This window comes from Streptomyces sp. NPDC059866 (assembly GCF_042731325.1).
Classification (GTDB): domain Bacteria; phylum Actinomycetota; class Actinomycetes; order Streptomycetales; family Streptomycetaceae; genus Streptomyces; species Streptomyces flavusporus.
On record NZ_JBHWJT010000051.1, the window covers coordinates 1 to 43,582 of the forward strand.

The 43,582-nt window shown below is 69.7% G+C and carries 42 protein-coding genes; 16 read left to right on the forward strand and 26 right to left on the reverse strand.

Features of this window, described 5'->3' with window-relative positions:
• Positions 1-107: 107 nt before the first annotated feature.
• Positions 108-671 (forward strand): GNAT family N-acetyltransferase, encoded by a 564-nt coding sequence (locus tag ACFV7R_RS41895; protein ID WP_385274412.1) that lies wholly within the window; start codon positions 108-110, stop codon positions 669-671.
• Positions 672-673: 2 nt separating this feature from the next.
• On the opposite strand, the gene ACFV7R_RS41900 is transcribed toward ACFV7R_RS41895, so the two are convergent.
• The 7 genes from ACFV7R_RS41900 to ACFV7R_RS41930 form a co-directional block, all read right to left on the reverse strand.
• Positions 674-2,197, reverse strand: coding sequence for a type VI secretion protein (locus ACFV7R_RS41900; protein WP_385274415.1), 1,524 nt, complete (start codon positions 2,195-2,197; stop codon positions 674-676).
• Between the two features lie 9 nt (positions 2,198-2,206).
• Complete coding sequence (locus ACFV7R_RS41905) at positions 2,207-3,616, reverse strand: ATP-binding protein (RefSeq protein WP_385274418.1); 1,410 nt, start codon at positions 3,614-3,616, stop codon at positions 2,207-2,209.
• A gap of 14 nt (positions 3,617-3,630) precedes the next feature.
• Entirely contained in the window at positions 3,631-5,190 is a 1,560-nt protein-coding gene (locus tag ACFV7R_RS41910; protein ID WP_385274421.1) for an SCO6880 family protein, read from the reverse strand.
• Positions 5,187-6,527, reverse strand: a complete 1,341-nt coding sequence (locus ACFV7R_RS41915; protein ID WP_385274424.1) for a hypothetical protein — start codon at positions 6,525-6,527, stop codon at positions 5,187-5,189. The genes ACFV7R_RS41910 and ACFV7R_RS41915 overlap by 4 nt, the downstream gene beginning before the upstream one ends.
• Positions 6,517-7,335: a hypothetical protein gene (locus ACFV7R_RS41920; RefSeq protein WP_385274427.1), complete on the reverse strand. Its 819-nt coding sequence runs from the start codon at positions 7,333-7,335 to the stop codon at positions 6,517-6,519. The genes ACFV7R_RS41915 and ACFV7R_RS41920 overlap by 11 nt, the downstream gene beginning before the upstream one ends.
• 211 nt (positions 7,336-7,546) lie before the next feature.
• Positions 7,547-7,855: a hypothetical protein gene (locus ACFV7R_RS41925; protein WP_006136301.1), complete on the reverse strand. Its 309-nt coding sequence runs from the start codon at positions 7,853-7,855 to the stop codon at positions 7,547-7,549.
• Positions 7,856-8,181: 326 nt separating this feature from the next.
• Positions 8,182-8,784, reverse strand: coding sequence for a TetR/AcrR family transcriptional regulator (locus ACFV7R_RS41930; RefSeq protein ID WP_385274431.1), 603 nt, complete (start codon positions 8,782-8,784; stop codon positions 8,182-8,184).
• Between the two features lie 89 nt (positions 8,785-8,873).
• On the opposite strand from ACFV7R_RS41930, the gene ACFV7R_RS41935 reads away from it, so the two are divergent.
• Positions 8,874-9,818: an oxidoreductase gene (locus tag ACFV7R_RS41935; RefSeq protein WP_385274434.1), complete on the forward strand. Its 945-nt coding sequence runs from the start codon at positions 8,874-8,876 to the stop codon at positions 9,816-9,818.
• A 46-nt stretch (positions 9,819-9,864) separates the two neighbouring features.
• Here the strand turns inward: ACFV7R_RS41935 and ACFV7R_RS41940 are convergent, their stop codons facing one another.
• Genes ACFV7R_RS41940 through ACFV7R_RS41950 form a run of 3 tightly spaced genes read right to left on the reverse strand, consistent with a single transcriptional unit; the run spans position 9,865 to position 11,204 of the window.
• Entirely contained in the window at positions 9,865-10,110 is a 246-nt protein-coding gene (locus ACFV7R_RS41940) for a DUF397 domain-containing protein (RefSeq protein WP_385274437.1), read from the reverse strand.
• Positions 10,103-10,348 carry a DUF397 domain-containing protein gene (locus ACFV7R_RS41945; protein ID WP_385274440.1) on the reverse strand — a complete coding sequence of 82 codons (246 nt, stop codon included), beginning with the start codon at positions 10,346-10,348 and terminating at the stop codon, positions 10,103-10,105. Before ACFV7R_RS41945 ends, ACFV7R_RS41940 begins: the two co-directional genes overlap by 8 nt.
• Before the next feature lie 10 nt (positions 10,349-10,358).
• Complete coding sequence (locus tag ACFV7R_RS41950) at positions 10,359-11,204, reverse strand: helix-turn-helix domain-containing protein (RefSeq protein WP_385274443.1); 846 nt, start codon at positions 11,202-11,204, stop codon at positions 10,359-10,361.
• A gap of 196 nt (positions 11,205-11,400) precedes the next feature.
• On the opposite strand from ACFV7R_RS41950, the gene ACFV7R_RS41955 reads away from it, so the two are divergent.
• The 3 genes from ACFV7R_RS41955 to ACFV7R_RS41965 all read left to right on the forward strand — a co-directional run bounded on the left by ACFV7R_RS41955 (position 11,401) and on the right by ACFV7R_RS41965 (position 13,823).
• Positions 11,401-11,859 carry an ATP-binding protein gene (locus ACFV7R_RS41955; RefSeq protein ID WP_385274446.1) on the forward strand — a complete coding sequence of 153 codons (459 nt, stop codon included), beginning with the start codon at positions 11,401-11,403 and terminating at the stop codon, positions 11,857-11,859.
• A 31-nt stretch (positions 11,860-11,890) separates the two neighbouring features.
• On the forward strand, positions 11,891-12,919 hold the full coding sequence (locus ACFV7R_RS41960; RefSeq protein WP_385274448.1) for an NlpC/P60 family protein: 1,029 nt from the start codon (positions 11,891-11,893) through the stop codon (positions 12,917-12,919).
• 199 nt (positions 12,920-13,118) lie between these two features.
• Positions 13,119-13,823, forward strand: coding sequence for a phosphatase PAP2 family protein (locus ACFV7R_RS41965; RefSeq protein WP_385274451.1), 705 nt, complete (start codon positions 13,119-13,121; stop codon positions 13,821-13,823).
• 28 nt (positions 13,824-13,851) lie between these two features.
• On the opposite strand, the gene ACFV7R_RS41970 is transcribed toward ACFV7R_RS41965, so the two are convergent.
• Entirely contained in the window at positions 13,852-15,426 is a 1,575-nt protein-coding gene (locus ACFV7R_RS41970) for an FAD-binding oxidoreductase (RefSeq protein ID WP_385274454.1), read from the reverse strand.
• Positions 15,427-15,964: 538 nt separating this feature from the next.
• On the opposite strand from ACFV7R_RS41970, the gene pstS reads away from it, so the two are divergent.
• The 4 genes from pstS (at position 15,965) to pstB (ending at position 20,082) form a co-directional block, all read left to right on the forward strand.
• Positions 15,965-17,089, forward strand: a complete 1,125-nt coding sequence (pstS, locus tag ACFV7R_RS41975) for a phosphate ABC transporter substrate-binding protein PstS (protein WP_385274457.1) — start codon at positions 15,965-15,967, stop codon at positions 17,087-17,089.
• A 104-nt stretch (positions 17,090-17,193) separates the two neighbouring features.
• Positions 17,194-18,204: a phosphate ABC transporter permease subunit PstC gene (gene pstC, locus ACFV7R_RS41980; protein ID WP_385274460.1), complete on the forward strand. Its 1,011-nt coding sequence runs from the start codon at positions 17,194-17,196 to the stop codon at positions 18,202-18,204.
• Positions 18,201-19,259, forward strand: a complete 1,059-nt coding sequence (pstA, locus tag ACFV7R_RS41985) for a phosphate ABC transporter permease PstA (RefSeq protein WP_385274463.1) — start codon at positions 18,201-18,203, stop codon at positions 19,257-19,259. Before pstC ends, pstA begins: the two co-directional genes overlap by 4 nt.
• Positions 19,260-19,305: 46 nt before the next feature.
• Positions 19,306-20,082 carry a phosphate ABC transporter ATP-binding protein PstB gene (pstB, locus tag ACFV7R_RS41990; protein ID WP_385274466.1) on the forward strand — a complete coding sequence of 259 codons (777 nt, stop codon included), beginning with the start codon at positions 19,306-19,308 and terminating at the stop codon, positions 20,080-20,082.
• A 489-nt stretch (positions 20,083-20,571) separates the two neighbouring features.
• Here the strand turns inward: pstB and ACFV7R_RS41995 are convergent, their stop codons facing one another.
• Together ACFV7R_RS41995 and ACFV7R_RS42000 are read right to left on the reverse strand one after the other, a co-directional pair.
• On the reverse strand, positions 20,572-21,570 hold the full coding sequence (locus ACFV7R_RS41995; RefSeq protein ID WP_129798574.1) for an inorganic phosphate transporter: 999 nt from the start codon (positions 21,568-21,570) through the stop codon (positions 20,572-20,574).
• Between the two features lie 7 nt (positions 21,571-21,577).
• Positions 21,578-22,198, reverse strand: coding sequence for a DUF47 domain-containing protein (locus tag ACFV7R_RS42000; protein WP_053759661.1), 621 nt, complete (start codon positions 22,196-22,198; stop codon positions 21,578-21,580).
• Positions 22,199-22,410: 212 nt separating this feature from the next.
• Between ACFV7R_RS42000 and ACFV7R_RS42005 the strand changes: the two genes are divergently transcribed.
• Positions 22,411-22,758: a metal-sensitive transcriptional regulator gene (locus ACFV7R_RS42005; RefSeq protein WP_224735932.1), complete on the forward strand. Its 348-nt coding sequence runs from the start codon at positions 22,411-22,413 to the stop codon at positions 22,756-22,758.
• 8 nt (positions 22,759-22,766) lie between these two features.
• Here ACFV7R_RS42005 and ACFV7R_RS42010 read toward each other — a convergent pair whose 3' ends face one another.
• From ACFV7R_RS42010 to mshD, 6 genes are all read right to left on the reverse strand, one after another.
• Complete coding sequence (locus ACFV7R_RS42010; protein WP_385274471.1) at positions 22,767-22,943, reverse strand: hypothetical protein; 177 nt, start codon at positions 22,941-22,943, stop codon at positions 22,767-22,769.
• 85 nt (positions 22,944-23,028) lie between these two features.
• Positions 23,029-23,868: a hypothetical protein gene (locus tag ACFV7R_RS42015; RefSeq protein ID WP_385274474.1), complete on the reverse strand. Its 840-nt coding sequence runs from the start codon at positions 23,866-23,868 to the stop codon at positions 23,029-23,031.
• 380 nt (positions 23,869-24,248) lie between these two features.
• Positions 24,249-24,674 carry an NUDIX hydrolase gene (locus tag ACFV7R_RS42020; RefSeq protein WP_385274477.1) on the reverse strand — a complete coding sequence of 142 codons (426 nt, stop codon included), beginning with the start codon at positions 24,672-24,674 and terminating at the stop codon, positions 24,249-24,251.
• A 24-nt stretch (positions 24,675-24,698) separates the two neighbouring features.
• Positions 24,699-25,811 carry a CHAD domain-containing protein gene (locus ACFV7R_RS42025; protein WP_385274480.1) on the reverse strand — a complete coding sequence of 371 codons (1,113 nt, stop codon included), beginning with the start codon at positions 25,809-25,811 and terminating at the stop codon, positions 24,699-24,701.
• The gene (locus ACFV7R_RS42030; protein WP_385274483.1) at positions 25,792-28,149 is read right to left on the reverse strand and encodes an RNA degradosome polyphosphate kinase; all 2,358 of its coding nucleotides are present in this window, start codon (positions 28,147-28,149) and stop codon (positions 25,792-25,794) included. Before ACFV7R_RS42030 ends, ACFV7R_RS42025 begins: the two co-directional genes overlap by 20 nt.
• Positions 28,150-28,254: 105 nt before the next feature.
• Positions 28,255-29,184, reverse strand: a complete 930-nt coding sequence (gene mshD / locus ACFV7R_RS42035; protein WP_385274486.1) for a mycothiol synthase — start codon at positions 29,182-29,184, stop codon at positions 28,255-28,257.
• 145 nt (positions 29,185-29,329) lie between these two features.
• Here mshD and ACFV7R_RS42040 point away from each other — a divergent pair, with 145 nt between their 5' ends.
• Both ACFV7R_RS42040 and ACFV7R_RS42045 read left to right on the forward strand, forming a co-directional pair.
• Positions 29,330-31,141 (forward strand): bifunctional metallophosphatase/5'-nucleotidase, encoded by a 1,812-nt coding sequence (locus tag ACFV7R_RS42040; RefSeq protein WP_385274489.1) that lies wholly within the window; start codon positions 29,330-29,332, stop codon positions 31,139-31,141.
• A gap of 58 nt (positions 31,142-31,199) precedes the next feature.
• Positions 31,200-32,411, forward strand: coding sequence for a DUF2993 domain-containing protein (locus ACFV7R_RS42045; protein WP_385274491.1), 1,212 nt, complete (start codon positions 31,200-31,202; stop codon positions 32,409-32,411).
• Between the two features lie 91 nt (positions 32,412-32,502).
• Here the strand turns inward: ACFV7R_RS42045 and ACFV7R_RS42050 are convergent, their stop codons facing one another.
• Positions 32,503-34,563 carry a pectinesterase family protein gene (locus tag ACFV7R_RS42050; protein ID WP_385274494.1) on the reverse strand — a complete coding sequence of 687 codons (2,061 nt, stop codon included), beginning with the start codon at positions 34,561-34,563 and terminating at the stop codon, positions 32,503-32,505.
• Positions 34,564-34,867: 304 nt separating this feature from the next.
• Between ACFV7R_RS42050 and ACFV7R_RS42055 the strand changes: the two genes are divergently transcribed.
• Entirely contained in the window at positions 34,868-35,254 is a 387-nt protein-coding gene (locus ACFV7R_RS42055; protein ID WP_385274497.1) for a DUF6247 family protein, read from the forward strand.
• A 149-nt stretch (positions 35,255-35,403) separates the two neighbouring features.
• Here ACFV7R_RS42055 and ACFV7R_RS42060 read toward each other — a convergent pair whose 3' ends face one another.
• The 6 genes from ACFV7R_RS42060 to ACFV7R_RS42085 all read right to left on the reverse strand — a co-directional run bounded on the left by ACFV7R_RS42060 (position 35,404) and on the right by ACFV7R_RS42085 (position 40,926).
• Positions 35,404-36,828, reverse strand: a complete 1,425-nt coding sequence (locus ACFV7R_RS42060; protein WP_385274500.1) for an ATP-binding protein — start codon at positions 36,826-36,828, stop codon at positions 35,404-35,406.
• Positions 36,825-37,553: a response regulator transcription factor gene (locus tag ACFV7R_RS42065; RefSeq protein ID WP_385274503.1), complete on the reverse strand. Its 729-nt coding sequence runs from the start codon at positions 37,551-37,553 to the stop codon at positions 36,825-36,827. The genes ACFV7R_RS42060 and ACFV7R_RS42065 overlap by 4 nt, the downstream gene beginning before the upstream one ends.
• Positions 37,554-37,655: 102 nt before the next feature.
• Positions 37,656-37,865: a hypothetical protein gene (locus ACFV7R_RS42070; RefSeq protein WP_385274506.1), complete on the reverse strand. Its 210-nt coding sequence runs from the start codon at positions 37,863-37,865 to the stop codon at positions 37,656-37,658.
• A gap of 9 nt (positions 37,866-37,874) precedes the next feature.
• Positions 37,875-38,903, reverse strand: coding sequence for a S1C family serine protease (locus ACFV7R_RS42075; protein WP_385274509.1), 1,029 nt, complete (start codon positions 38,901-38,903; stop codon positions 37,875-37,877).
• Positions 38,904-39,039: 136 nt separating this feature from the next.
• On the reverse strand, positions 39,040-40,062 hold the full coding sequence (locus tag ACFV7R_RS42080) for a LacI family DNA-binding transcriptional regulator (protein ID WP_385274512.1): 1,023 nt from the start codon (positions 40,060-40,062) through the stop codon (positions 39,040-39,042).
• 84 nt (positions 40,063-40,146) lie between these two features.
• Positions 40,147-40,926, reverse strand: coding sequence for a winged-helix domain-containing protein (locus ACFV7R_RS42085; RefSeq protein WP_385274515.1), 780 nt, complete (start codon positions 40,924-40,926; stop codon positions 40,147-40,149).
• A 165-nt stretch (positions 40,927-41,091) separates the two neighbouring features.
• On the opposite strand from ACFV7R_RS42085, the gene ACFV7R_RS42090 reads away from it, so the two are divergent.
• From ACFV7R_RS42090 to ACFV7R_RS42100, 3 genes are all read left to right on the forward strand, one after another.
• Complete coding sequence (locus ACFV7R_RS42090; protein WP_385274518.1) at positions 41,092-41,955, forward strand: alpha/beta hydrolase; 864 nt, start codon at positions 41,092-41,094, stop codon at positions 41,953-41,955.
• Positions 41,956-42,024: 69 nt separating this feature from the next.
• Positions 42,025-42,279 (forward strand): MoaD/ThiS family protein, encoded by a 255-nt coding sequence (locus ACFV7R_RS42095; protein WP_385274521.1) that lies wholly within the window; start codon positions 42,025-42,027, stop codon positions 42,277-42,279.
• Positions 42,280-42,287: 8 nt separating this feature from the next.
• Positions 42,288-43,484 carry a hypothetical protein gene (locus ACFV7R_RS42100; RefSeq protein ID WP_385274524.1) on the forward strand — a complete coding sequence of 399 codons (1,197 nt, stop codon included), beginning with the start codon at positions 42,288-42,290 and terminating at the stop codon, positions 43,482-43,484.
• Positions 43,485-43,582 lie beyond the last annotated feature (98 nt).

Genomic DNA, 43,582 nt, shown 5'->3' on the forward strand with positions numbered 1-43,582 from the left:
TGGTACTGCAGGGGGGACCCTGTGGGAGAGTAGGACACCGCCGAACAATCATTGAGAAAACCCCCGTGCCGGACGGCACGGGGGTTTTCTGCGTTACGGTGGCGCCCATGAACATCAGCACCGATGAGCGGTACGTCGTCCGGTCCATACGTGCTGACGAGTGGCCGGCGCTGAAAGAGCTGCGATTGAGGGCGTTGCGGGATCCGGTGGCGCATCTTGCCTTTCTGGAAACGTATGAGGAGGCCGCTGCCCGGCCCGACTCCTTCTGGCAGGAACGGGCGGCGAGGAGTGCCGAGGGAGCGGTTACGGCGCAGCAGATCGTTGCTGAGGGGCCCGGCGGGGAGTTGGTCGGGACGTTGACCGTGCTGGTCGAGGAGCCGGGGACGACGGACTGGGCCGGGTTTCCCATTGAGTGGCGGCAGGGGCATCTCGTGGGCGTGTACATGTGGCCCGAGCACCGTGGGTGCGGGCTGACCGAGCTGCTCTTCGACGAGGCCCTGGAGTGGGCCTGGGGGCGGGGGCTGGAGCGGGTGCGGCTCATCGTGCACGAGGAGAACGGGCGGGCGCAGGCCTTCTACCGGAAGGTGGGGTTCGAGCCGAGTGGGGTGACCGTGCCGCTGGACGGACAAACGGGGGCCTGTGAGCGGGAGTTCGTTCTCGAAAGAGGGTGACGTCAGACCGGCAGCTCGTCGTGCGGCCAGCGGGAGCGGGCCTGTTCGCGGGAGCGGATGAGGGCCAGGGTGGGGAGGCCCTGGTCCGGTCCGGACGTGAGCAGGGACGGGAGTTGGGGGAGCGGGGCCACGGCCGCGATGTCGTCGAGGACGAGGGTCAGTGGTGGGTCGAGGCGACCGGAGGATGACCGTTCGGCCATGCGCCGGCCGCGCTCGACCACGCTGGAGACGAGGGCCGTGAGGAGAGGCATCGCGCCGGGGTTCGTCCTGGGGTCCTCGATGGATTCACCGACCATATAAAGCGTGCCCCCTTCATCGATGAAGGAATCCAAGGTGAGCGCATCAGTTCGGTTTGGGGTGCATGCCTCGCGGACGTTCACCGTGAACAGTGAGGACAGGGCGCGACTGGTCAACTCGTGAGCCATGTCGCGGCGTTCGGGGTGGGCGGTGAGGGCGGCCTCGAGTTCGCCGGCGGCGCCGGGGGCCGCCTTGGGGTGCGTACGCAGGGTGCGTACGGCTTCCTGGATCTGGGTGCCCTGGGACCAGCGGTGGACGTGGCGGATGGTGCGATTGTCGAGGGCGGCGGCGTGGAGGTAGCTGCGCAGCAGCGTCTCGGCGGTGTCGCTGAGGGCCTGGTCGATCTTGGCGGTGGGGCGCACCGGCGTGAGGAGGGCGGCGGCTCTTGCTGTTGCCGTGGGCTTGTCCTCGCAGCCCGTGATGGGGGACCAGTGGAGGCGGGCCGGGGTGTCGCAGCGGTGGGTGGGGTCGTAGAGGAGGACTGGACCGAGTTTTGATCTCGCGTCCTTGGTGTCCTGCCAGAGGGTGGGGTTCGACGTGACGACGAGGGCGGGGCCTTCCGCGTCGCGGATGGCCTGGGCTGCGGTGGCGGCGCGGCTTTCCGTCGGCATCACGAGGATCTTTTCCCACCCGCCGGCCCGTTCACCGCCGAACAGGGGAGCGGGACGCTCAGGGTCCGGTGGTGTGGGGCGGAGCAGCGCCGTCGGATCCGGGTCCGGGGCTCTTCTCGGAGTCGGGACCTCCTGGGGCCGGTCCTCGCTGGGTGCCTGCTGTGTCGGGGCCCGGAGTTCGTGCGGTTCGATCGCCGGGGCCGGGGACGTGGCCTCGGCGTTCTTGGTGTGCTCGTATGCCGTCGGCGCAGACCTCTGTCTCGCCCGTACCGCCTTCCACCGCGCCAGCGTCCCCATCACGAACACCGTCAGCACGAACAGCACCATCAGCTGACCGATGAACAGCCCCCAGAACAGCCCGTACCCGGAGAGCTGCGTCCCCGGGGTGTGGGGCCAGGCGCCGGTGATGTCGTGGGGCTCGGCGACGAGATGGCGCATGGCCAGGGGCGTGCGGGTGAAGGTCACGCCGGACGGCCAGGCGCCGTGGGAGAACCAGCCGGCCAGGCCCGTGGCCGACCAGACCAGCAGGGTCATGCCGAGCAGGAAGCCGAGTATGCCGATCAGCAGGCCGTCGGGGATACCGCCCTGGCCGTCCCGCCGGTGATCGTCCGGTCTCACGCCGCCCTCCTACGCCACCGTCGACTCGGAGTCGCCGAGGTGCTGTTCCATGAAGGCCGCCGCCCGCTCCTCCGCCTCCAGCTCGGCGGCGCGCAGGGCGTCGTCGGCGAGGTCGCTGGCGGACTCGGTCATCGCCCGGTCGGTGAAGACCAGCGGGCGTTCCGTCTCCGTGACCAGGTGTTTGACGACCTGGACGTTGCCGTTGACGTCCCAGACGGCGATGCCGGGAGTGAGGGTCGGGATGATCTCGACGGCCCACCGCGGCAGACCCAGCACCCGGCCCGTAGCCCTCGCCTCGTCCGCCTTCTGGGCGTAGACGGTCCGGGTCGACGCCATCTTCAGGATCGCCGCGGCCTCCTTCGCCGCCGCCCCGTCCACGACGTCGGACAGATGGTGCACGACCGCCACGAAGGACAGGCCCAGCCGTCGCCCGAACTTCAGCAGCCGCTGGAACAGCTGCGCCACGAAGGGGCTGTTGATGATGTGCCAGGCCTCCTCGACCAGGAAGATGCGCTTCTTCCGGTCGGGGCGGATCCAGGTGTGCTCCAGCCATACGCCGACGATCGCCATCAGGATCGGCATGGCGATGGAGTTGCGGTCGATGTGGGAGAGGTCGAAGACGATCAGTGGGGCGTCGAGGTCGATCCCGACCGTCGTCGGGCCGTCGAACATGCCGCGCAGGTCACCGTCGACCAGACGGTCCAGGACCAGCGCCACGTCCAGGCCCCACGCCCGTACGTCGTCTATGTCGACGTTCATCGCCTCGGCGGACTCCGGCTCGGGGTGCCGTAGCTGCTCCACGATGTCGGTCAGGACGGGCTGGCGCTCGAGGATGGTCTCGTTGACGTAGGCGTGCGCGACCTTGAGTGCGAAGCCGGACCGCTCGTCCAGCCCGTGCCCCATCGCGACCTCGATGATGGTCCGGAGCAGGGCGAGCTGACCCGTCGTCGTGATCGCCGGGTCGAGCGGGTTGAGGCGGATGCCGTGGTCGAGGGCGGCCGTCGGGTCCAGGCGGATGGGAGTTATCCCCAGCTCCTGGGCGATGAGGTTCCACTCGCCGACGCCGTCCTCGCCCTGCGCGTCGAGCACGACGACCTGCCGGTCCCGGAAGCGCAGCTGTCGTAGGACGTACGTCTTCTCCAGCGCCGACTTGCCGTTGCCGGACTCGCCGAGGACCAGCCAGTGCGGGGCGGGGAGCTGTTGGCCGTAGAGCTGGAAGGGGTCGTAGATGTAGCCCTTCCCGGAGTACACCTCGCGGCCGATGATGACGCCGGAGTCGCCGAGGCCGGGGGCGGCGGTGGGGAGGTAGACCGCCTGCGCCTGGCCCGTGGAGGTGCGTACGGGCAGCCGGGTGGTCTCGACCTTGCCGAAGAGGAAGGACGTGAAGGCTTCGGTGATGGCGGAGAGCGGGTCCCGCATCAGGGCATCAACCCCTACCTTCGGATTCCGGTGGCGAACGGGAGCGTGTTCACGAAGGCCCGGTGGTGCTCGCGGTCGCACCACTCCAGCTTCAGATACGACTTGCCGGCCGAGGCCCTTATCGTCCGCTTGTCGCGCGCCAACGCCTCCGGGGTGCGGGAGGAGACAGTGATGTAGCCGACCAGGTTCACCCCTGCCGCGCCGCTCGCCAGGTCTTCTCCTCGCTGGTCGAGACGGTTGTGGGCGGCGACGTCGCGCGGGTCGACGGTGCGGTTCATCTTGGCGGCGCGGGAGGCCTCGGCCTCGTCGTTCGTCTTCTCGGTCAGCATGCGTTCGATGGCTACCTCGGTGGGCTCGAGATCCATCGTCACGGCGACCGTCCGGATGACGTCCGGGGTGTGGACGAGGAGGGGCGCCAGGAAGTTGACGCCCACCGGGGTCAACGGCCACTCCTTCACCCAGGCCGTGGCATGGCACCAGGGGGCACGGGTGGTGGACTCGCGGGTCTTCGCCTGGAGATACGTCGGCTCCATGGCGTCCAGCTCGGCCGGCCAGGCATTGCGTTTCGTCATCGCCTGGATGTGGTCGATCGGATGGTCCGGGTCGTACATGGAGTGGATGAGCGAGGCCAGCCGTCCCTGCCCGAGCGGCTGCCGTACGCGGATGTCGGCCTCCTGCAGGCGTGAGCAGATGTCCGTCAGCTCGCGCGCCATGACGACCGCCAGCCCGGCGTCCCGGTCGACCTTGCCGCCGCCGTGGGGGCGGGCGGCACGCGCCATCGCGTGGGCCTCGGCGGCGAGTTCACGGGTGTAGTGCATACAGGCGACGAGATACGCGCGGTGCTGCTCGCTGCTCGTCGACACCATCGACTGGAGCTGGTCGTACGACTGCTGCAGCCAGGCCGGGGCCCGGTCGTCGCCGCGTACGGCCACGTCCTTGGCGTGGGCGTCGGGGTCGGCGGGGAGGGTGCGGGCGAGCATCTGCAGCCGGGTGACGAAGCCGTCGCCGTTGGCCACGTGTTTGAGGAGAGTGCCGAAGCGGTCGACGAGGGCTTCCTGGTCCTCGGAGTCGCGCAGACCGACGCCCGGGCCCTCGATCTCGATGGCGGCGGTGACCGTCTTGCGGTCCGCGTGCAGCAGTACGGCGATCTCGTCGGGCCCGAAGGGGGCGGCGAGCCAGGTGATGCGGCCGATGCCGGGGGGCGGGCCGATCTCGACCTCCCGCCCGTCGAGACGCGTGCCGGCCTCGATGACGGCCGAGCGGTAGGCGGCGCCCGAGCGGAGGGTGCGCTTGTAACTGCGGTTGATCTCGAACCACTTGTAGATCGTGCGGTGCTTGTACGGCACGTAGACCACCGCCAGCGCGAGCAGCGGGAAGCCCATCAGCAGCACGATGCGCAGGGAGAGCACCGGGACGAGCAGCCCGCACATCATGCCCAGGAACGCGCCCGCGATGATCAGCGCGATCTCGCCGGTCTCGCGGTTGCGGCCGACGATCGCGTTCGGCCGGGCGCGGCCGATCAGATATGTACGGCGGGGCGTGACCGGATGGGACAGGTGGGACTCGGTCGTCAACGCCCTTCACCTCCCGTGCGGTTGGTACTGCTGTTGCGGGTGTTGCTGGCGTGTGGTGTGTTCACCGCGCTGGGCGAGCGCGGCGCGGGTGCGGCGGAGGGGACAGATCCGCCACCTCCGTTCGAGGGGCGCGAGCTGTGCGCGGCGACCCCGCCGGACGCCTGGTTGGCGGGGCGGGGGGCGGTGTTGGCGCCGGACTGACCGCCGTTGTTGTCGGCGCGGGTGCTGTGGGTCTTGATGCCCTGGGCCACCAGGGTCGCCGGGGAGCTGATGACTGCGGCGGCCTTGCCTTCGGCGCTCTGCATGATGCGGTTGTTGCGGGAGCCGGCGATCTCGTCGCCGAAGCCGGGGACGAAGCGGTAGATCATCGCGGAGGCGAAGATGGCGAGCAGGATGATCGCGAGGCCGGAGACGACGGCGGAGAAGGCGTCGGGGCCGTCGTCGGCGGAGAGGGCACCGGCGAGGCCGAGGACGATGACGATGACCGGCTTGACGAGGATGACGGCGATCATGATGCCCGCCCAGCGGCGGACGTGGCCCCACAGGTTCTTGTCGACGAGGCCGGCGTAGACGACGGTGCCGAGCAGTGCGCCGACGTACAGCAGCGCGGCCCTGATCACCAGCTCCAGCCACAGCACACCGGCGGCGAGGATGGAGACCAGGGAGACGACGATCAGCATGATCGGGCCGCCGCCGATGTCCTCGCCCTTCTTCAGGGCGCCGGAGAAGTTGCCGAAGAAGGCGTCCGTCTGGTCGCCGGTGGTTTTCGCCAGGACGTCGGAGACGCCGTCCGTCGCCGACACGACCGTGTACAGGATCAGCGGGGTGAAGGCGGAGGCCAGGACGGTGAGCCAGAGGAACCCGATCGCCTCGCCGACGGCGGTGCTGAGGGGGACGCCGCGGACGGCTCGCTTGGCCACGGCCAGCAGCCAGAGGAGGAGGGTGAGGATCGTCGACGCGGCGAAGACGACGGCGTACTGCTGGAGGAACCTGGCGTTCGTGAAGTCGACGTTCGCGGTGTCGTTGACGGCTTCGCTGAGCTTGTCGATGGTCCAGGAGGCGGCGTCGGCGCAGCCCTGGGCGAGGGAGGAGAGGGGGTCGAGGGTGGAGGTGGGGTCGAGGGTGGGGGAGCTGCCGCCGGTGCGGCTGTCGCCGCCGTCGCGTTCGCAGTACTCCTTCGCGGGGCCGGCAATCAGCGAGCAGGGATCCTCGCTGCCTGTCGGCGATGGCGTTGGCGTGGGTGCGGCGAAGGCACGGCTGGCCACCAGCACGGCTGTTGCCTGTGCGGCGGCCACGAGGCCGGTGAGCTTGAGCACGCGGTGCGGGCTACCGGGCATACGTGAACCCTCCGAACTCCTTGACCGCCTTGCCGATCTCGTCGGCGCCGGAAACGGGGTTGTCTCCGGCGACGGGAGTCGGGCCAGTCTTCTGGCTGGTCTCCAGGACCTTCCAGTCACCGCTCCAGCTCAGCTTCATGGTCACGGTGAACCACCCGCTGGTCACGGGATTGGTCGAGCCTTCGCCGGCAAGGCCGAACAGGCTGTTGCACCAGACCTCGACAGTGGCCTCGCCATCATTGAAGGACGTGACCTTGGTGCCAGCCGGAAGTGTGCGGTTGACGAAGGTGCTGCCTGCTGGAGCGGTGCCGTCGTCTTTGAGGCCGATCTTCTTCAGGAGGTCTGCTGAATAGTCGGCGTCGAAGCCGGACTGGAGTCGGCCCACCGCACCGGGATCGGCGATGGTCTGCACGATCTCGTGGCGTCTGGGCGTATTGAACATGCCGTCAGACCCCAACGCGGCCGCATAGTTCGCCGCCGCGCTCTGCGCCCCCTCCTCGTCATGGGCGTACCCGGTCGGAATCCCGCCCGTCTTGCCCTCCACCGGCCGCTCCCCACTCGCCGCCGTAGGCGCCGCCTCCGGGCCGGAGCCCGCGGTGTCCGTGGATTCGGAATCGTCTCCTCCACGGTTGGCGAATGCGATCGCGGCGATCAGCAGGACCACCACGCCGACCACCATGACCAGGCTCCGGGAGGATGACCGGCCGCGCCGCGCGCCCCCATAGGGGTCGCCGTCGGGCAGGCGGGTGCGGGTGTGGCCCGTACCGCCGTAACCGCCGGAGGCTTCGTGCTCGTCCCCGAGACTCATGCCGCGTACGCCCCCTCGACGTCGTAGCGGAAACCGTCGTACCGACTGAACGCGTAGAGGTACGACGGTAGCCGTGCTGGTTCCCGCGCGGGCGCGGTGTGGTGACTCGACATCAGGGACATCAGGGAAACGCAACCTCAGCCGGTGGGCACGACGGGCGGGTGGGGTGGAGGGGGACCGGACCGGGCGCGCCCGGAGGGGAGGGGTGGGCCTATACGGCCATGCCGTACACGATGGTGAAGAGAGTGCCGAGTGAGCCGATGATGAACACCCCGGTGAGGCCGGCGATGATGAGGCCCTTGCCCTGTTCCGCGCTGAAGGTGTCGCGCAGGGCCGTCGCGCCGATGCGCTGCTTGGCGGCGCCCCAGATGGCGATGCCGAGACAGATCAGGATGGCCACCGCCATCACGACCTCGATCATCACCTTCGCCTCGTTGCCCAGGCTGCCGAAGGGGCCCCAGTCCGGAGCGATCCCTCCGATGATGGTGTTGATGTCTCCCTCGTCGGCCGCAAAGAGCATGTAAGTCACCGCCCCTGTTGGGTAGTTCCGCAGTCCCCTGCGGTGCGCAGAGGTCAGGCCTCATTCTCGCCGACAATGGCGCTGTCGTATGTCGACTTGGCGTCATCGAGTGGCGGGTTTCGTACGAACACCTCGTATCGTCACTCTGTGTATCACGGCAGGTCACGCCGGGCAACGAGGTGGGAACGAAACCCGTCATGTGGTTCCGTCGTTGAACATTCTCTGTGCCCTGGGGCCGTTTTTGACGGTCGGTCGGGTGAGAGGTCGTCTCGATGTTCTCCGGATGAAGGCTATCTGCCGGTGTGACCTGGCTCGGTGGCGAGGGGTCAGCGGGGGCGGAGTCCGTGCAGGAGATGGTGGACCAGTTCGCCGATGCCGCCGAGTGCGGCCTGGGGCGGGAGTGAGCCGTTGGCGGTGAAGGCGGCGACGCCGTGCAGGGTGGCGCCTGCGAGGAGGGTGATGTGCTCGGGGTCTCCCGCGACGATCTCGCCGCGCTCCTGGGCGCCTTCGAAGAGGCGCACAATCGGCTCGATTGAGCGCTCCACGGCTGCCGCGAGTTGCTGGGAGACGTCGGGGTCGTGCTTGCGGGTGTACATCAGCTCCAGTAGCGCGGAGTTCTCGATGGTGAATCCGAGGTAGGCCCTGGCGAGGCGGGTGAGCCGCTCCTCGAACGGGAGTGCGGGGTCGTCCGCGGTGGCCATGGCCTCGGTCAGGCGCTCGAAGCCGGCGAGGGCGAGGGCGTCCAGCAGGGCCTGCTTGTCCTTGAAGTGCCGGCCCGGGGCGGCATGGCTGACGCCGGTCTCGCGGGCGAGTTCGCGCAGGGACAGGGCGGCGGGCCCTTTCTCCCGCAGGGTGCGCTCGGCGCCGGCGAGCAGGGCTGCGCGCAGGTCTCCGTGGTGGTAGGGGCGGCTCTCGGGCATGCGGACCATCGTATCTCTATGTTGTCGGCGTCATCTTTGTTGGCGTCGTCACCATTGTTGTCGTTGACAGCATTGTTGGCGCTGCCTACATTGAGGGTATGCCTACTACGAGCAAGCCGGCCCGGCCGGCGAAATGGAACGCAGACCGTCTTCCCGCCCTCACCGGCCGGACGGCGGTCGTCACCGGTGCCAACAGCGGCATCGGCCTCGCCGCCGCGAACGCGCTGGCCCGGGCGGGGGCGCATGTCGTCTTCGCCGTACGGGATCCGGAGCGCGGCCGGGCCGCGGCCGCGACCGTGAACGGCAGCACGGAGGTCCGCCGCCTCGACCTTGCCGACCTGGCCTCGGTCCGCGCGTTCGCGGAGGGCTGGGAGGCCCGGCCGCTGGATCTGCTGATCAACAACGCGGGCGTGATGATGCTCCCGGAGCAGCGGACCAAGGACGGCTTCGAGATGCAGTTCGGCACGAACCATCTGGGTCACTTCGCGCTGACGAACCTGCTGCTGCCGTATGTCACCGACCGCGTGGTGACGGTGTCGTCGGGCGCTCACCGGTGGGGCGACGGCGTAATCCACTTCGACGATCTGAATCTGACGTCGGGTTACACGCCCGTACGCGCCTACGGCCAGTCCAAGCTGGCGAACCTGCTCTTCACGCTCGAACTCCAGCGCCGCCTCACGGAATCCGGCTCCCCCGTCCGCGCCCTCGCCGCGCACCCCGGGTACGCGGCCACCAACCTCCAGAGCCACGCTGCGAGCCGCGTGAGCCGGGTGGGCATGATGCTCGGCAACCGCTTCTTCGCCCAGGACGACAAGGCGGGCGCCCTGCCGACGCTGTACGCGGCGACGCAGGACCTGCCTGGCGCGAGCTACGTCGGCCCCGACGGCCTGGGTGAGATGCGGGGCGCACCGACCCTGGTGAGCCGTTCGGCGGCGGCGAGCGACCCGGCGGCGGCTCGGCGGCTGTGGACGGTGTCGGAGGAGCTGACGGGCGTGAGCTTCCCGCTGGGGGTGGCGAGCGGGGTGGAGGCCGGGAGGGCGTGAGACGGTCACGTCGCTGATCGGCAGTCGCTCGATGCCGCTCGAGCGGTTACTGAACGCCGTTCATGCCCTCGACGAAGTGGTCGAACTCGCCCGCCTGTACGCCGAGTACGAAGGCGTCCCACTTGCGGCGGTTGGTGGTGACCACGTTGTCCGGGGCGCTGGTCTCGCGGATGTAGACGGGGGCGTCGCCGTCCTCTCCTTCGCCGAAGGCGATCTCGATCCAGGGGCCAGGGCCGGTGGCGTCGGGTGGGGCGGCGCGTTCCCAGGTGAGGTTCGGGGGGATTTCACCCACGGTGGGGGCCCTCCTTGAGGGTGGTGAGGAGGGCTTCGAAGGCGGCCGGGGTGGCCTCGAGTATGGCTCCGGTGGGGTCGCTGCTTTCGGTGAGATGGATCGTTTCGGTGGTGGTGGCGACGTGGACGCAGGAGGCGCCCTCGGAGCAGTACGACGACTTCTGCCAGGTGCGGGCTACGTGGACGCAGGAGTCGCCCTGAGCGCAGTAGGACGACTTCTGCCAGGTGAGCTGGGGCACTTGCGGCTCCTCAGAGGTCCTGGGCGACTTTGTGGATGAAATCCCGTGACTCCACGGGGGAGAGTGCGCTGGCTTCCATACGGTCGTAAAGGACGCGGTACTTGTCGAGCTGGGCTTCGGAGTCGAGGAACACCGGGCCGTGGGACTGGTCGAGATGCACGGTGTCGAGCTGCGGCACCGGTCCCTTGGAGTAGTAGAAGGACTGGCCCGACCCGGGGAGCCTTCCGGCGTCGAACGGGACTACGCGCACGGTGACGTCCTCCCGCTCGCTCATGTCCAGCAGGTGCTGCAGTTGGGCCCGAGTCACGGAAGGGCCACCAAACTTCATGCGCAGGGCTGCCTCGTGAATGATCGCCTGGTACGGGATCGGGGCGTCGCGGAAGAGTACGGCCTGCCGCTTGATGCGGAACGAAACCCGGTGCTCGATGTCGGGCGGCGACATCTCCGGTACGTCCTGGCGGAAGATCTCGCGTGCGTAGTCGGTGGTCTGGAAGAGGCCGGGAACGTGGATGGTCACGGCGGCGCGCAGGCGTGTCGCATGGTGCTCGACCTCGGCGAGGTCCAGGAGGGCGGCGGGCAGGATCTCCCGGTACTCCTCCCACCAGCCGCGCACCCGCTCCGACGCCATATCGCTGAGTGCTCCGATGAGGGCCTTGTTGCCGCAGTCGTAGTGGTAGGCCAGAGTGCGTACACGCTCGGGACTCACACCCGCCCGTCCGGCCTCGACGTTGCTGATCTGGTTCTGCTGCACGCCAAGCAGGCGGCTCGCCTGGGTGGAGGTCATGCCGGCACGCTCACGGAGCTTGCGCAGCTCAGCGCCCAAACGCAGTTGACGACCCGTCGGGTTGGTTCGCACGGGTGTCCCGCCTCCTCGTAACTCACACGGATGAAGACTTAGTGCTTTCACGCAATGCATCTAAGTTGTTTTATTCGCGCCGCTACCTTATCCCTCAGGCGCCCTCGCCCAGAAGCGCACCGTTCGACGGATCGGCAGGCCACTGGGCAACAACCATCCGCACTCCCCCAACGCGCCTCAGTGATCGGAGACTTCCATGCCCACCGTATCCCCGCCCTGGACCTACACCCTCCAACTCCCGCACGATCCACGCGCACCGGGCATCGCCCGCGCAACCCTCCGCACGGTCCTCGCCGCCCACGACCTCGCCGACCTCACCCCCACCGCGGAACTCGTCGCCGCCGAGCTGCTCGCCAACGCGCACCTGCACACCAGCGGCCCGTACGCTCTCCGCCTCCTTCACACCCGGTCAGGACTGCTCAGGGTCGCCGTCTGGGACGCCGACCCCCGTGTCCCACCGGGATTCGCGGAGAACGGCTCTCCCGTCTCCGCGGCCCCGCCCGACGCCGAGAACGGGCGCGGATTGCGACTTGTACAGGCTTGCGCCGACGCCTGGGGTGTGGAGCCAGACGCGGCGAAGGGCGGAAAACTGCTGTGGGCCGAGTGTCAAGAGGCTCGCGATAGTCCCGTGCCTGAGCCGCCGCCTCTACACTGACGTGGGCGTACTCCCAGGCGGCGAGGGGCGGTTGACGGTGCGTAAGGCGTGGATCGTGGCGGTCGCCGTCGGGGGCGCCGGGGTCGCGTTGGTGATGCTGCTCGTCGTCGGGGTGTACATCGTCGCCGGGAACCTCGTCAACGGCGTGAACGGGGCGAGCAAGAAGCTGGCCAAGGGGGCCGTGCCCGCGGCGTATCAGCCCCTCGTGCAGAAGTGGGGCAATATGTGCCCCGCCATCAACCCCGCCCTCCTCGCCGCCCAGCTCTACCAGGAGAGCGGGTTCAACCCGAAGGCCCAGAGCCCGGCTCAGGCGCAGGGGATAGCGCAGTTCATTCCGGGTACGTGGGCCACGCACGGGATCGACGGGGACGGGGACGGGGACCGGGACGTCTGGGATCCCAACGACGCGATTCCGTCGGCTGCTTCCTACGACTGCGAGCTCGCCTCGTATGTGAAGGACGTGCCGGGGGACGCCACGAAGAACATGCTCGCCGCCTACAACGCGGGGGCGTACGCGGTCATCAAGTACGGGGGCGTGCCGCCGTACAAGGAGACCCAGAACTACGTGAAGACCATCACGACCCTCGAGCAGAGCTTCGCCGCGCCCGTCGGGCGGGTCGATCCTTCCGAGCAGGCGGCCGGTGCCATCCACTACGCGCAGGAGAAGCTCGGCACGCTGTACCTCTGGGGCGGCAACGGTACGGCGGAGCAGGGCGGACGGTTCGACTGCTCGGGGCTGACCAAGGCCGCGTACGAGAGTGTGGGGATCACGCTGCCGCGGGTCGCCAATGATCAGTACAACGCCGGGCCGCATCCCTCGCGTGAGGAGCTGCTGCCGGGAGATCTGGTGTTCTTCTCGGACGACCTCACCAATTCGCGGGCCATTCGGCATGTCGGGATCTATGTGGGGGGCGGGTACATGATCGATGCCCCGAGGCCGGGGGCTGTCATCCGGTTCGACCCGATCGACACCCCTGACTACTTCGGTGCCACCCGGGTCACCGAAGATGGCGCAAAAGCGCTCCCAGCCACCGCCGGATCCGGGGCGAACCGAACGTAAACCTCCCCCCTGAGCTGCGAAGATGAGTCTCTCTTCGATAACGTCTGCGTGATCATTCAGTGGAGTGTGGAACGCAGTGAGGGGAGTCGTGCGTTCCTGTTGACGTAGCCGAGCCACGCGGATCTACACACCACGGGGGTGGCAGAGCGGTGCACGCACCTGTGCCCGCGGAGACGACGACGAAGGGGCCCGCTGCACCATGGCTGGACTCGCGCAATCCGGGTCGAACCCTGACGTCGAGTTGCTCTACGACATCAACGGCCTGGCCAAGGACGCACCGTCCTGGTTCGACCGGATCATGGAGTTCGTGGGTGAGTACGGGCTGTTGCTCGCCGTGGTGCTGCTCGTGGTGTGGTGCTGGTGGTCCGTGCGCAGGCGTGGCGGCGAGGAGGCGGCCTCCTCCGTCGCCGCGCTCGTGTGGGCGCCGCTGGCGGCCGGTATCGCGGTGCTGGTGAACGTGCCGATACGGGGGTTCGTGGAGCGGCCCCGGCCCTTCGTCAGCCATGAGGGGCTGGATGTTCTTGTTTCCGGCAAGACCGACTTCTCGTTCGTGAGTGATCACGCGACGATCACCATGGCCATGGGGGTCGGTCTCTTCGTCGCCCACCGGAAGTTCGGGCTCGCCGGCATCGGGCTCGCCCTGCTCGAAGGGTTCCTCCGGGTCTACATGGGCGTCCACTACCCGACGGACGTCATCGGCGGATTCGCGCTCGGCACGGCGGTCGCCCTGCTGCTGTCGCCGCCGGCCATGGCCTTGCTCACGCCGGTCATGAAGGCCGTCGAGCGGTCGCCCCGGGCCGGCCGGCTGATCCGCCGCAGATCCTCGGCGCCCGGCCAGGAGACCCTGATCCCGGGCAGCCGCAAGGAGCCGGCCGACTCCGAGGAGCGGGACCTGGCTGCGTGAGGGGCGTGTAGGGGGGCATTCGGCTGTCTCACAGTGCCTGGGGGTACGTGAACACCCGGTTCGGGTCGTAGATCCGCTTCAGCTGCGTCAGGCGGGTCGCCGCATCCCCGTAGTACGCCTTCCGCCAGTTCGTCAGGGTCGGGTCCGTGTAGTTCTGGTAGGCCGCGCCCGAGGCGTACGGGCGCATCGACCGATGCGCCGACGTCAGCCAGGACTGGGCCGTCGAGCCGGACGTGCCCGCGCGCCAGGCGGCGATGTACTGGGCCAGCATCCGGGAGCGGCGGTGCACGAAGGCCGTCGCCGTCGGGGAGACGCGGTTGACCGCGCCGCCGAGTGCGGTCAGGGCGATGCTGCCCGAACCGCCGCGCACCGACGTCAGCTGCGACAGGAGCGTCTGGATGCCGGTGGCCGAGATCGAGCGGTCGAAGAAGTCGGAGCGGGCGGCGTACGTCTCGCGGCCGAGCGCACCCTCGGGGGAGCGCCCTGGTGTCGAGCCCGGCAGATGGCACTGCGCGTCCGTCGCGAAGGACGAGCAGCCGGCGTAGACCTCCATGGACTCCTCGTACGAGCGCCGCTTCAGCGAGACGTTGCTCGCCGGGGAGCCGATCCGGGCGGCCAGGCGGTCGACGGCGTTCTGGAGTTCGCCGTAGGTGCCGAGGGAGAACGCGGCGACGGACACGGTGGGGGTGCCTCCGGCGGCGTTCGCCAGGTGGAGGGAGGACCAGATCTCGTCGGGCTGGTCCGGGCCCCACTCCTGCCAGGCCTTCACCACCGCGGCCGCCTTGGCCCACGGCCAGCTCAGATACGCCGAGACGGCCTGCGGGGCGGGGTGCGTACGGAAGTGCAGTTCCGTGACGACGCCGAAGTTGCCGTTGCCCGCGCCGCGCAGGGCCCAGAAGAGGTCCTTGTGCTCGTCGGCGTCGGCGGTGAGCTGCTTGCCGTCCGCCGTGACGAGGGTGGCCCGGGTGAGGCTGTCGCAGGTCAGGCCGTACGCCCGGGAGACGACGCCGTGTCCGCCGCCGAGTACCAGGCCGGAGACGCCGACCGTCGGGCAGGAGCCCGCCGGGATCGTCACGCCCTTGGCGGCGAGCGCGCGATAGACGTCGATCAGCTTGGCGCCGGCGCCGACGACTGCCGTGCCGCCGCTCGCGCGGACGCGGTTCAGCTTGGACACGTCGACTATCAGCCGGCCGTTGCCGGAGGACCAGCCCGCGTAGGAGTGGCCGCCGTTGCGGATGGCGACGCGGATGTCGTGGGCGCGGGCGTAGGCGAGGGTCGTGCGGATGTCGTCCGGGTGGGCGACGTAGGCGACCGCGGCGGGCTTCAGGGTGTCGAAGCGGGTGTTGTAGAGCTGGCCGGCCGTCGCCCAGGATGCGTCTCCGGGGCGGATCAGGGTGCCGTCCAGGTCGCGGGCCAGGGCGGTCCAGGCGGCGGCCGTGGTGGCGGCGGCTGTGGTGGCGGTGGGGCGGGCCGGCGTACGGGAGGTGGTCGGCCGGTCGGCGGTGGCTGAGGCCCTGGCGGGTCCGGTGCCGCCGGTGCATGCTGCCGACGTCACCCCCACGATCGCGGCTGCCCCGCCGCTGATGAACGTCCGCCGCTCCATGGTGCCTCCCGTTTCCGCCGTCTTCGTCCATCGAGACGGGTCCGCCGGCGTTGGAGGTTCCAGGGATGCCGGTCTGCGTTGTGGGGGTCCCAGAGGGGGGATCCTCAGCGCCTACCCTCCCCCACTCTCGGTTTCGCTCGAGCAGGGGGACCCCCATCGCCCTGGGGGCCCAGGCACTGAAGGCACTGGGGGAGGCACGGCTGCCCGCAGCCATGACAGATGTCCACGATGTCCTGTTCCGCGGAAACCGTGTACCTTCGTGCGAAGTGCCACTTCCGGTTCGTGCTGCTTCGGCAGGTGTCGCCCCTGATGGGCGACCTGCCGGAACCTCGGCGTGTTCTCCCTGTAAGCATTCCGTGACCTAACCACACCGACCGCAGGGGTTCACCCTCCGTTCACTTACGGCCATAGGTGGCTTCACCTGTTCTGCCTAATTTCGGCCGTGACGATGACGGGCGCACCTCGAGCGTGCGTTCGCATCACCCAGACTTCGCACGCCGCCGATCAGGACGGCGGCTCCTGGAAGGAACTCCCGAAAGTGAAGCTTCAGCGCATGAACCGGCGGGCCCTCACCCTCGGTGCTCTCGCCGTCTCCGGCGCCCTGGCCCTCACGGCGTGCGGCTCCGACGACACCGGCAGCAACGGCGGTGGCGACGCCACCAGCACCGCGAAGGCCGGCGCCATCGACTGCGGCGACGCCAAGGGTCAGCTGCTGGCCGACGGCTCGTCCGCGCAGAAGAACGCGATCGACGCCTGGGTGAAGCAGTTCACGGCCCAGTGCTCCGGCGTTCAGATCAACTACAAGGGCAGCGGCTCCGGCGCCGGTATCACCGCCTTCAACCAGGGCCAGGTCGCCTTCGCCGGTTCCGACTCCGCGCTGGACTCCGAGGAGATCGCGGCCTCCAAGGAGGTCTGCTCCGGTGGCCAGGGCATCGACCTGCCGATGGTCGGCGGCCCGATCGCGGTCAGCTACAACGTCCCGGGTGTCGACAACCTGGTCCTGGACGCTCCGACCCTCGCCAAGATCTTCGACAGCAAGATCAAGAAGTGGAACGACGAGGCGATCAAGAAGCTCAACCCTGACGCCGAACTGCCCGACCTGAACATCCAGGCGTTCCACCGCTCGGACGAGTCCGGCACCACGGACAACTTCACCAAGTACCTGATCGCCACCACCCCGGAGAACTGGAAGTACGAGGGCGGTAAGGCCTGGCAGGCCGACGGCGGCCAGGCCGCGTCCGGCTCCTCCGGTGTCGCCCAGCAGGTCTCGCAGACCTCCGGCGCCATCAGCTACATGGAGCTGTCCTACGCCGAGGGCATGGACGTCGTCGCCATCGACACGGGTGCCGCCGAGCCGGTCAAGGCCTCCACCGACGCTGCCACCAAGGCCATCGCGGACGCCGAGATCGTCGGCACCGGCAAGGACCTCGCGCTCGAGATCAACTACAAGACCAAGGCCGAGGGCGCCTACCCGATCACCCTGGTCACCTACGAGATCGTCTGCGACAAGGGCAACAAGGCCGACACCCTGCCCGCCACCAAGGCGTTCCTGAACTACATCGCCAGCGAGGACGGCCAGGGCCTGCTGGCCGACGCCGGCTACGCGCCGATCCCCGACGACATCATCGCCAAGGTCCGCACCACCATCGAGGGCCTGAGCTGACCTGAGTGTGCGGTCCGGCCCCGCCCCGGGACCGGACCGCACCGTCCGGTGCACCGCCGCCAGGATCCGTACGTCGAGTGCGGCTCCGCAGACCGGAGAACCCGATGGACATAACGACACAGAAGAGCACTGCAACACCTCCCCCAGCGCCCCAGCCGACCGAGGCCGAGCGCAAGCGCGCCGCCCGCGGTGCCACCCGACCCGGAGACCGGATCTTCCTCGGTCTGTCCCGCGGCTCGGGCATTCTGCTGCTGGCGATCATGGCCGCGATCGCGGGCTTCCTCACCTACCGGGCCGTCCTCGCCATCAGCAAGGACGAGGGCAACTTCCTGACCACCTTCGAGTGGAACACGGGCACCCAGCCGCCGGTCTTCGGTATCGCCGTACTGGCCTACGGCACCGTGATCTCCTCGATCATCGCCATGGTCATCGCGGTCCCGATCTCGGTCGCCATCGCGCTGTTCCTCACGCACTACGCCCCGCGCCGGCTGAGCGGTCCCATCGCCTACGTGATCGACCTGCTCGCCGCCGTGCCGTCCATCGTGTACGGCCTGTGGGGCGCCCTGATCCTCGTACCGCAGATGGAGGGTCTGTTCGGCTGGCTGGACGACTACTTCGGCTGGACCGGCATCTTGGACTGGCAGGGCGGTCCCGCCCGCTCCATGCTCACCGTCGGCATCCTGCTGGCGATCATGATCCTGCCGATCATCACGAACGTCAGCCGTGAGGTCTTCAAGCAGGTCCCGCAGATGCACGAGGAGGCGGCCCTGGCCCTCGGCGCCACGCGCTGGGAGGTCATCCGCATGGCAGTACTGCCGTTCGGCCGCTCCGGCGTGATCTCCGCCTCGATGCTGGGCCTCGGCCGCGCGCTCGGCGAGACGATGGCCGTCGCCACGGTCCTGTCGCCGGACTTCCTGATCCACGCCAGCCTGCTCGACCCGGGCGGCGGCACCTTCGCCCAGAACATCGCCAGCAAGTTCGGCGAGGCGGACACCTTCGGCCGTGACGCGCTCATCGCCTCCGGTCTGGTCCTGTTCGTCATCACCCTGCTGGTCAACGGCGCGGCCCGCATGATCATCGCCCGCCGCAAGGAGTACTCGGGGGCCAACGCATGAGCACCGTCCTCACCGACAAGCGCCCCAACACGCTGCGTGGCGCCAGCCTGCCCAAGTGGTCCCCGTGGGCGATCGCCGCGGGCTCCCTCGCCGTCGCCGTCGGCATCGGCCTCGTGGGCGGCCTGGACAGCCGGATCCAGTGGGGCCTGATCGCCGCGATCCTCTACGTCCTCGGCACGTACGCCATCGCCTCGATGGTCGAGGGCAAGCGGCAGGCCAAGGACCGCATCGCGACCTCCCTGGTCTGGGTCGCCTTCCTGCTCGCCGTGGTGCCGCTCGCCTCGCTGGTCTGGGCGACCGTCGAGCGCGGCGTCAAGGTCCTCGACGTCTACTTCCTGACCCACTCGATGGGCGTGGTCGGCGACCGGGAGCCGGGCGGCGGTATCTACCACGCCATCATCGGCACCCTGGAGCAGGTCGGTCTCGCCACGCTGATCGCCGCGCCGATCGGCGTGCTCACCGCGATCTACCTGGTGGAGTACGGGCGCGGCAACCTCGCCCGGGCCGTCACCTTCTTCGTCGACGTCATGACGGGTATCCCGTCGATCGTCGCCGGTCTGTTCATCCTCAGCATCATGCTGATCTTCGAGATGCAGCCCTTCGGCTTCGCCGGCTCGCTCGCGCTGGCGATCCTGATGATGCCGGTCGTGGTCCGCTCCACCGAGGAGATGCTCAAGCTCGTCCCGAACGAGTTGCGCGAGGCCTCGCTGGCGCTCGGCGTGCCCAAGTGGCGCACGATCCTCAAGATCGTCCTGCCGACCGCGATCGGCGGTATCACCACCGGCATCATGCTGGCGATCGCCCGTATCGCCGGTGAGACCGCTCCGGTGCTGCTGCTGGTGTTCGGTAACCCGTTCATCAACAACAATCCGTTTGAAGGGGCCCAGGCCTCGCTGCCGCTGTACATCTACCAGCAGTACTCGCAGAGCGCGGGTGCCGAGCCGGCCTACGACCGCGCTTGGGCGGCGTCCCTGACGCTGATCGCCTTCGTGATGATCCTGAACCTGCTGGCCCGCGGCATCGCCCGCTGGAAGGCCCCGAAGACCGGTCGCTGACGCGGCCACTCAGCGACCGATTTCCCGAAAGAAGCAGTGATTTTTCATGGCCAAGCGCATTGATGTCAGCGGCCTCAGCGCCTACTACGGTTCGTTCCGGGCCATCGAGGACATCTCGATGACCATCGAGCCCCGGTCCGTTACGGCCTTCATCGGGCCGTCCGGTTGCGGCAAGTCCACGTTCCTGCGCACGCTGAACCGGATGCACGAGGTGACTCCGGGCGGGCGCGTCGAGGGCAAGGTCATGCTCGACGACGAGAACCTGTACGCCGTCGGGATCGACCCGGTGTCCGTGCGGCGTGAGGTCGGCATGGTCTTCCAGCGGCCGAACCCGTTCCCCACGATGTCCGTCTACGACAATGTCGCGGCCGGTCTGAAGCTGCTCGGCTCGTACAAGAAGTCGCAGCTGGACGACATCGTCGAGAAGTCGCTCAAGGGTGCGAACCTCTGGAACGAGGTGAAGGACCGGCTGAACAAGCCGGGGTCCGGGCTGTCCGGTGGTCAGCAGCAGCGGCTGTGCATCGCGCGGGCGATTGCGGTGGAGCCGAACGTTCTGCTGATGGACGAGCCGTGCTCTGCCCTTGACCCGATCTCCACGCTTGCGATCGAGGACCTGATCGGTGAGCTGAAGGAGCGGTTCACGATCGTCATCGTGACGCACAACATGCAGCAGGCTGCGCGGGTCTCCGACCGGACCGCGTTCTTCAACCTGGCTGCTGTCGGGCAGCCCGGCAAGCTGATCGAGATCGACGACACGGAGCGGATCTTCTCCAACCCGTCGGTTCAGGCCACGGAGGACTACATCTCCGGCCGGTTCGGCTGATCAGACCCCTCGCGGTGCTGCATGGCGGTGCCACCGCGGGGACAAAAGGGCCCGCCCCTGGCTTCCGGGGGCGGGTTCCTTTTTGTTGGGGGCTGTGGGGCGGGTGCGGGGGCCTGCGGTGGCCTGCGGCGCTTGGGTGGGATGCCTGCGGCGGCCAGTGCAGGTGCGTGGGGGTGGGGTTGCGCCTGCGGTTTCGTTGTGGGGCGGGGCCGCGCCGGGGGGTGTCCGTCCTCGGTCTGCCGGTGGGTTTCTTGGATGGGAACCGGTCGTTTCCGGCATCCGCTGCGGGCGGACACCCCCCGACACGTCCCCTTCCCGCCGTACGCGACTGCGGCCCCCAACCCGTCAAGCCGCGGGCAGTCGTGCCGCCTGGGGCGATGGGGGTCCCCCCGCTCGAGCGAAGCCGAGAGTGGGGGAGGGTGGGCGCGGGCGGCTCCCCGTAAGCGCCGGGCTGCGCGATCCCCGGCCCAGCGCAACGCCGGGCAGGTGTTACAGGAACGCCAGGTGTACGAGGCCGAAGGCCAGCGCCGCGACGATCGCTGCTGCCGGCATCGTGATGAACCAGCCGAGGACGATGTTCTTGGCGACACCCCATCGCACGGCGTTCACCCGCTTCGTCGCGCCGACGCCCATGATGGCCGAGGTGATGGCGTGGGTCGTGGAGATGGGCGCCTTGAAGAGGAACGCCGTGGTGAACATGATCGACGCGCCGGTGGTTTCCGCGGCGAAGCCCTGTGGGGGGTCCAGTTCGATGATGCGGCGGCCCAGTGTGCGCATGATGCGCCAGCCGCCGGCGTAGGTGCCGAGCGAGAGCATGACCGCGCAGGCGATCTTGACCCAGACCGGGATCGGGTCGCCGTAGTCCTCGACGTCGGCGATGACCAGGGCCATGACGACGATGCCCATGGTCTTCTGGGCGTCCTGGAGGCCGTGGCCCAGGGCCATACCGGCCGCGGAGACGGTCTGTGCGATACGGAAACCGCGCTTGGCCTTGTGCGGGTTGGCTCGGCGGAAGATCCACATGATGGCCGTCATCACCAGGTAGCCGACCACGAGACCGACCAGGGGGGAGACGAACATCGGGATGATGACCTTCTCGAGGACGCCGTCCCAGTAGACCTGTGTGCCGCCGGCCAGGGCCGCGCCCACCATGCCGCCGAACAGGGCGTGCGAGGAGGAGGACGGCAGGCCGAAGTACCAGGTGATCAAGTTCCAGGTGATTGCGCCCAGGAGGGCGGCGAAGAGGATGCCCATCCCCATGGAGCCCTCGGGGGTTTCGATCAGGCCCTCGCTGACCGTCTTCGCCACGCCGCTGCCCAGGAACGCACCGGCCAGGTTCATGACCGCGGCCATGGCCAGGGCGGCCTTCGGGGTCAGCGCGCGCGTCGACACGGACGTGGCGATCGCGTTCGCCGAGTCGTGGAAGCCGTTGGTGTAGGTGAAGAAGAGAGCGACCAGGATGGTCACGACCAGGGCGAAGGTGTCCATGGACGGGTCAGGACTCCTTGACGGCGATGGTCTCCACCGTGTTCGCCACGTGCTCGAAGGCGTCGGCGGCCTCTTCGAGGACGTCGACGATCTGCTTGAGCTTCAGGACCTCGATCGCGTCGTACTTGCCGTTGAAGAGGTGGGCCAGAAGCTTGCGGTGGATCTGGTCGGCCTGGTTCTCGAGGCGGTTGACCTCGATCCAGTACTCGGTGAGGTTGTCCAGCGTGCGGAGATGGGGCATTGCTTCGGCCGTCAGCTCGGCTGCGCGGGCGAGGACCTCGATCTGCTGCTCTACACCCTTGGGGAGTTCCTCGACGTTGTAGAGGACGACCAGGTCGACGGCCTCCTCCATGAAGTCCATGATGTCGTCGAGGGAGGATGCGAGGGAGTAGATGTCCTCGCGGTCGAAGGGCGTGATGAACGAGGAGTTCAGCTGGTGGAAGATCGCGTGTGTGGCGTCGTCACCGGCGTGTTCCGCTGCCCGCATACGCTCTGCGATCTCGGCCCGGGCGGAAGCGTCCGCCCCGAGCAGTTCCATCAGGAGCTTGGAGCCCGTGACGATGTTGTCCGCGGATGCGGCGAACATGTCGTAGAAGCTCGTCTCCCTGGGGGTCAGACGAAAGCGCACGTGGGTTCCTCTAAGTGCTTCGGTTTCGGTCAGGGTGATGCTAGGTGCATCATCCGGCCACGGCTAATGGGCCGTCCTCCAGTGTCGCCCATGAAAATAGTTCGTCTGTACGGGGGCGGTTCGGCGGTCCGGTCCGGGCAGCGGCCAAGAGGCCTATACCCAGCAAAGTTCGGTACGATATACCCAGTAGGGGTATGCGGATGGAGGACGCCATGACAACCACCGAGACCGGCTCCGGGGCGCCCTCCGAGAGCGTGGTGACCGACCACGACCGTGGCGTTCACGGGTACCACAAGCAGAAGGACGAGCATCTGAAGCGCCTGCGCCGGATCGAGGGGCAGATCCGGGGGCTGCAGCGGATGGTCGATGAAGACGTCTACTGCATCGACATACTCACGCAGGTGTCCGCGTCCACCAAGGCTCTGCAGTCCTTCGCGCTGCAGCTGCTGGAGGAGCATCTGCGGCACTGTGTCGCCGATGCCGCCCTCAAGGGCGGTGGCGAGATCGATGCCAAGGTGGAGGAGGCCACGAAGGCCATCGGGCGGTTGCTGCGGACGTGAGCGTTCGCTCAGGGGTTGGACGCCGCCGCGCGTTCTTCGGCCACTCGCAGCACCTCGTCGATGCTCTCCAGGCTCAGCCTGTCGTCCGCTGCCGAGGCCGCGATGATCAGCTCTCCGCACAGCTCTATCTCGGCGAGGGCCACGTGGTCCTGAACTGCCGTACCGCCGACCGGAGCCACGTGCATCACCTCTTCTCTGCCGTCACCGACTTCCTAGAGTAGGGAGCGGCCTACACAACGCGCATGGCACGGACGGGCTAGTTCGCGCCGGTCACTCCTCGGCGATCCGGCCCGCGTAGATGTGCTCCGCGGGCGGCAGTCGTACGTCGACGGGGGCCCCGAAGTCGTAGAGGAGGGTCGTCGACGAGACCGCCACGGGGGTCCTGTGGTGGCCGTTGACGAAGCTGAAGCGGTGCCGGATCTTGCGGATGCGGCCCTGGTCGTCGAGGTACACGTCGAACGGCACCTCGGCCGTGGCGAACCCTTTCGCCGCTGCCTGGAGGGATTCCCTGCTCCCCGCCGAGGCATTGTGCGCAGCCCGGCCCAGGTCGGCGGTGCCGCGGTAGTGGCTGACCTCGGTGCCGGCGATCTCGGTCCGGCCGACGTACTCCGCGGAACGCGCGCCGCGCAGCACCTCGGCGGCGGCGAAGGGGTCGGTGGCGCCGCCGGTCACCAGGTTTCCGTCGGAGAGGGTGGCCGTGTCGACGCGCACCCATTTGTCGGCGGGGACGCCGGCGCCGCGGTTCTTCATGTACAGGGCGCCGGGGGCGAGGAGTTCGGTGATCGGACGGTGCTCCTGCTCGCCGGCCGGGTCCTGGGGGAGCAGCACCTTCAGGCGACCGCGCTGCCGGATGTAGTCGTACGTGCCCTCACCGCGGATGGTGACACGGGTGCCGCCGGTGGCCATCTCCATCGACGTACGGGCCTTGGAACTGCCGGCGTCCCGCAGGGCGTCGGCGGCGTTCTGCAGGGCGCGGACCGGGTCGGCGGGCTGGGCGTTGTCCACGGCCGCGCCGCTGCCGGAGCATCCGGTACCGCCGAGACAGATACAGGCCATCAACCCCGCCGCGACGACCGTCCCGCCCGCCCTGCCCTGCTGCCGCTCCGCCATCGCCTGCCTACCCCCAGCCGTCCGTCCGTCACTGGCCCCCTGTCGTTCCGGTTAACGACGGGTAGGTTGAGCCGTCACGCGGCGGATGGGGTCGTGGGGGTGCTCGACGGCGGTTCCGGCGGGGGCGCAGCCGACCCTTGCCAAAGGCTGACGAGCTGTTTACCCGGGGCTGGGTACCGTTGTCGGGGTGACGCAGCAGGGCCGGTCCAAGCCCGGAAACGATCATCCGGAGCACCGTACGACGACGGTCGAGCAAGGGCCGTTCTGTGTGGCCCGGTGCAGCTGCGGCTGGCGGGGGCCGGCCCGTCGGGCGAGAAGCCTGGCCCGGACGGACGCGTCGGGGCATCTGGCCGGATCCTGACGGTGAGCAGTGAGCGGCTTCAGGCGGGGCGCATGGTGGCCAGGAGTTCGTCCACCAGCTCGCCGTCGCGGAGCTGGGTCAGGCGGCGGCGGGCCGCGTCGGGAGGCAGCCACAGGATGCGGTCGACCTCGGTGGTCGGCATGAAGCTGCCGGAGACGGCCTCGGCCGCCCAGTAGCGGACCTGCTTGGGGCGGCCGTTCGCGAGGTAGTACAGGGTGGGCAGCTCGGCGCCGGTCGCGGCGGCGTAGCCGGTCTCCTCCTCGACCTCGCGCAGGGCGCCGACCAGCGGATCCTCGCCGCGCTTCAGCTTGCCCTTGGGGTGGGACCAGTCGTCGTACTTGGGACGGTGGACCAGGCAGATCTCCAGCCGGCCGTCGATGGGGGAGCGGCGCCACAGCACGCAGCCGGCTGCCTGGACGGGCGTGTTGTCCTTCGCGTCGGTCACCTGCCGTTCACCGCCCCCATCGGGTCAGGACGTGCCTATCGTCTGCTTCTGCCACGACTGCTGGAACGCGAACCGCGCCGCCTCCACCTCGTGCCGCTGGTCGGCGTGCAGCACGCCGAGCGCGTACGCCGTCGCCGGGGCGATGCGTGGCGTACGGGCCGCCGCGGCCGCTGCCCCTGCCGCCTCCGCGGCGTCGCGGTGCCGGTTGAGGGCCTGGCCGGCGGCCAGCAGACGGACGTCGACCGGGGCGTTCTCCCCCTCCAGCACCTCGCGGGCGTAGCGGTGCAGGCGCAGCAGCAGGCGGACCTGGTGCCAGGGGGCGTCCTGCGGGTGCGGGGACGGGTCCGGGGACAGGCCGTGGATCAGCGCCTCCGCGTTGTACGGGTGGCCGGCGGTGATCAGGGGGAGGGCGGCCACCGCGTCCGTGAGGCGCTCCTCGGCCGCGGCGGCGTGCGGGCGCAGGTCGGCGGTGGGGGCGGTCGGGGTGAGGGGGACCTCGCTGGCCAGGACGGCGACCTTGTCGGCTACCGCGTGGAAGCGGCTGGAGCCGAGGGCCTGGAGGGCGCTGGAGTGGGCGCGGGTGCGGGCGAGGGTGAGCTGGCGTTCGAGTAGGGCGCCTGCTTTGGCTGCGCCTACTGTGAGGTTGCCGCGTTCCGGGGTGGACGGGTGCATTGGGTGGCCGGGGTTGCCAGGTGCCGCTGCGCCCACCCGTGCCGCCCCAGCGGCACGACTGCCCGCAGCTACGTCGGTTACATCGGCCTGCGCCGGGAACGTCGCGCCCGACAGGCGGTGCAGGGCCTGGAGCAGGCGGTCCAGGCGGGCCGCGTAGGCGTGTTCCAGGGCCAGCGTGCCGGAGAGCCAGGCCAGTTCGGGGCGCATTCCCTCCGACCAGTCGGTGTCCAGCAGGGGACGGAACGTGTGCAGGCTGCCGCTGATGCGGCGGGCCGAGCGGCGCAGGGCGCGTGCCGCGTCGACGGTCTCCTCCGTACCGTGGTGGTTTCCCCCGGCGCCGGTCTCCCGGTGCTGGCGGAGCGCACGGAGGAACTCCGTGGCCTGGGCCCGCAGGTAGCCCGCGAGGGCGTCCCCGGTCACCGGACCGGCCACGGGGTCCGTCGGGTCAAGGTGTTGCTGTGCCACGCCGGCGCCTCCGGGCGTCTATGAGCATCTCCTGGATGTTCCGCAGGGCCCCGCCGTCACCGTCGATCGCGTGCCGGGTCCACTCGCCGTCCGGGCCCAGGTGCCAGGAGGCGGTGGAATCGGACGTGCCGGTCTCCATGAGCCGGTTGAGCGCGGCGCGGTGCGCCGGGTCGACGACCCGGACCAGGGCCTCTATACGGCGGTCGAGGTTGCGGTGCATCATGTCGGCGCTGCCGATCCACACCTCGGGTTCGCCGCCGTTGCCGAAGGCGAACACACGGGAGTGTTCGAGGAAGCGGCCGAGTATCGAGCGGACCCGGATGTTCTCCGACAGGCCCGGCACGCCCGGGCGGAGCGCGCAGATGCCGCGCACCCAGACGTCGACCGGCACGCCCGCCATCGACGCGCGGTACAGGGCGTCGATGACCGCCTCGTCGACCATCGAGTTGACCTTGATGCGGATGTAGGCGTGCCGTCCGGCACGGTGGTGCTGGGCTTCCTTGTTGATCCGCGCGATCAGGCCGTCGCGCAGCGACTTGGGGGCGACCAGCAGACGGCGGTAGGTCTCCCGGCGGGAGTAGCCGGACAGCCGGTTGAACAGGTCGGACAGGTCCGCGCCGACCTGCGGGTCGGCGGTGAGCAGGCCGAGGTCCTCGTAGAGGCGGGCCGTCTTCGGGTGGTAGTTGCCGGTGCCGACGTGGCAGTACCGCCGTAGCGTGTCGCCTTCCTGGCGGACGACGAGCGACAGCTTGCAGTGGGTCTTCAGGCCGACCAGGCCGTAGACCACATGGCAGCCGGCCTCCTCCAGCTTGCGCGCCCACTTGATGTTGGCGTGCTCGTCGAAGCGGGCCTTGATCTCCACCAGGACGAGGACCTGCTTGCCGGACTCGGCCGCCTCTATCAGGGCGTCCACGATCGGGGAGTCGCCGGAGGTCCGGTACAGGGTCTGCTTGATGGCGAGGACGTCCGGGTCCTGGGCCGCCTGCTCCAGGAAGGCCTGCACCGACGTGGAGAACGAGTCGTACGGGTGGTGCAGGAGCACGTCCCTCGCGCGCAGGGCGGCGAAGATGTCGGGCGCGGACGCCGACTCGACCTCGGCGAGGTCGCGGTGGGTGCCGGCGACGAACTTCGGGTACTTCAGCTCGGGACGGTCGAGGCTGTGGATACGGAAGAGGCCGGTGAGGTCCAGAGGGCCGGGCAGCGGGTAGACCTCGGCCTCGCTGATCTTCAGCTCCCGGACCAGCAGGTCCAGCACCTCACGGTCGATGGACTCCTCGACCTCCAGGCGCACCGGCGGGCCGAAGCGGCGCCGCATGAGCTCCTTCTCCAGGGCCTGGAGCAGGTTCTCGGCGTCGTCCTCCTCGACCTCGAGGTCCTCGTTCCTGGTCAGCCGGAAGGCGTGGTGCTCCAGCACCTCCATGCCCGGGAACAGCTCCTCGAGGTGCGCGGCGATGACGTCCTCGATGGGGACGTACCGGCCGGGGGAGCTCTCCAGGAAGCGGGACAGCAGCGGGGGCACCTTCACGCGGGCGAAGTGCTTGTGGCCGCTGACCGGGTTGCGTACGACGACGGCCAGGTTCAGGGACAGGCCGGAGATGTACGGGAACGGGTGCGCGGGGTCGACCGCCAGCGGGGTCAGGACCGGGAAGATCTGGTGCCGGAAGAGCGTGAAGAGGCGCGCCTGCTCCTTCTCGGTCAGCTCGCTCCAGCGGACCAGGTGGATGCCCTCCTCCGCGAGGGCGGGGGCGACGTCCTCGTGGTAGCAGGCGGCGTGCCGGGCCATCAGCTCGCGGGAGCGGGCCCAGATCATCTCCAGCACTTCACGGGGCTGGAGCCCGGAGGCGGAGCGGGTGGCGACGCCGGTGGCGATACGGCGCTTCAGACCGGCCACCCGGACCATGAAGAACTCGTCCAGGTTGCTGGCGAAGATCGCGAGGAAGTTGGCCCGCTCCAGAAGGGGTGTGTTCGGGTCCTCGGCGAGCTCCAGGACGCGCTCGTTGAACGCCAGCCAGCTGCGCTCCCGGTCGAGGAACCGGCCCTGCGGCAGCTGGACGCCGTCGACCTGCGCGTCCTCGTACACGTCGAGGTCGGCATCGATGTCGGGTTCCAGGTCGGAGACCGTCGCCGACACCGTGTGCGGGCGGTGGGCGGCTATGGAGCCCACGGAGGGCTGTGCGTGCTGGACCTGTGCCTGGGCGTTCTGCTGGCTCATGGCCCCATTGTTCCGCGCCGTGAGCGAAACGGGCGCGTCGGAGCGAGCGGGCGGGAGCGTGGCGGCGGCCCCGTTCACCGCGGACCCCTCGGGGGGCGGCGAAGGCTCTGGCACGGCGGGCGTCATTGGCTGAGCGTCGCAAGCCCGTCTGAATCGATGGTTACGGAGACATGACGTGCGGGATAGCGGGGGGCGGCTCCCGGGCGTCCATGACGGCGGGGGCGGTGGCGGTCAGGTCTCCGTCCGGTACATCAGGTCCGTCTCGTGGGTCGTGAAGCCCATCCCCTCGTACACCGCAACCGCCGCCTTGTTGTCCGCGTCGACGTACAGCATCGCCGTCGGCAGGGCCTGCGCCGCCAGATGCCGCAGGCCGACGGCGGTGAGGGCCTTGCCGAGGCCGGTGCCCTGGGCGGCGGGGGCGACGCCGAGGACGTAGATCTCGCCGAGCTGCTCCTGCGCGTGGACCTTGGTCCAGTGGAAGCCGACGAGTTCGTCGCCGCGGAAGGCGAGGAAGAAGCCCGCCGGGTCGAACCACGGCTCGGCCTTGCGGTCGTCGAGGTCCCGCTGGGTGAGGGAGCCCTGCTCGGGATGGTGGGCGAAGGCGGCGGCGTTGACGGCCAGCCAGGCCGCGTCGTCCCGCCCGGGCACGAAGGTGCGCACGGTCACGCCGTCCGGCAGGGTCGGCTCGGGCAGGTCGAGGCCGGACAACGGGCGCCGCATCTGGCGCAGTTCGCGGAACAGGGTGAGGCCGAGGACCTGGGCGAGGTGCCGGGCGGCGGAGTGGCCGCCGTGCGCCCACACCCGCAGCCGCTTGCCGGATGCGGCGAGCAGCGCCGAGCCGAGGGCGCGGCCGTGTCCGTGACCGCGGTAGGAGGGATGGACGACCAGTTCGGCGGCCGGCGCCTCCACCGGGTCGGTGTCCTCCAGCTGGGCGTAGCCGACGAGTTCGCCGCCGACGGTGAGCAGCAGATGGGACACGCCCTCGCGTTCCCCGCCGCGCAGCTGCAGCCGACCCTGCTCGGACACCGCCTGCTGGCCGTCGCTCCGCGCGGCCTCGGCGAGCAGGGCGAGTACCGCCTCGGTCAGCTCCGGGCCGAGCACGGCGTGGGTCTCGATGGATCGGGAGTGGCCGGCCTGCCGGTCGCTGTCGTCGCTGGTCATGCCTACGAGGGTAAAGGGCGGGCCGGGCAAAGTGTCGGCAGGGAGAAACCAGGATGTAACCGTTAACCCCCTGTCGCGCTACGCGCGTTGACTCTAGGCTGCGGGCGATCACGCCATGGCCACGGACGACCCACAGGGGGGACGCATGCCGGCAACACCTCAGCCGCACCACCGCCGCAGACGCCGTACGACCCGGCTGCTCGCGGCAGCCGCCGGACTCGCCACGGTCGGCGCGCTGGCGGCCGCACTGCCGTCGACGGCGAGCGCCGACGACAGCCGCAAGGGCGGTGACCGCCCCGGCCGCTACCAGGACGTGCAGCTGCTGTCCTTCAACGACCTGCACGGCAACCTCGAGCCGCCCTCCGGCTCCTCCGGCCGGGTCACCGAGGTGCACGAGGACGGTACGACCGAGACCATCAACGCGGGCGGCGTGGAGTACCTCGCCACGCATCTGCGCCAGGCGCGCGAGGGCAACAAGTACTCGATCACCGCGGCCGGCGGCGACATGGTCGGCGCCTCCCCGCTGATCTCGGGCCTCTTCCACGACGAGCCCACCATCGAGGCGCTGAACAAGCTCGAACTGGACGTCACCTCGGTCGGCAACCACGAGTTCGACGAGGGCGCCAGGGAGCTGGCCCGTCTGCAGAAGGGCGGCTGCCACCCGACGGACGGCTGCTATGTCGAGGGCGAGGAGTTCGAGGGCGCCGACTTCCCGTACCTCGCCGCGAACGTCCTCGACGAGAAGACCGGCCGGCCGATCCTCAAGCCCTACTGGGTGTGGAAGAAGAAGGACGTCAAGGTCGGCTTCATCGGCGTGACCCTGGAGGACACCCCGGGCGTCGTCTCCGCCGAGGGCGTCAAGGGCCTCAAGTTCAAGGACGAGGTCGAGACGATCAACAAGTACGCCAAGGTGCTCCAGCGCCAGGGCGTGAAGTCGATCGTCGCGCTGATCCACGAGGGCGGGGCCCCCGCCTCGTCGGCGTACAACTACGACTGCGACGCGCCCGGCGCGGGCGACGGCATCTCCGGCCCGATCGTCGACATCGCCAAGAACATCACGCCGCAGGTGGACGCGCTGGTCACCGGCCACACCCACGCCGCGTACGCGTGCACGATCAACGACCCGTCGGGCAAGCCGCGCACGGTCACCTCGGCGGCGTCCTTCGGCCGCCTCTACACGGACACGACGCTGACGTACGACCGCTTCACGGGTGACATCGCCCGTACGGCCGTGAAGTCCGCGAATCACGTGGTCACCCGGGACGTCCCCAAGGCGCCCGACATGACCGAGCTGATCACCAAGTGGAACACCCTCGCGGCGCCCATCGGCAACCGCGCGATCGGCTACATCTCCGCCGACATCCCCAGCACCGGCACCGAGTCCCCCATGGGTGACCTCATCGCGGACGCGCAGCTGGCGTACGCCAAGGAGCTCGACCCGGAGACCGACCTGGCGCTGATGAACCCGGGCGGCGTGCGAGCGGGGCTGACCTACGCGGCGAAGGGCAGTGAGGGCGACGGCGTGGTGACGTACGCCGAGGGCTTCACGGTGCAGCCGTTCTCCAACACGGTGAACCTTCAGGACTTCACCGGCGCCCAGCTGATCCAGATCCTCAAGGAGCAGGTCAGCGGCTCGAACGAGGCGGCTCCGAAGATCCTGCAGCCGTCGGCCGGTCTGACGTACACGCTGGACCTGACGAAGTCGGGCGCGGACCGTGTGGTCACGGACTCGATCAGGCTGAACGGCGCCGCGATCGACCCGGCGGCCACCTACCGCGTCGCGACGAACAGCTTCCTCGCGGGCGGCGGCGACGGCATCCCCACGCTGGGCCAGGGCGCGAACGACCTGGTCGGCGCGGACGACCTGGCGGTGCTCGAGCAGTATCTGACGGCCAACTCCTCGGCCACGGACCCGATTTCGCCCCTGGCGGCGAACCGGATCACGATCGTGAGCTAGATCGCACACCTCCGGAAGAGGTTGCGGGTGGGGTCGGTACGCATGTTCGGATGGATCGATGCGTACCCCCCACCACATAGCGACGCATTCCCGCTTCAACCCGTACGAAGAGCTCGGTGCTCTGGATGACGGCCCTCTCGAGGAGTTCCTCGAAGAAGATCCCTCCGGGGAGGACCCCTCCCATGAGGAGGGCGAGGAGTGGGCCCCGCCCAACCACCGCCGTAACGGCCGGCGACGCCGGCGGGGCCGCCTCGCGGGTCTGCCGTTCGCGCTGAAGGCGGCGGTCGGGCTGGCGGTCCTCGCCGTCTTCCTCACCCTCGCCGACCGCTGGGCCCTGCTCTACGCCGAGCGCCGCGCGGCGGACGCCCTCAAGGACCGCATGGACCTCACCGCGGCACCCGAGGTGGAGATCGGCGGCTTCCCCTTCCTGCCCCAGCTCGTCGACGGCCGCCTGGACTCGGTGAAGGTGACCGTCCCGGACGTGGCGGCCGACCGGGTCACGCTGGCCGCGGTGTCGGCCACGGCACACGACATACGGCTCGACGGCGACGGACCGACCTCCATACGCGGGGTCCGGGTCCCCGAGCTGAACGGCGACGTCCTGCTCTCCTTCGCCGACCTGAACCGTGAACTCGGCGCGTCCCAGGTGACGTTCACGGGTGCCGGCCGCGACCGCGTCTCGGCGCGCGGCACGCTGCCGGTCGCCGGACACGATCTGCGGCTGCGGGCCGACGTCCGCATCGGGCGCGACGGCGACCAGGGCATCGACACGCAGATCGGCGGAATACGCCTGGACATCGGGGACCTGGCGACGTACCGGCCCGGTGCCCGCGCCTCCGAGGGCCTGCATCTGACGCCCAAGTCGGCCGCCGACCTCGCCCGCGAGACCCGCAAGGTGCGGGCGCTGCTGACGGTGCCGTCCGTCGTGCAGCGCATGGGGGTGCCCGAGGCGACGGTCCGCGAGGCCCTGAGCAACGCCGACCGGCTCGCCGAGCTGACCGGCTCCGAGCGCTTCGTCCACCAGGCCATGCGGGTCAACCTCCTCGACCTGGCCCTGGCCCACCCCGAGGTACTGGACCGCCTCGGCTTCGACACGGCCCTCCTCGACGCCCTTTCCCGGCTGACCCGCCCGGTCCTCGCCGACCGGCTCTCCCTCGGCTTCCGGCTGCCGGAGCTGCCGCAGGGCGAGCTGCGCCTGCGGGACGTAGGGGTGGAGGAGGACGGGATCAGGGTGCGGCTCGCCGGGGAGGGGCTGGCGTTCGGCCCGTAAGGGCGGCCGGTGTGTGAGTGAAGCCCCGGCCCGGATCGACTGCCTCTGCGATCGGGGCCGGGCCGGCCGGTAGGGAAGGGAGCCGGAGGGGTCAGGAAGCGGTCGGCGTCCAGTCGCCCAGCCAGTCACCGATCTCCTGGCCGGAAGCCTGGGCGTCGGTCAGCTGAGGCCGGTTGCTGCTTGCCGAGCCCGCGCCCGGTCCCGTGTTCCTGTACTCGGCGAAGCGGTCGTCCTTCCAGGAGAAGCCGCTCATGTCGGTCCAGGGAGTGGACTTGACCGCGGCGCTGAGGTTGGTGTTGCGGACCGTGGTCTGCGGGTCGAGGGAGGCGTCCCCGCCGGCGTGCCAGGGGCGGCCGAGGTAGAAGCTGCCGGCCGACACGTCGCCGTTCACGGTGGAGTTGGCGATCAGGATGCCCTTGCGGTTCGCGGGCGTGCTGGGAGCGGTGACGTAGCCGAGCGAGGTGCCGTCCCAGCGCTTCTTGAGCGTGATGACGGACTTGTTGATCACGGCGGTGGCGCGGCCGAAGATGAAGTCGACGTTGCCGGTGACGTAGGAGTTGGTCATGTAGACGCGGCCGAGCCTGTCCTTGGCTGCCGTGTCCAGGAGCAGGGTGTCCTGGTCGCCGGTGACGATGACGCCGTCCAGCAGAACCTTGTCGGCGGCGGTGCGCAGGGCGACGGCCTGGTGGCCGGAGAGCGACTGGTTGGCGCCCTCGTCGAAGTCGTTGGAGACGGTGAGGTTGCGGGCCTGGAAGTCGTCGGCCTCGACGGCGACGGTGGCGCTGCCGGACGTGCCGTAGTTGCCCGAGCCGTCCGGCTTGGGGGTGCCCGCGGCGTTGTTGTGGACGATCACCGTGTCCTTGCGGCTGCCGCCGGTTCCCTGGATGGTGACGTGCGGCTTGTCGGACGGCACCTTGACCGTCTCGCGGTACGTGCCCGGCTGGACGGCGATGACGACGCGGGAGGCGTTGTTCGCGGGCACGGCGTTCACGGCGGCCTGGACGGTCCGGTACTGTCCGGAGCCGTCCTTGGCGACGGTGAGGGTCGTGGCGGCAGCCGCCTTGGCGGTGCTCGTCGTACCGATCGAACCGCGGGGCCCGGCCCCGGACCTGAGCAGCGACGGCACGTCCGCCGCTTTGTCCGGTGTGTAGGGGTAGTACGTCTTCGGGTCGAAGGCCGTGCCACCGCTCTCGTTACGGCCCGAGGTGCCGGAGAAGACGTTGCCGCGCTGCACCAGGACCGCGGTGCCGTCCTTGATGACCGGGTTCTTCATGCCCTGGAAGTAGCTGTTCTCCAGGACCATCTTCGTGCCGCCGCGCGAGTAGTTGCCGTACGAGGAGTTGATGTCCGTGTTCGGGACGTCCTCGAGGAAGTTGTTGTAGAGGTGGGCATGGGCGGCGTTGTCGGTGGACGGATTGCGCTGCTCGGTCTCGCGGATCCAGTTGTGGTGGATCGTGATGTCGGTCTTGACGTTCTCGGTCCAGCCGATGCCGAAGGTCTTGTTGTTGTCGCTCAGCCTGTTCCAGGAGACGGTGACATTGGTGCTGTCCTTGCGGACGTCGATGAGACCGTCGGCCATGTGCCGCAGATCGTTGTGATCGATCCAGACGTGATGCGCGCCGTCCATCTGGACGGCGTCGAAGTCATGGTCCTTGTCGTTCCAGACGCCCTGGTACGAGTCCCGGATCGTCAGGTTCCGGATGATCACGTTGTGAACGCCGGTGCCGAGGAAGAACCCGCCGCCGACGATCTGCCCGGAGGTGCCGGAGCCGACGATGGTCTTGTCGGAGGCGACCTTGATCTCCTTCCCGACCGGGTTCATGGTGATGGTGCCGGCGACGACGATGACGTACGGCTCGGCAGCGGTGGCGTACTTCTCGAGATCGGCAAGCGTCGTGACGGTGACGGTCTTTCCGTCCCGTCCGCCGTACGTCCCGTTCTGGCCGAGCGAGTTGACGGAGGCGAAGCCGTCGGCAGTGGCGGTGGCCCAGGCGGGGGCGGCGGCCTGTGCGGTGGGCTGCGCGTCGTCACCGAAGACGCCGAAGACGGTTCCGTAGGCGAGTGTTCCGGCGGCGGCCAGGGTGGCCGGCGCGCCGATCACGAGTGCAGCTCTGCGCTTGCGGTGGCGGGGCTTGCCGCGGTTGTCACTCATGTGCGGGATCCGTTCCGTGCGGAGGGGGGATGGTCGCCGCGTAGTCGCCGCCGCTGCCGGGAAGGTTGCCGCTGTGCGTCCGCCCTGATGGGTTGACCGGCGTGCTGTTCGGGCCGCCCGCTTCTTTGCCCGTGTCGTGGGGGTCGTTCATGGAGGCCGTCAAGGGAGGGGGAGGGCCTGCATACCTTCGAGTGACGCCTGCCGGGATGCCCGGCTTCGGGACTGAGCTGCCTGCATGGTTGATCTTCCGGTCGAATGAATGACCAGGACGCGAACGGCTGATGTGAAAGGTGCGAGGCCCGTCATGGTCGTAGACACGGCGCGTCGAAGGAGGACATCGATCACGGCTGCCCACGCTACGGAACTCGATCCGGTCATCCCTCCCATGCCCGAGCGGACCACGAAGGCGCTGCGCAGGGCCATCGCCGAGGACGCGCCCCAGCTCCTTCCTGACTTCGACAAGCACTGGAAGCGCGCGATCGCCGACACATACGATCTTGGCCCTGTGTCCGCCTTCGTGGCTCGCTGGTGGTGCGAGTACGCGATTGCCCGTGATCCTGGGCTCGACGCTCACGTGAGAGATCTGCACCGCCGTGCGGCAGAAACCGCCGACTTCGCTGAGGCTCAGGTACTCCTCGAAGAGGTATCGAAGATCCGCTACAGGACGCGGGAACTGGAGCCCGGCGAGTGACCGGCGGGTTTATGGGGCCGCCTTGGCAGATGGACTGGCGGCTCGATGCCCTCGCCTACCGTGACTCACTGCCGGAGCACGTGCGGAAGATGGTTGACGAGGCCCGCGCTGAGCTGGTCACGGCGAAGGACCCGTATTTCCGGGGGCGCCTACGGCACCTCCGGAGGAGCCGTAGGCGCCCCCGGCACCCGCACCGTCGCCACAGTGCCCCCGCCCTCCGCGCGGGCCAGGGTGACCTCGCCGCCTGCCTGCTGGACCGTACGAGCCACGATCGAAAGACCGAGGCCCGAGCCGGGCAGCGCCCGTGCGCTCGGCGAGCGCCAGAAGCGGTCGAAGACGTGGGGGAGTTCGTCCTCGGCGACACCGGGGCCGTGGTCGCGGACCGTGAGGACGCCGTTCACCAGCTGCACCTCGATCGTTCCGCCCTCCGGGCTGAACTTCACCGCGTTGTCCAGGATGTTGACCACCGCACGCTCCAGAGCCGCCGGTTCCGCCCGTACGTACCAGGGCTCCAGGTCCGCCGTGATCGTCAGCTCCGGGCCGCGAAGACGGGCCCTGCGCAGGGCCGACTCCACCGTCTCCTCCAGCGACAGCACCTGAACGCGCTCGCCTCGCTGGCCCTCCGAACGTGACAGTTCCTGCAAGTCGCCGATCAGCGCGGCCAGTTCCGTCATCTGCGCCTTCACCGAGGCGAGCAGCGCCTTGCGGTCCGCCTCCGGGATCGGGCGGCCGGTCTCCTCGCTGCGGGTGAGGAGTTCGATGTTCGTACGGAGTGAAGTGAGGGGCGTGCGGAGTTCGTGGCCGGCGTCCGCGATCAGCTGCTGCTGGAGGTCGCGGGAGCTGGCCAGGGCCGATGTCATCGAGTTGAAGGAGCGGGAGAGGCGGGCGACCTCGTCCTCGCTGTCGTCCTCCACCGGGATACGGATGGTCAGGTCCTCGGTGCGGGCGACGTGCTCCACGGCCTCGGTGAGCTTGTCGACGGGGCGCAGGCCCGTCCGGGCGATCCACAGGCCCGCGGCTCCGGCGCCGACGACGCCGATGCCGGACACGATGAGCAGCACCCACGCCAGCGTCGTCAGCGGCTTGTCGACCGTGCTCGTGGGCTGGGCCAGCGAGACCGCATAGCGTTCCAGGCCGATGGTGGCCGGGCCAGGACCGGGGACGTAGGTGTAGACGCGCCGCTCCACGCCCTTGCCGTCGGTGACGGTGTGCAGGGCGGCACGCTGCTCGCCCGCCGCGACCGCCACATCCTCGGCGGTGACGGGCAGTTCGGCGTCCGAGGACGGCCGGCAGGTGGAGCCGTCGGCCGTCACGATCTGCACGCTGTAGCCGGGCAGCGAACCGACGGTCGCCGTGCCCTCGGAGGTGCAGGCGTCGAGCATGCTGCGCAGATAGCGGCCGTCGACCTGCGTATGCCGCAACGTCGTGTCGAACTGCGAGTTCAGCTGCGCCCGTGTGATGAACCAGCACGCGGCGGACGCCGCCGCCACCGCCACCGCCACCGCGGTCGCCACCAGCAGAGCCAGCCGTGAGCGGATCGGCAGTGACCGCAGCCGTCGTACCGCCTTCCTCACTCCGCGCCGCCCTGCCGCAGCACATAGCCCACCCCACGCACCGTGTGCACGAGCCGCGGCTCGCCTCCCGCCTCCGTCTTGCGGCGCAGGTACATCACGTACACGTCCAGCGAGTTCGACGACGGCTCGAAGTCGAAGCCCCACACCGCCTTGAGGATCTGCTCACGCGTGAGGACCTGGCGCGGGTGGGCCATGAACATTTCCAGCAGCGTGAACTCGGTGCGGGTCAGCTCCACCGGCCGCCCGCCCCGCGTCACCTCCCGCGTCGCGAGGTCCATGCGCAGGTCGGCGAAGGTCAACGCCTCGTCCTCGGGCGTCCCGGCCCCCACCGCGTACGAGCTGCGCCGCAGCAGCGCGCGGATACGGGCGAAGAGTTCGTCCAGTTCGAAGGGCTTGACCAGGTAGTCGTCCGCCCCGGCATCCAGCCCCGTGACCCGGTCGCCGACCGTGTCGCGAGCCGTGAGCATCAGGATGGGCGTCGTGTCACCGGCCCCGCGGATGCGGCGGGCGGCGGTCAGGCCGTCCATGCGGGGCATCTGGATGTCGAGGACCACCAGGTCGGGCCGGTAGGCGGTCGCCTTCTCCAGGGCGTCGGCGCCGTCGACCGCGACCTGAGTGTCGTAGCCCTCGAAGGCGAGGCTGCGCTGGAGGGCTTCGCGCACCGCCGGCTCGTCGTCGACGATGAGGATGCGCTGGGGGTCACGGTCGCCGTCGGCGGGGCTCATGGGCGTTGGATTCCTCGGGTGCGGTGGGACGACTGGGGATGCTCGACGCATTCAGCCTCGCATGCTTCCCGGCCGCCACGTAAAGAACAGGGTGGGGTGAGATCAGCCGCGTATCGCCGTGAGCCGGTTCAGCGGCACCTTGCGGCGGTGCGGGCGGGCGGCCGTGCTGCGCAGGCCCATCATCTGCGGGACCGCCACCTCCGGCGCCCGGGTCGGTGCCGTCGGCGCGTGCAGTTCGTACGCCACGCCGAGGGCCAGGGCGAGGTCGGCCGAGCCGACACCGGTCACGTTGTGCGAAACCTGCTTGATCATGCCGTACTCCTAGTCGGTGGAGCCCGCCCGCAGCGTGGCCAGGTCGGACTTGACGGTGTTGATCGGGACGGCGAAGCCGAGGCCGACGCTGCCCGCGTCGGAGGAGGAGCCCGCCGCCGAGTACATGGCGGAGTTGATGCCGATGATGTTGCCGTTCATGTCGATCAGCGCGCCGCCGGAGTTGCCGGGGTTCAGCGAGGCGTCGGTCTGGATCGCCTTGTACGTCGTGGTCGACGAGCCGGTGTCGCCGTTGAACTCCTGACCGCCGAACTCGAACGGCCAGCCCCCGCCACCCTGCTGTTGCTGCTGACCCTCGTCCGTCGAGACGGTCACATCCCGGTCGAGCGCCGAGACGATGCCGCTGGTCACCGTGCCGGTCAGGCCCTCGGGCGAGCCGATCGCCACGACCTCGTCGCCGACCTGCACACCGTCGGAGTTGCCGAGGGTCGCCGCCGTCAGGCCGGAGGCGTCCTCCAGCTTGATCAGGGCGAGGTCCTTGCTGCTGTCGGTGCCGACGACCTGGGCGGTGTACTCCTTGCCGTCGCTGGTGGTCACCTCGACCTGGGAGGCGCCGGAGACGACGTGGTTGTTGGTGATGATCTCGCCGTGGCCGGTGATGATCACGCCGGAGCCGGTGGAGGATCCGGCGTTCGAGGTGGCGTTGATCTCGACGATGCTCGGGCTGACCGCCTTGGCGACCCCGGCGACCGTGCCCTTCTGGCCGGCCGGCACGACATTGGTGCTGGTGCTGCTGGCGGCCACGGTGTCGGAGCCGCCGGTCAGCTCCTGGATGCCGTACGCCGTGCCGCCGCCGACGGCCGCGGCGACGATCGCCACGGCGGCGATCAGCGCGACGGGGCCGCGGGTGCGCCTGACCTGCTTCGGCGGGGCGGCGACGGGCTCGCTCAGGAGCGCCGTCGGCTCGTACGCGGGCGGCGGAGGCCACTCGGGGTTCACGGGAGAGGAGGCGTACTGCTGGTTGCCCTGGTACGGGTTCTCGTACTCGCCGCTGGGACGAAGGCTTTCGGTCATGTCCATGAGCCTGCCCCCCGACGATGAGAGCTCCCTGAGTGCTCCCTGAGAAGCCCGACAGAACCTTGTATGCCCGATATAAAGAGGGTTCTCGCAGCTCGACGAGGTCTCTCAGAGACGGCTCATACAGCGCTGAAAGCGCTCACTCACAGCCGCACGACCGGCGCACCACCAGCCGCGACGGGAACACCTTCAGCCGCTCGCGCCGCGAACCCGCCACCCGTAGACCGTCGTCCAGGACCAGGTCCACCGCCGCCCGGGCCATGGCCGAGCGGTCCGAGGCGATCGTGGTCATGGGCGGGTCGGCGAGGGCCGCCTCCTTGATGTCGTCGAAACCGATGACGCCCAGCTCGCCCGGCACGTCGAGGCGCAGCTCGCGGGCGGCGCGCAGCAGGCCGATCGCCTGGTCGTCGGTGGAGCAGAAGATCGCGGGCGGACGGTTCGGCCCGGAGAGGATGTCCAGGGCGATGTGGTACGCGTCGTAGCGGTTGTACGGCGCTTCGAAGAGCCGTCCCTCGGTGGAGAGCCCGGCCTCGTCCATCGCGCGCCGCCAGCCCTCGACGTGGTCGGAGACGGGGTCGCCGACCGCGGGGGTCTCGGCGGTGCCGCCCATACAGGCGACGTACTCGTAGCCGTGCTCCAGGAGGTGGCGTACGGCGAGCTGGGCGCCACCCAGGTCGTCCGTGACGACGGCGACGTCGTCGATGGCCTCGGGCCGCTCGTGCAGCAGGACGACCCGGGCGTCCCAGGCGTCGATCTCGGCGGCCGCCAGGTCGTTGAGGGCGTGGCTGACGAGGATCAGCCCCGACACCCGCATGCCGAGGAAGGCACGCAGGTAGTGGACCTCGCGCTCGCCGACGTAGTCGGTGTTGCCGACGAGCACCATCTTCCCGCGCTCGGACGCGGCCTGCTCGACCGCGTGCGCCATCTCCCCGAAGAAGGGCTGGCGGGCGTCCGGGATGATCAGGCCTATGAGGTCCGTGCGCCGGGAGGCCATCGCCTGGGCGACCCGGTCGGGCCGGTACCCCAGCTCCTTGATGGCGGCGAGGACACGCTCGCGCGTGGCCGGGGCGACCGGCCGGGGTCCGTTGTTGATGACATAGCTGACCACGGCAGTGGATGTCCCTGCCAGCCGTGCTACGTCGTCCCGAGTCACCTTGGCCACGCGCGGAGTCTACGCGGATGGACCGGCTCTGGGCAGGGCGTACAAGGGCGTCCCCGCGCCCGGCCCGAGCCGTTCGCGCGCCTGCTAGAGGTCGGCCGGGACCTCGGCGGCGCTCAACGGGGCTGTCTCGTCCGCATCCTCCGGCTTTGGCCGGGCCGCCTTGGCCTTCGCCTCCTCCGCGGCGCGGTCCACCTTCTCCGGCGTAACGAATCGATAACCGACGTTCCGGACGGTCCCGATCAGCGACTCGTGCTCGGGCCCGAGCTTGGCGCGCAGCCGTCGTACGTGGACGTCGACCGTGCGCGTACCGCCGAAGTAGTCGTAGCCCCAGACCTCCTGCAGCAGCTGGGCGCGGGTGAAGACCCGGCCGGGGTGCTGCGCGAGGTACTTCAGGAGCTCGAACTCCTTGAAGGTGAGGTCGAGGACGCGGCCCTTGAGCTTGGCCGAGTAGGTCGCCTCGTCCACCGACAGGTCACCGTTGCGGATCTCCATCGGGGAGTCGTCGTTGACGATCTGCTGCCTGCCCATGGCGAGCCGGAGCCGTGCCTCGACCTCGGCCGGGCCGGCGGTGTCGAGGAGTACGTCGTCGATGCCCCAGTCCGCGGTGACGGCGGCGAGCCCGCCCTCCGTCACGACGAGGACGAGGGGACAGCCGGGGCCCGTGGAACGGAGCAGCTGGCAGAGGCTGCGCACCTGCGGCAGGTCACGGCGGCCGTCGATCAGGATGACGTCGGCACCCGGGGTGTCGACGAGGGCGGGCCCTTCCGCCGGAGCCACGCGCACGTTGTGCAGCAGCAGACCGAGCGCGGGCAGCACCTCCGTCGACGGCTGGAGAGCGTTGGTCAGGAGCAGCAGAGAACTCATACGTCTGGTTCCTCCTCGGTCCCTGCGAGGACGTTTGCGGTACTGCGCTGCGATCCCGGGGCCCCGTACACCTGCGGTTTTCCGCTTCGTATACAACGCTTCCGAAAGCACAAAAGGACCCGGGGGCTACGCTGCCCGAGTCCTCTGCCCAGCAGAATAGCCCACATGAGCAACGGTCCGGCAGGTCATGCGGCACGATCCCTCACCGTTCGTCCGAAGTATGAGACGCCGGGGGTGAGCAGACCCGCACCATTGCGGACGTTTCTGCGCACCGCCGACGGTGTGACGATCGACGCCGTATACGACCCGGGTGATGTCGTATACGAAACCTTTACGGCCCCGTTCGGCCATCCGGTGTTCGTCGTCGCGCACGGTTTCACCGGGGACGCGGACCGGCCGCACGTCCGGCGGGTGGCGCGGACCCTCGCCCGGTACGGCGCCGTCGTCACCTTCTCCTTCCGGGGGCACGGGGCGTCGGGCGGACGGTCGACCGTCGGCGACCGTGAGGTGCTCGACCTGGCGGCCGCGGTGACCTGGGCGCGCCGGCTCGGGCACGCGCGCGTGGTGACCGTCGGCTTCTCCATGGGCGGCTCGGTGGTGCTGCGGCACGCGGCGCTGCACGGCGGGGAGCGCGAGGGGCGCACGGACGCGGTGGTGTCGGTGAGCGCGCCGGCCCGCTGGTACTACCGGGGCACGGCGCCCATGCGGCGCGTGCACTGGCTGGTGACCCGCCCCGCGGGCCGGCTGGTCGGCCGCTACGGCTTCCGTACGCGCATCCACCACCGGGACTGGAACCCGGTCCCGCTGTCCCCGGTCGAGGCGGTTCCCCGGATAGCACCGACCCCGCTGCTCATCGTGCACGGCGACCGCGACGGCTACTTCCCCGTCGACCATCCCCACATGCTGGCCGCGGCCGCCGGCGACCACGGCGAACTCTGGCTGGAGCCCGGCATGGGCCACGCCGAGCACGCAGCCACCGACGAGCTGCTCGCCCGTATCGGGGACTGGGCTGTCGGCAGGGCGGGCTAGCCTTGCGGTGTTCACCGCCGAACGACTGATGAGTGCGGTGTTCACCGCCGAATGGACCAGAGGAACGAGATGGCAAAGGTCACGGTGCGCTACTGGGCCGCCGCGAAGGCCGCGGCCGGGATCGCCGAGGAGCCGTACGACGCGGCCACGCTCGCCGAGGCGCTCGACGCCGTGCGCGAACGACACTCCGGTGAACTGACGCGCGTTCTGCAGCGATGCTCCTTCCTCGTCGACGGTGACCCCGTGGGCACCCGCGGGCATGAGACGGTACGGCTGGCCGAGGGCGGCACGGTCGAGGTGCTCCCGCCGTTCGCAGGAGGGTGACCACACCGATGAGCAACCAGCCGTATCAGGGTCCGTACGAGAACTCTTACGACGGGTCCTACGACGGGTCCTCCGACGGCCGGTACGAGGGCTACGACCCGTACCAGCAGCAGGCACCGCAGCCCCAGGCCCCCCAGGCATGGCCCGGGCACCCGCAGTCGTACGACGATCCGCAGGCCGCCCAGCAGTACACGCAGCAGTGGCAGGGGCAGACCTGGGAGACGGACGTGCACCCGCCGGTCGCCGCCGTCGGCCCGGCCGAGACGGCGTACCTGCCGCCGCAGTCGCCCGCGTACGGGACCACCGGCCAGTACCTGCCCCCGCAGAGCGCGAACGCCGGGTGGGACCGGCCGGACCGGCCCACGCCGCCCGAACCGGCGCCCGCGCCCCCCGCCGCCGACTCCACGGGCCCCGCCTACGGCCCCGCCACCATCGCCGGGAACGCCCGCATCACCGACGCCCAGCGCGCCCGCCTCGAAGGCCGCTCCCCGATCATCGAGCCCGGCATGCAGCCCGCCGCGCTCACCGCGCTGCTCGGCCTGCTGCTGTCCGGCACGGCGGCGCTCGGCGAGTACGCCCTGCTCGTACCGCTCGTCGTCCTGCAGGCGGTCACCGCCGCGGGCTGGTTCCGGCTGAACGGCATGTGGCCGGCCCGGCAGGGCATCGCGCTGGCGTTCGCGGGCGCGCTGACCGCCGACGCGGCGCTGCTCGTCGCGGGCCGCGATCAGGGGCCCGCCGCGATCCTGGGCACCCTCGGCGTCTGGGTCCTGCTGACACTGGTCCTGCAACTGCGCTCGCACGCCGATCCGGACACGCGGATGTACGGCCTGATGGCGACGGTCGTCTCGGCCGCGCTGGCCATCGTCGCGGGCGGCTACCTCGCCGCCGAGCCGGACGCGGTCATGGTCGGGGCCGCCGCGGTGGCCGTGGCGGTTCTCGCCCGCGCGCTGCCGCTGCCCACGCCGGCCTCCGTGGTCGTCGCGCTGCTCGCCGCGGCCGGTGCGGGTATCGCGGTGGGCAGCATGACCGACGTGGGAACGGGGGGCGCGCTGCTGGGCGCGGCGGCCGCGGCCTGCGCGCTGATCGGCCACCGGGTCGCGAGCTACGACTACCCGTCCCGGTTCGTCCACTTCACGGCGGGCGTCGCCCTGCCGCTGAGCGTGGCGGCACCGGTGGTGTGGGTGCTGGGGCGGGCGCTGGTCTAGGGCCAATGCCGTTGCATTACGGGCCTGTGGGTTGGGGTCTTGTGATGAGGATGGCTTGGGTGCCGGTGCGGGTGGGCTGGGGCCAGGCACGGTGTTCA

Excerpts from the sequence above, each read along its gene's own strand:
- ACFV7R_RS41895 (WP_385274412.1), top strand. The coding sequence starts at position 108 with ATGAACATCAGCACCGATGAGCGGTACGTCGTCCGGTCCATACGTGCT.
- ACFV7R_RS41905 (WP_385274418.1), bottom strand. The coding sequence starts at position 3,616 with ATGCGGGACCCGCTCTCCGCCATCACCGAAGCCTTCACGTCCTTCCTC.
- ACFV7R_RS41915 (WP_385274424.1), bottom strand. The coding sequence starts at position 6,527 with ATGCCCGGTAGCCCGCACCGCGTGCTCAAGCTCACCGGCCTCGTGGCC.
- ACFV7R_RS41920 (WP_385274427.1), bottom strand. The coding sequence starts at position 7,335 with ATGAGTCTCGGGGACGAGCACGAAGCCTCCGGCGGTTACGGCGGTACG.
- ACFV7R_RS41925 (WP_006136301.1), bottom strand. The coding sequence starts at position 7,855 with ATGCTCTTTGCGGCCGACGAGGGAGACATCAACACCATCATCGGAGGG.
- ACFV7R_RS41930 (WP_385274431.1), bottom strand. The coding sequence starts at position 8,784 with ATGGTCCGCATGCCCGAGAGCCGCCCCTACCACCACGGAGACCTGCGC.
- ACFV7R_RS41935 (WP_385274434.1), top strand. The coding sequence starts at position 8,874 with ATGCCTACTACGAGCAAGCCGGCCCGGCCGGCGAAATGGAACGCAGAC.
- ACFV7R_RS41955 (WP_385274446.1), top strand. The coding sequence starts at position 11,401 with ATGCCCACCGTATCCCCGCCCTGGACCTACACCCTCCAACTCCCGCAC.
- ACFV7R_RS41965 (WP_385274451.1), top strand. The coding sequence starts at position 13,119 with ATGGCTGGACTCGCGCAATCCGGGTCGAACCCTGACGTCGAGTTGCTC.
- ACFV7R_RS41970 (WP_385274454.1), bottom strand. The coding sequence starts at position 15,426 with ATGGAGCGGCGGACGTTCATCAGCGGCGGGGCAGCCGCGATCGTGGGG.
- pstC (WP_385274460.1), top strand. The coding sequence starts at position 17,194 with ATGGACATAACGACACAGAAGAGCACTGCAACACCTCCCCCAGCGCCC.
- pstA (WP_385274463.1), top strand. The coding sequence starts at position 18,201 with ATGAGCACCGTCCTCACCGACAAGCGCCCCAACACGCTGCGTGGCGCC.
- pstB (WP_385274466.1), top strand. The coding sequence starts at position 19,306 with ATGGCCAAGCGCATTGATGTCAGCGGCCTCAGCGCCTACTACGGTTCG.
- ACFV7R_RS41995 (WP_129798574.1), bottom strand. The coding sequence starts at position 21,570 with ATGGACACCTTCGCCCTGGTCGTGACCATCCTGGTCGCTCTCTTCTTC.
- ACFV7R_RS42005 (WP_224735932.1), top strand. The coding sequence starts at position 22,411 with ATGACAACCACCGAGACCGGCTCCGGGGCGCCCTCCGAGAGCGTGGTG.
- ACFV7R_RS42010 (WP_385274471.1), bottom strand. The coding sequence starts at position 22,943 with ATGCACGTGGCTCCGGTCGGCGGTACGGCAGTTCAGGACCACGTGGCC.
- ACFV7R_RS42015 (WP_385274474.1), bottom strand. The coding sequence starts at position 23,868 with ATGGCGGAGCGGCAGCAGGGCAGGGCGGGCGGGACGGTCGTCGCGGCG.
- ACFV7R_RS42030 (WP_385274483.1), bottom strand. The coding sequence starts at position 28,149 with ATGACGCCCGCCGTGCCAGAGCCTTCGCCGCCCCCCGAGGGGTCCGCG.
- mshD (WP_385274486.1), bottom strand. The coding sequence starts at position 29,184 with ATGACCAGCGACGACAGCGACCGGCAGGCCGGCCACTCCCGATCCATC.
- ACFV7R_RS42040 (WP_385274489.1), top strand. The coding sequence starts at position 29,330 with ATGCCGGCAACACCTCAGCCGCACCACCGCCGCAGACGCCGTACGACC.
- ACFV7R_RS42045 (WP_385274491.1), top strand. The coding sequence starts at position 31,200 with ATGCGTACCCCCCACCACATAGCGACGCATTCCCGCTTCAACCCGTAC.
- ACFV7R_RS42050 (WP_385274494.1), bottom strand. The coding sequence starts at position 34,563 with ATGAGTGACAACCGCGGCAAGCCCCGCCACCGCAAGCGCAGAGCTGCA.
- ACFV7R_RS42055 (WP_385274497.1), top strand. The coding sequence starts at position 34,868 with ATGGTCGTAGACACGGCGCGTCGAAGGAGGACATCGATCACGGCTGCC.
- ACFV7R_RS42065 (WP_385274503.1), bottom strand. The coding sequence starts at position 37,553 with ATGAGCCCCGCCGACGGCGACCGTGACCCCCAGCGCATCCTCATCGTC.
- ACFV7R_RS42070 (WP_385274506.1), bottom strand. The coding sequence starts at position 37,865 with ATGATCAAGCAGGTTTCGCACAACGTGACCGGTGTCGGCTCGGCCGAC.
- ACFV7R_RS42075 (WP_385274509.1), bottom strand. The coding sequence starts at position 38,903 with ATGGACATGACCGAAAGCCTTCGTCCCAGCGGCGAGTACGAGAACCCG.
- ACFV7R_RS42085 (WP_385274515.1), bottom strand. The coding sequence starts at position 40,926 with ATGAGTTCTCTGCTGCTCCTGACCAACGCTCTCCAGCCGTCGACGGAG.
- ACFV7R_RS42090 (WP_385274518.1), top strand. The coding sequence starts at position 41,092 with ATGAGCAACGGTCCGGCAGGTCATGCGGCACGATCCCTCACCGTTCGT.
- ACFV7R_RS42095 (WP_385274521.1), top strand. The coding sequence starts at position 42,025 with ATGGCAAAGGTCACGGTGCGCTACTGGGCCGCCGCGAAGGCCGCGGCC.
- ACFV7R_RS42100 (WP_385274524.1), top strand. The coding sequence starts at position 42,288 with ATGAGCAACCAGCCGTATCAGGGTCCGTACGAGAACTCTTACGACGGG.